Origin of the sequence: Chlorogloeopsis sp. ULAP01, assembly GCF_030381805.1 — a bacterium.
Classification (GTDB): domain Bacteria; phylum Cyanobacteriota; class Cyanobacteriia; order Cyanobacteriales; family Nostocaceae; genus Chlorogloeopsis.
Genome location: NZ_JAUDRH010000006.1, coordinates 403,700 through 459,262 on the forward strand (window position 1 = coordinate 403,700; position 55,563 = coordinate 459,262).

The window sequence follows — 55,563 nt, forward strand, 5'->3', positions numbered from 1 at the left end:
TAGACAAATCACCATTATTAAGCAAATTTTTCCATTCTTCTAAAGTAGGCGCACGTTCACTACCATCAGTATTTGTGGGTGCAAACATTGCCAGGCTGGCTGCATAAACTGTGCCGTTACTCTGCAAGCGGATTAATGTTGATCTGCCATTCAAAGGTGGAGTTAGTCCTTTAACCGGAATCGGTGCATTCAATAACATCTGACTTTGCCCTGGTGGAATAACGATTTGAGCAGGGAAAATGTCTTGGCGACGCCCCCGTAAAACATCACTCATGACGCGATCGCCAGGTCCTGCGAAAACTGTTCCTGAAGAGTTTAGACTCAAGGATGGCTTCTCAACAAATGGTGCATCCGGTTGGCTCAAATAACTTGCCCCTTGCAAGACATTCACCCTTACTGGTTGCTTGCCTGGGTTATGTAGCATTATCCCCAAATAAAGCGATCGCAAATTATCTGGGGTGGGTGCTTCAGCGACATGATGAGCAAAAATATCAAATCGCCCCTGAAACGGAAAATTCAGATGGGCAGTTGGCACTTTTTTCCCTTGAGAAGGAAAAGTTGAAAGCAAAATTCCTTCTTTGAGAACCTTTTCTGGGCTATTGCTATTAAAAGTTGGCACTCGGTTTAGCTTGCCTGGGAGAGAACGCACTTGTTGAGTTTGTACTATCTCCTCTTGGGGCGGCAAAGGAGTTGTTTGAGCAATAGGAAGAATAGGAAAAATAGGAAGAATTAGTAAGAATGGCAACATAATACCTACAGATTTTTTCTTCAATCAGACGCAAACAACTTTACCAAAGTGCCAGCCTGTGAATAATTAATAAAAAATCGCTCAGAATAGTGGGTAAATTTTCCTCAGTCAAAATAGGAACGTGGATAAAAATACAAGGAACTTTTGGTTGGTACTGCTGGAGGTAATCTAGTACTGAATAATAAAGTCCCTCGCAGACAAATTTACCGCAGTCGTGACTGATTTCAACTGCTGCTGTTTCCAGCACCAGCTGCTCTAAATCCACCTTTGTGTGCAACACACTTTCCTCACAACTAGCATTCGATTCCACAGATAATAGCGCTCGCTTTTCGGACATACCACAGCAGATAATCCCATCTGGCTTAAGTTCTGTGATTTTTTCAAGTACTTGAGCACTGGCAAGTTGCACATCTACAGGTAACAGTCGCAAAAAACTTAAAGTATGAGATATCGATTCAAGTTTGGCAAGTTCAATCAACAAATCATCAGAAGAATTTGACTGTTGATCAGGTAACCAAGTATCAAAGGAAGTTAATAGAAAACTTCTCTTCATAAGAAATATTATTTAAAATATGAATACCCTCCATATTAAATTTACAGGGAGTAGGTAAATGGCAGTAATTGCAGTCATAGACTACGACATGGGAAACTTGCACTCAGTCTGTAAAGGCTTGGAAAAAGCTGGGGCAAATCCTAAAGTTACAGATTCTCACAAGGACTTGGAAAAAGCAGATGCTATTGTTTTGCCAGGAGTTGGTGCATTCGATCCAGCAGTACAACATTTGCGATCGCGTGCTTTAGAACAACCAATCAAAGCAGCGATCGAATCTGGCAAACCATTTTTGGGTATTTGTTTAGGATTGCAAATTCTGTTTGAGTCTAGTGAAGAAGGTGTCGAACCAGGATTGGGAATTATTAAAGGAAAAGTAAGAAGGTTTCGTCCAGAACCTGGCATTACTATTCCCCATATGGGTTGGAATCAACTTGAATTTACTCAACCCAATTGTCTTTTGTGGGAATATTTGTCGCCTCAACCTTGGGTATATTTTGTCCATTCCTATTATGTCGATCCAACCGATCCGCAAGTACGTGCTGCAACTGTTACCCACGGTAGTCAAACTGTAACTGCTGCTATTGCCCATGAAAACCTAATGGCAGTTCAATTCCACCCGGAAAAATCCTCTAATATTGGATTGCAAATCTTGTCTAATTTTGTTGCTCAAGTACGCGAACAAGTTGCTGCTTAAAAATTAATTTCTGTAATATTAATTAATTACCTGCCCTATATTTAATCCCGCCACTAAACCTTAATGAAGGTGAATAAAAATTTCTGCTCAAAGCGTGGTGGAGAATGGTTAATTTGGGGAAGGATGGCTGTCGTCTGTATGCAAATTACCGTAATTTTCCGTTAAAAGGTAGTATCATCGGTTAAGTTTATACCTTTATTTTTAAGTGTAGATTTGTTCTCAATAAAGTTTCTTATTCTTAAAATTATCTGGCTGTGTAAACGCCACACAATCAGCCATTATCCTTCTCAATGTAAGTCTTATGTTGAAGCAGCTAGCCCTAAAATCCCTGGAACTGAAGTTCCTCTCTCATAGCTCAAGTCCGTTAAAATGGACTGAAACTCTGCCTAGTCTGCTTGAGCAGATTTTAGCTTTTAGCTCTTGAAATTTATTTCTTGGCGAACAAAAGCGTAAAGGTAAGGTTATAAGTATACCAAATTTGGAATCGGTAATATTGTTTAAAATTCCTAGAATAGTCTATTGATAGGTACTAACTGCGATCACAATAGTTGTGAAAATGAGAGACTCAGCCTCAAATTCTTGAAAAAGTAGCGCTTATTGCCCTTTACTCAGTTGCATTGATAATTTCATAAATGCAAGTCGAGGCTACATCTAATCCAGCTACCATGTACTAAGAGCGTAAACTTTAGCTTTGCATATATATCTCACAAATTCATCAACAGTCCCTTCACTAGTTTTGCCCTAAAATCATGGCTCTTAGAATATATGGGAATCGACAGTTAAAAACTTTACCAGGAAAGGAAACCAGACCGACAAGTGCACGGGTGAGGGAAGCAATTTTTAATATTTGGCAGGGAACAGTGGAAGGTTGTCGCTGGCTCGATTTGTGTGCTGGTACAGGTTCTATGGGTGCAGAAGCATTGTGTAGGGGAGCTAGCCTTGTAGTTGGAATAGAACAATCAAGCCGTGTTTGTAAGATTATTGAACAAAACTGGCAGCAGGTAGCTGCTGATGAACAAGAATGGAAAGTTTTGCGAGGAGATGTCGTGCAATGGTTGCCAAAACTTTGCGGACAGGAATTTGACAGAATTTACTTCGATCCACCTTATGCCAGTGGTTTATACCAGCCAGTATTAGAAGCGATCGCTCACTACCAGCTTTTAGATACTAGTGGCGAAATTGCAGTCGAACATCACTCTCAAAGTTCGACGCCAATAGAGATTATTGGTTTGGAAGCTTACCGCCAAAAAACTTACGGCAATACAGCCGTCACTTTCTACAGAATTGGGAATGGGGGAGGAGAATTTATTAACTAAAAATTAACAATTTTTAATTCTTCTCCAATCCCATCTCACGAGTTTAAATACCTAGTTGGTTACCACGCTTAAATTGCTTGTAAGCAGCGTAGAAAAGTCCACTTAGAGTCACAAAGATTAGACCTAACACAATACCATCTAGTAGAGGCTCAACCACTTTAAATCTCCTTGTTGCAATTATTTAAAGATTTATTTCCTTTTCTCAATCTTACCAAATTTAGCATCAATGCCTCGTCTGGAAATGGTTTTGAGCAACAATTAGCTCAAGGAAAAGTGCAATTTGTGCTTGCAGACACATCAAAGAAATTTTAAGCTATGTGTATGAAATGAAAAATTTTTGTACACCCAATTTAACAGCAAAAACGTTTGGATAACCAAATTACCCAACCTAAAATTCTGATTCAGCGAATCACCGTAATAGTTCTGGCGATTTTGCTCGCATTTATTTTGGGGATTTTTGCTGTTCGGGCAATCAGAACCTCAGATCCCTACGTTAAGACTGTTTTATCTCTAACAGGCAACCCCATGCAAGGAAACGCCATCTTTCAAATCAACTGTGCTGGTTGTCATGGATGGCAAGCAGATGGGCGTGTTGGCCCTAGTTTACAAGGGGTTTCTAAACGTAAATCCTCCTATGGACTGATTCATCAGGTGATTAGTGGTGATACGCCTCCAATGCCAAAGTTCCAGCCAAATCCACAAGAAATGGCAGATCTCCTCAGCTATTTGGAGACGCTTTAGGTGAAGAGGAGAAGAGGAAGGAGACGCGGCGACAAGGGGAGTAATAAACATTTTCCCCAACCCCCAACCCTATTCCCTTTTAATAATGACAAATGACCAATGACTAATGACTATTGAAGTAGATTACCGTTTTCCTGCGGGTGTAGATCCTCAAAAACAAGCTAGAATCATCGCGGTTGGGCAAACAGTGGGAACTTGGGATGCGCGTTTTGCTCACCGAGAAGCAGCTTTGCGATCCCATTTAGGAGAAGTCGTATCAGTACAAACAGAAGCCAAAACAGGTTGTAGCATTGCGACTATTCGTTTTAGTAAAGCGAATGTAGAAAATGATGTTGCTAGCCTGTTAACAATGATATTTGGCAAATACTCAATGGCGGGTGTGGCAAAGGTAGTGGCGGTGCGTCTACCACAAAATTACGGGCTAACTTCCAAACTGGGTATTGCTGGGATTCGAGAATGTCTTGGAGTATTTGAGCGCCCCCTAGTTATGGCTATTTTTAAACCAGCACTAGGACTATCAGCAACTGATCATGCCGCAATCCTAGCAGAAGTTGCTCATGCAGGGCTGGATATTATCAAAGATGATGAGATTTTAGGAGATCTCGATATTGCTCCAACTTTGGAACGCCTCAAGGAATGTTGCCAAGTAATTGAAGAGGTTAAACAAAAAACTGGACGTACTGTGCTATATGCTGTCAATGTCACAGGTAGGGCAGATAAGTTATTAGAGAAAGCGCGTCTTTTGGTGCGTCAAGGTGCAAATGCGCTTTTGCTAAACGCTCTTTCCTATGGATTTTCAGTACTTGAAGCTTTAGTAGCAGATCCAGAAATTAACGTCCCTATTTTTGCCCATCCAGCCCTTGCCGGAGCGATGGGTGCTGCTCCCGATCATGGCATTGCATACTCGGTGGTACTGGGAACTCTAATGGCTCATGCTGGTGCTGATGCTGTGTTGTATCCCGCTCACTACGGCAGTTTACCCTTTGATTCTGTTGAGGAAGGCAAGATCCGAGATATTTTGCGTAGTCGCGGTGTTTTTCCCGTTCCTTCAGCAGGTATTCATCCTGGTATTGTTCCCAAGGCATTAGCAGATTACGGACAAGATGTCATCCTTAACGCTGGTACTGGCATCATGGATCATCCCGATGGTGCAGCTTCAGGTGTGCAGGCTTTTTTTGAAGCCCTAGAGCGTGCAGCTGTGGGTGAATCTTTTGCAATCGATACTTTACCACAAGGGCTGTTGCGTCGTGCTGTGGAAAAATGGGGAACAGGGAACAGATAAAATTACGCCAAAATGCATGATAACTTTGGATTTTTTTGCTTGCGATCGCATCTCAACCACAATGCCGCATTCAAGCAGCAGGAAATAAACCAAAAATCATTGAAGAGTATATTAGTAGAGTATCAAGGTAAACAGAAGCTGCGAGTGTAGCCTTGATGCGATCGCCTGGCGGTTGGATTGAATCAAAACAACGCCCAAATTTCGATGTATCCACCTATGGCAATATGCAAAAATGAGTGACATGATTCTGGAATTACTAGCAACGATTCTAGAGGAGTGATATTTGTGAGCCAGTCCCCTAACCCAGAAACTAGAAGATTTTTGTATATTATGGGTGTTTCTGTCGGTCTTGCTTTATTGTTAACAGCTATAGTGTATTTCTTGCTAGGAATTGGTGTAATTAAATCGATTCCTACCTATATAGTTTGGGCAATAATCTTGTTTTCAATTGGTGCTGGTATCCTAAGCGGCGCTGGTAGACGAAGTTAATTACTGTAAGCACAACTTTGAGACAATGAAAATGTAGATTTAGAACGCAGGTGAATTATTCCCTGAGCATCAACTTGCCAACTTTGTGCCTCAACTATGGATTTCATTGTCAAAACCCTTGGTGATTCATCCGCTAGAATCCGCCAATCTTCCCAAGTTGCATCAGGTTTGAGTGTGGTGTTGGGTGTTTCAGGAAGTCCAGTTTCCTAAACTTTCGTCAACACTAAGCTGTGCTGCAACACGATAACCAGCAACCGAAACTATTAACAAACTTAACGGTACAACAAAACACAAATATTTAAAATTCTTTCCCTCTGCGCACCTTTGTGTTTCAAAAAAATATACAATCCCGACACTAACGGATGATTAACATTGCGGCGCTCAAGCAAGTTGCCACTTTAACGCAAATTTACAGTTTAGGTTAATTTTACGGTTTTTTTGGCGAACTTTTTCCAACTCGTGATGGTAAAGTTGAACTACCGAACACTCCTGGCAGTGATGAAACTTTCACTTCGCTGGATAGTGATCGCTCTTTGTTCTCTAGTATTAAGTTTGCAAATTCACTTGCTTACGCCTGTCTATGCCCAGCCACAATCGCAAATGGGGCGATTGCTGGAAAATAAAAGGGAACAGGAAACAGGGTTGGGGGAACAGTTTTCAAATCAACAAGCGATCGCCTACTACACTCAAGCTATCAAAGTTTTACAATCATTACGCGGTGATTTAGTTGCTCTTAATCCCGACATCCAATTCTCCTTTCGCGAAAGCGTAGAACCCGTGTACCGAGAATTAGTTGACTTACTGCTACAAGAACCCCAACCAAGTACAGAAAATTTGATCCAAACAAGAAATTGAAAATTATGCCGTTGCTGTCACACCAGGTTTGCAGTTATTTTCTTCTCATACTTGGCGCGATTGTAATTTTAATACTTTACTCGCTGGTACCACCCAAGCTCCTAGCTTTCAAAAAGAACGCTTGGGAAATCTCGATAATGTGGCTGTTGAGCTAACAGAAATTAGTAAACAAGTTCCTCAAAGTAAAAAATTAGAAAATCTTTGGATAAAAGATAATAGACCACTAATAAAAGTTAGAATAGTTTTAATCAATACCAGATTTCAATTCTTTTGAGTAATAAAAATTATCTCAGGCTACATCATTAAGTGAAAGTTTAGGAATTCGATTGTAAACTTCTGCATTCTCTTCAAGAGCTTGGCGTAAATCGGATTGTGTTTGTAAATTCAACCAAAACTGAGCGCTGTTACCAAAATAACGCGATAGATGCAAAGCTGTATCTGCCGTAATACTGCGCTTACCCGATAAAATCTCGCTAATTCGTGTCTGAGCTACACCTATATCTTTACTCAACGTATAAGGAGTGATATTGAGCGGTTCCAAGAATTCTATTTGTAGAATGCTTGTTGTTGCTCATGATTTTACGCTCTCAATGGTAATCTACTATTTCAAGTCCGAAGCATTGTTTTCATCTGTCCAAACAAAGCATATTCGCCATTGATCGTTAATCCGAATGTACTGCCCAATTCTATCGCCAACTAGCATTTCTAAGCGATTACCAGGTGGAATGCGCAAGTCATTAATTGATGTTGCTGCATCAAGCATCAGCAGTTTTCGCAAAGCAGTCTTCTGAATATTGACTAGATACTGAAGAGATACAAAACCGTCAAAGATAAGCTTTATCTGTTCAGATTTAAAACTGACAATCACAATACTATCGTTTTGCGTTACTACCGTCAAACGTTAGTATAAACTTTAAGCGCGATCGCATTCACCCAGTTGCTCGTATAAAGGGCGATTTCTACGCACTTATTTCCACTTTACAAAATTTGAGTACTAGCGCACATCCTAACTTGTCGCTGCTGGTTTTTTCCATTCTGCCCATTCATACTGGCAACAAATGACGATTGCTCAGAATTTAGAGTTGGCGGTTCGCCTCGCAATCCTTTGCGGCGCTGGTTTTTCGGAACTCCTCCCGCCATGCCATACTCTACACTGCCTGAGAGTATTCCGCTAAATCTGCAATGGCTTTTGCTACAAGCGCAATATTTGTTATGAATGCGTGAATTACCGAAATGAGAAAGCAATTAAGCATTTTGAGAAAGCAAACTCCGGTTTGTTTGCTAATTCTACTGAAATGAGAAAGCAATCTACTGAAATGAGAAAGCATTTAAGCTGTTTGAGAAAGCAAACTCCGGTTTGTTTGCTAATTCTACTGAAATGAGAAAGCAATTAAGCATTTTGAGAAAGTATTTAGGCTTGATGAGAAAGTAATATGCCTTTTTGCTTGCTAATTCTACTGAGAAGAGAAAGAAATTAGGCATTTTGAGAAAGCAATACGCCTTTTTGCTTACATAAAATACCAAAATGAGAAAAAATCATCGTCGTAGGTTGCAGTAACTAACCGCTTGCATTAATAAATATGACGATATCTTGCAATCCTACTGCTGATTATTAAATTTGCGTTATTAAACCATCTACTAAGCAAGGAAAAGCATTTAAAAAGCCAAATAAGCGATCGCCATAACAAGCAATATTGATTTAAGCAACCCAGTTGAGAGCAAACGAGTATGGTTGTTAGCATAGTCCAATAACTAACTCGATCAGTCTATGAAAATCAAAGCAATTATTCATCCAGCAGAATAAGGGGGGTATTGGGCAGAGGTTCCACCGCTTCCCGGTTGTATTACTGAAGGAGAAACGATGGAGGAAGTTATGGCTTAAAGGGCGCTATTGAAGGTTGGCTCGATGTTGCTAAATGCACCCCACGAGGAATTTGATACTATTAACAAAGTGGGCGATCGCAAAGCAGCAGATTTGCAAAACACACTATGGCAAAGCGTAAGAAAAGCAATCTCCAATGGATTAAAGAAACGCTTGAACTAAAACCGGATCATCACTGGGAAGCTCCACCAGGCTACAAAATTTTTGTCGGCGATCGGGGGGCTGTTCGCTTTAATGTTCCCCAGAATTGGATTTTGAAGCCCCAAGAAAAATCGTTCAAGTTCCTCGACAAAAAACCGCCTAAAGATGATTGCTGTCTAGAAGTCTCTTTCAACCGTCTGCCGCCCAATGACTGGAGCCAGTTTCCGCTCAAAGCCACTTTGAAGAAAGTAGTAGAAGACGACGATCGCAACGTCATTGCTAAGGGAGAAATCTTTACCGTCAAGCGCCAAACTGCCAGGATTGTGTGGACAGAGATTAAATTTATCGACACCCAAGAAGAACCACGGGAAGCTTTTTCGCGGACTTGCATTGGTTTGGGATCGAATGTTCAGTGCTTGATTACATTCGATTATTGGGCAGATCAAGCAGAGCAGCTAACACCTGTTTGGGATGAAGTGATGCGTAGTCTCACATTAGGGTTGTATATCCGCGATCCACTAACTGGTTTGGCTTTCCCAGACTGATTAGTCTTGCTGAATATCGAGGGGATACACCGATAATTAGGGGAGGGGTGTAAGGGGATAAGGGAAACTCCGCCAATAAATCCGGGAATTGATATTGATTATTTATTTAATATGCCAATCAATTCTGCCTCAGCAATCTGCTTTAATCCATTTACAGGATCGGTTAATAACTGCAACCATACTGCCTGAAAATCTTTATTTTGTGGCTCACTTAACCGCAGTGATGCCAACTCGGTCAACATATCATACCAAATACCTTGCTCTGCATAGGCTGCAACTTTCTCCAAAGGAGAATTAGCTGATTTTAATGCCTGTGCTAACTTCTCAGAAACAGCTACTCGTGGAACGATCCCAGTGACTGATGCTGGCGTTGCCTCAGCCGTTGCATTTGTCACAGCGCAGTTAATATCAAAATACCAACGGTAGGTTTTACCAATTTGCAGAGATGCAACCTTTTGAGTTAAGACAACACCGACAATTCCAGGTTTGGCAGAAAGTGGAAACTTGGTGCGATACACTTCATCCTCGCCATCATCTCTTCGTGAATATCCCGAATTTCGCCATCTTGCCAGGTAGCGAGTTGTTTTTGGGCATATTCCACCATTACCTTACCGTAGTTAAAAATCCGCTCTCGGTAAAAAGCTGGTTGCATCAGTCGTCGCTGGCGTTGCCAAAATTCTCCTTCGCTGGTAACTAAGCCATTGCCTAGCATTCGCCGGAAAGTTTGCAGACTGGTACTTTTGTGAAATTGATTACTCTTTGTAACTAAAACTTCTTGAATGTAGTCAGGGTGGTTTAATAGATAAGTTGCAAACCAAGCAACTTTTAAGTAGACAACATCACCATATTCTCGAGCAGACTTATTGGTAAAACCGAGTTGATCGCGACTATACTCAGGTAGAATTCCCAACAGAAAGTGACCTTTTGGCCCTGGTGGATAATTAGTAGATAACTTTGGTTTGGAGACGGAAACCATCGCAATTCTCCTTAACTTCAATCATTCCCAGAACCACCGCGTCGGTGATTTGCTGCCTGCGTTAACAAAGACTCTGCAAAGGCGATCGCTTCTTGTGCTGACTTGCCACCTGCCAATTGTGCCAGTTCTTCTCGACGTTTGGTTAAGTTATCCAAGACTATGACACGAACAACTGTACGCTCTTCGCTATGACCGTTGTGTTCTTTTTTGCCTTTAACTTGATTAACTACTTGCTTATCCACGCGGAAATGACGGTCTGCCATTGCCGCAACTAAGGGTTGGTGGGTAACACACAATACTTGGTGGCTTTGACTTAACTGATGTAATTTTTCCGCGATCGCTTGTGCAACCCTTCCAGAAACGCCGACATCAATTTCATCAAATACTAGTGTTCCCGTTGCATCTGCTTGGGAAAAACAGGCTTTTAAGGCTAGCAAAAAACGGCTCATTTCTCCACCAGAGGCGATTTCTGATAAAGGTTGGAGCGGTTCTCCAGGGTTGGGGCTAAACATAAATGTAATTTTGTCTGCTCCGGCAGTGGTTGGGGATGTGGGGACAATTTCGACTTGGAACTGCACCTTCTCCATCGCCAAGGGTTTGAGTTCCTTGAGTAGTTCCGCTTCTAATTCCTGGGCTGCGGTACGACGTAACTGCGTTAACTTGTGGCAAGCTTGAGTGAGCTTTTCCCACCACTCCCGTTCTTGCAATTCCAGACTTTCAATCGATTGTTCGCTGTCGTTAAGTTCGGCTAATTCTGCTTGGATGCGCTGGTAATATGCGATCGCTTCACTCAAGGTGGGGCCATATTTACGACAAATTTGCTTTAACTCGCGAATGCGTTCTTCTACTTCTTCTAATCGCTGGGGATCTGCTTCTAAGCTTTCTCCATAAGTACTAATCTGCCGTGCTACCTCTGTCACAGTTGCTTGAGCATCTCTTACCAAGTCCAATAGTACTTGCAACTGGGTGTCGTATTCCGCCATATCAGTTAAAGTTGTTTCACTGTCTCCCAGCAAGTCTACTGCCGTTGGAGTTTCGCCATCGTTCTGGTACAACGCTTGGTAAATTTTGTAACTCATCTGTTGCAGTTCGACAACGTGGTTTAGGCGTTGCTGCTCTTGCTGGAGTTGCTCTAACTCATCGGCTTCGCTCAGGTTGGCATCTCCCAGCTCTTTAACTTGATATGTCAGCAAGTCGAGTTGTTGCAGGCGTTCCCGTTCTGATGTGCGGCGTTTTTCTAAGATTTGGTGGGCTTGTTGGTAAGTATTGTAGATATTGGCAACAAAATGTCGCTGCTGCAACATCGATTCACCACCATACAAATCCAGCCAGTCGCGGATTTGGGCAGATTGTCCCACCAAAACAGTTTGTCCTTGGGCGGTAATTTCCACTAAGCGATCGCGCAATCCCGCCATTAACTGCTGATTTACTAATACTCCATTTACCCGTGAGCGACTGCGAGCTTTACCGGAGGAGAGTGTAATTTCTCGACTGACAACTACTGAGTTATCATCGATTAAGTCGATTTCTTGTTCGGTTAACCAAGCAGCTAAAGCAGAATTAGAGGTGAAAGTTGCTTCTACCATTGCCCGACTGCTACCAGTGCGAATGGCACGACTAGATACTTTACCTCCCAATGCTGCATCAATGGCGTCTAAAATAATTGACTTGCCTGCACCGGTTTCACCTGTCAACACATTTAGTCCACAGTCAAACTCTAGTTCCAGCTTGTCAATCAGGGCAAAATTTTCGATTCGCAACAGAGACAACATCAAGCTAAATTCTCCGTGAGGGTAGACGCCGGCTACTTCCAATTTCAGGGATAATGGTATGACTTAGCCAAAGTCAAAAATCCCTTTTTTATCTAGCTTTTGAGCTTTTGCAAGCTACTCGGTTACCCCTGAACAAGCACGCCCAATTGGGTGTACCAAACCTAGTTTAGTGTGACTTTTAGATAGTTAGACGAGGGCGATAGACTTTCTTAATGGCGAACGCGTGGTTATCGATAAATTATCGTAGGTAGTAGATGTAAATCAAAATTGCATCTTCTCACTCGATTTATGCCTTTTTCGAGAACCTAAGTTCTCAACATATTGTTACAATACTTAACAGTTAGACTCCGATGCGGTGGTAAGTTCATGAATGTAAAGACATCTTCCCCTACTTCCCTGCAAGTAGCTCCTGAAGCAGTAACAGAAGATACTGCAATAGTTTCTGTTGTGAATTTATCAGCGCCGGAGGAAGCCGAAACATATCAATCGCTAGCGATCGCCAAAACCGAACCTGAAGCGGCACTGTATTACGATCCTCTGGCAATCAAGTCTTATTATCAAAGCCGTCCTCTGCAAGTTTTGCAACGCATTATCGCGGTTTTGATGCCAACTATTCGCTTTGCTTTAGGTATATGGTGGGATAGCAAACGGGGAGTAGTCGTTAAAAATGATTCCCGTCGAGCAATTCAACTGCGAGAATTACTGACTAGGCTAGGGCCAGCTTATATCAAAATCGGTCAGGCTTTATCTACCAGACCGGATTTAGTTCCACCAGTCTATCTGGAGGAGCTAACTCAACTGCAAGATAAGTTGCCTCCCTTTGCCAACGAAATAGCTTATCAGTTTATAGAAGAAGAATTAGGCGCACCTCCCCAGGAAGTATATGCCGAGTTGTCGCCAGAACCAATTGCTGCTGCTTCCTTAGGGCAAGTTTATAAAGGAAAGCTCAAAACTGGTGAAGAAGTCGCCGTTAAAGTTCAACGCCCCGACTTGCGAGAGCGCATCACCATTGATTTGTATATTCTCCGCCGATTAGCAGGATGGGCGCAGAGAAACTTTAAACGCATCCGCAGTGACTTGGTTGGTATCCTCGATGAATTAGGCGATCGCATCTTTGAAGAGATGGATTATATTCACGAGGGAGAAAACGCCGAGCGCTTTTATCAGCTATATGGTCATATTAAAGACGTTTACGTACCGAAAATATACTGGGAATATACTAATCGTCGCGTCTTGACGATGGAGTGGATTGACGGTACGAAATTAACTCAACCAGAAGAAATTCGCGCTCAAGGTATTGATGCTAGATATTTAATCGAGGTGGGAGTGCAGTGTTCGTTGCGACAGTTACTCGAACATGGATTTTTCCACGCCGATCCCCATCCCGGTAATTTATTAGCTACCACCGATGGCAAATTGGCATATCTAGACTTTGGCATGATGAGTGAAATTAAACCACCACAGCGCTATGGTTTAATTGAAGCGATCGTCCACGTCGTTAACCGTGACTTTGAAGGTTTGGCAAACGACTACGTCAAATTAGATTTTTTATCACCGGATACAGATTTAACACCGATTATTCCAGCATTTGCGAAAGTATTTGCCAATGCTCAAGGAGCTAGCGTTGCCGAGTTAAACATTAAAAGTATCACTGATGAACTATCGGCTTTGATGTATGAGTATCCTTTCCGCGTACCTCCCTATTACGCTTTGATTATTCGTTCTTTGGTAACGCTGGAAGGTATTGCTATTTATATAGATCCCAACTTTAAAGTCTTGAGTGAGGCTTATCCTTATGTTGCTAAAAGGTTGTTAACAGATCCTTCACCTGAATTAAGAGCATCACTGCGAGATTTACTTTTTAAGGAAGGAAGTTTCCGCTGGAATCGTCTGGAAAATTTGTTACGGAATGCGCGTAGTAATCAGGACTATGACTTAAATTTAGTCTTGAATCAAGCAGTAGATTTTCTCTCTTCCGAACGTGGCGCTTTTATTCGCGATCGCCTGCTGGATGAAGTTGTCAAAAGTGCGGAAGCTTTAGGTAAAAATATTTTGCATAACTTCACCTATTTACTGCGAGAACGAGTTGGCGTCACAGCAATCAATGAAACTCCTGCCGCCACAGCCGAGCAACAGCAAACCTTGGAGCATATTAAGAGAATTTTGAATATTCTCCGTGAAACTCGTGGCTTCGATCCGGTGCAGCTTGCTCCGCAACTTGCCCAAATGTTAGTAAATCCAGGCGTACAACGTTTGGGACAACAAATTGCTAGCCAATTAGCACAAAAAGCACTTACTAGGTTGATTCGAGAATTGTTGGCATCGGAGGAGGTTGTAAAAAGTGACAATACTGACTTAGAACAACCTACAAAGGTTTCTTTACCAGCAAGAGTATAACAATTGTGTTACTGCTCAACCTGTCTGAAGCCCAATATCAAATGTTGCTGAGTAACCTTGGCTTGTTTTAGTCAGTGCTAGTAACAATTTGTCTCCATCGCCTTGGAATATTCCATCTTGTGCATTCTTCAACGTGCGCTGTCCCTTACTGGCATATGGTGTTTGTGTATGCACCCGATCCGTGATCAAGTCATCAAAGTACAGCTGTGAGGTAAACTCATAACCCTGCCTTGATGAGCCATCTGTGCGTACCTTAAAGTGGATATGGACTGTTCTACCCTGATACCAACCGGGATAGATAGTTGTAAACTGGACAGTTCCATTTGCATCCGTTACTTGATATCCCCGCAGAAACTTTTTGCCGACAGTATTGAAACTGGGGTCGTTTACGTCCGAATATACACCTAGCGCGTCACAATGCCAAATATCCACGATCGCACCGACGAGTGGATTGCAGCTAGTATTGGCGATCGTAGAAACGCGAAGCCTCAGTTGGAGTGGCACACCCTCTTTCACCGAACCGTCGGAGGGATCGGAGCGAATATCAGAGCGCTTCAACTTCTCATCCACAAAATATGGCCCTTCAGTCTGCTCTGGTATAACTACACACCTCGGTAATTTTGCCGGATTTACTTGAGATGATGTTTGCGCAGTGGTGGGTTTTCTAGGTATGCATCCCACTACAAATATCGCAGTTCCAAAAGCCCTAAATAAAGCTAGCGCTTCTCTTCGGTTGAGAAGCCAGCTTTGGTGAGATTTATTTTTTTCCATTGTACGAGTGATAAGTGGTGAGGATACAATGACAGGGAGAAACTAGCAAAAATATTCTCCGTGTTTGCGCCCCCTCTTCTAATTAACTCTCCTCTTTGATGCCGTTTTTCTCTCGTTTGAGACTTTCTTCTAAGGCTTGAATTTGTTCTCGACGCGCTTCTAATTCCAAACTGCGACGTGCCAAATCTTGAGTTTGCAAAGTGAGGTTTTGTCGCCACTGTTCGGCTCGCTCTGTTTCCTCACGCAAAAACTCAGGAGTAATGCCAGTAGTAAGGTAAGTTTGTACTACCTCTAGCACCCAGTTCGTGGCTTCTTCTAATTTTTCAATCTCACCCGTAGGAGAAAGCTCAACTAAAACGAGTAATTTCTCAGTTAGAGTTTTGCTTTTTCCCAGAAGAATAAAAGCTTCTTCTGGGATGATTGTCCACATATTTTCAGCTTCCTGCCGTGCCAACAACCGCAACTGAAGTTGATCTAAAAATTCATTTTTATGCACCTGGGCTAGATATAGCATGACCTTTGTTTTGTTGGTTGCGGCTCTACAAGAATTAGACACTTAAAGTTATGCTAGCTGACGCAGGCGATCGCGCAGAATTTCCGCTTGCTTTTGGGCTTCTGCTAAAGCATCCCGCACTCCTTGTACAACTTGCACTGGCGCTTTATCCACGAAACTAGAATTGCTTAACCTACCACTAAGAGAATTGACTTCTGCTTCTACTTTATTAAGGCTTTTCTCTAGCTTAGTACGTAGCGCCTCAATATCCACCACTCCAGCTAGGGGAAGTAGAACTTGTATAGTACCCACAACTCCAGCAATAGCTTTTTCTGGTTCTTGTGGTTGTTGTAATTCTACCTGGGGCTGACTATCGTCAACAGTTGTTTGGATAACTTTGGCAAAGAACCTTTGTCTAGCTTGATTAAACAGCAAATAGCGAGCAACAAACCACATTGTATAACCAAGACCGACTATTTTAAAGAAAGTTCCGATCAAGGGAATATCATCAATGGTGTCGGCGACTGCTAACCCAATTCTGAACAAGTAAATAGCTCCAATAATGGCTGCTATTTTTGTCCAACCAATTCGAGATTTTTGAGTGGTAAATGTTTGTTGCTGTTGCTCGCCAGCCGCGATCGTTAAGTTCTCAACCTTAGCCAAATCTTTAATATAAGACTGCCCAGCAGTGAGAATTTGTCGTTCTTGTTCGTTATCGCTTTGCAAATTCACAGTCACTTTCACACCTGGCTTCACATCCGCCTCAGCTCGCAAGTTACGAATTGTACGGATTGTATTAATCAGCAGTTCAAACTGTTCTTCCAAAGCCGGATCTATTAAATTTGTTTTCGCCTCTGGATAGGGTTGTACAGACAAACTTTGCTTAGAATCAGCGGCTTGTTGAGTAAGAGTATGCCAAATTTCTTCGGTGATGTGAGGCATAAAGGGATTGAGTAGTTTTAAAATCCCTTCCAAAACGTATGCCAGTGTTTGTTGAGCTACGCGCCGAGAAGCCGGATCGGCGTCCTTTTGCAGCCTAGACTTAACTAATTCAATATACCAGTCGCAAAAATCACCCCAAATAAAATCATACAAACCCTTGGCTGCTTCCCCCAAACCATAGTTGCCCATGTAATTATTAGTTTGTTGGACAACTTGGTTGTAACGAGAGAGAATCCAGCGATCGCTCAATTCTAGGGATTGGGGATTAGGGATTGAGAATTGGGGAGAATCTTTCCCAGTCCCCATTCCCGAGTCACCAGTCCCCAATCCATCCAAATTCATCATCACAAACCGCGCCGCATTCCAAAGCTTGTTCGCAAAGTTACGAGACGCTTCTACCGATGGCGATTCATCTGATTTGCGATTGTAGTCCAAGCGAATATCTTGCCCAGCGCCGGCTACCTCTTTAATCAGGGTATACCGCAAAGCATCTGTGCCATATTTATCCATCAATAATAACGGATCGATGCCATTACCAGCGGATTTAGACATCTTCTTCCCATTCTCATCCAACACCAAGCCATGAATGTAAACATCCTCGAATGGCATTTGTCCAGTAAAATGTCCCGCCATCATCGTCATTCTGGCAACCCAGAAAAAGATAATGTCAAAACCTGTGACCAAAGTGCTGGTAGGGTAATATGTAGCTAAATCTTGCGTTTGTTCAGGCCAGCCCAAAGTCGAAAAAGGCCACAATCCAGAAGAAAACCAAGTATCCAAAACATCTGGATCTCGTTCTATCTTGACTCCTTCACCAAATTGAGACTTTAACTTTTCCTCAGCCTCAGCTTGATTGCGTGCCACTACAAACGGCGTATTATCAGTAATTTCACCACCCGTTTCGTTTACCGCGTACCAAGCAGGAATTTGATGTCCCCACCAAAGTTGACGAGAGATACACCAATCCTTCAGTTTCACCAACCAATCACGATAAACCTTCGTCCAGCGTTGAGGCACAAACCGAGGAGAATTCTTCTGATCTAGAAATTCCAAGCATCGATCAGCCATCGGGCGAATTTTGACAAACCACTGCGTTGACAGCAGAGGTTCAACGGGAACTTTACCGCGATCGCTATAGGGAACTGTGTGCTTATAATCTTCTACCTTCACCAAAAAGCCATCAGTTTCAAGGCGAGCAACCACATTCTTTCTAGCTACAAAGCGGTCTTGTCCTTGAAATTCCCCGGCATTTTCATTCAACGTACCGTCCTTATTCATAATATTGATAAACGGCAGATTGTGCCTTTGACCCATTTCAAAGTCATTTGGATCGTGGGCAGGCGTCACCTTCACGCAACCCGTTCCAAAAGTGGGATCGACCAACTCATCGCCAATAATGGGAATTTCCCGATTCATAATTGGCAGGGTGACTGTTTTCCCAATCAGATTTTTGTAGCGTTCATCATTGGGATTAACTGCCACTGCTGTATCGCCTAGCATTGTTTCTGGACGAGTTGTCGTCACTTCCACATTACCCGAACCATCCGTAAGTGGATAGCAGAAGTGCCAGAGATTACCATTTACTTCTTTTGCTTCCACCTCTAAATCTGAAACCGCAGATTGTGACTCTGGACACCAATTCACTAAGTACTTTCCGCGATAAATTAACTCCTCTTCGTAGAGATGGTTAAAAGCTTCCGAAACAGCTTTGGATAAACCCTCATCCAGAGTAAAACGTTCCCGCGTCCAGTCTACAGAAACACCTAAACGTCGCAACTGTCCGACAATTGTCCCCTTAGATTCTTCTTTCCACTGCCAAGCACGTTCTAGGAACTTCTCGCGCCCCAATTCGTAGCGAGTTTTGCCTTCTGCCTTGAGTTGCTTTTCTAAAACAGTGTGTACAGCGATGCTGGCATGATCGGTTCCTGGCAGATAGAGAGCGTTGCGCCCTTTCATCCGGTGGTAGCGCACTAAAACGTCAATCAGGCTATTGTCAAAGGCGTGTCCCATATGCAAACTGCCAGTGACGTTAGGCGGTGGAATGACGATGCAATAGGGTTTACCACCTTTGTTTGGATCTGCTTTGTAAATGTGGTTTTCTTCCCAAAATTTTTGCCACTTTGCTTCAGTGGTAAAGGGTTCGTATTGACTGGGGAGGTTAGTAATTGCGGTCATGCTGGGAAAAATAAGTGTGGAAGGTTTCTAAGAAGGACTTTTATAAATTTTGCCACAGGGTTTGGTGAGTATTTTATGGGAACGAACCACAAAGGACACAAAGGACGCGAAGAAAAAAGGATTTAGTAGAGATGAGACAGTTAACAGATGAGGTTGAGCAATTAGCTTATGCTGTAATTGGTGCCGCTATTGAAGTGCACAGAGTATTGGGTTCTGGATATTTGGAGGAGGTTTATCATAGGGCGCTACAAGAAGAATTTTTGCTGCGAGGAATACCTCATAGGTTTGAGCATCCAGTAGCAGTCACATACAAGGGTCGTACAGTAGGTGAAGGCAAATTAGATTTTTTGGTTGGGAAGTCTCTAATTGTGGAATTGAAAGCTGTCCAAAACTTAACCCCAATTCATGAAGCCCAAGTCCTCTCTTATCTCAAAATTACCGGATATCCTCTCGCCCTTCTCATCAACTTTAACGTTACTCTTCTCAAAGACGGCATCAAACGCATAATCCTTTAAATACTTTCTTTGTGACGGACATCCACTGCCTACGTCAGTGTCTTTCTCTTTGTGTACTTTGTGTACTTTGTGGTTCATTAATTCATAAATATCTTGGTGTTCAATTAGTTGTTAAGGTATAAAAGAACTGCTTCGCACACTTTGCCTCTTTGCCAATTTATGCTTAAAAGAAGCATATTTCTTTCTCCTTGGACTTTTATCCCGACTTTATATTTTGCCTCTGGTATACCCTATGTGATTATCAACACTGTTTCTGTAATATTTTACAAACGAATGGGTGTAGATAATGCTCAAATTGCCTTGTGGACAAGTTTTCTTTATTTACCCTGGGTAATTAAAATGTTTTGGGGGCCTGTAGTAGATATTTACTCTACCAAAAGAACATGGATAATTACCAGCCAAATTGCTATGTTTTTGTGTTTAGTTTTAGTAGCATTTTCATTACAATTGCCAAATTTCTTTTTTATCTCCTTAGCTGTATTAACCTTAGGGGCATTTATTTCTGCTACTTATGATATTGCCACAGATGGTTTTTATTTGCTTGCCTTAAAGCCAGAACAGCAAGCTTTTTTTGTTGGATTACGCTCGCTTTTTTATCGACTAGCTGTTATTTTTGGCTCTGGAATTTTAGTATTTTTAGCTGGTAATTTAGAAGTTTATCTCACAAATATCTCTTTAGCTTGGACGTTTACTATTGCTCTAGCAGCTTTAGTTTTATTCATAATTTTTATTTTCCATCGCCTAATTTTACCCTTTCCTGATGAAGATACTATACATCAGCAAACAGCAAGAGAAAAAATCCCATTTTCACAGATATTTACCTCATATTTTACCAAAGAGAAAATTATAGAGATTTTAGCATTTATCTTACTCTATAGATTTGGTGAAGCAATGCTAGTTAAAATGGCGTCTTTATTTTTATTAGATAAACTAGAAGCTGGAGGGCTAGGTTTATCAACATCAGATTTAGGTTTAGTTTATGGTACTTTTGGAGTCATTTCTCTAATTTTAGGAGGTGTCTTAGGAGGTATAATTATCTCCAAATACGGATTAAAAAAATGTCTTTGGCCTATGGCTCTAGCTATGAACTTACCTAATATTTTTTATGTATACATGGCTTATACCCAACCTTCATTAACACTAATATATCCGTTGGTTTCCTTAGAGCAATTTGGGTATGGTTTTGGATTTACAGCCTTTAGTGTGTATTTAATGTATATTTCCCAAGATGAATATAAAACCTCTCATTTTGCTATTTCGACAGGCATCATGGCTTTAGGAATGATGTTACCAGGCTTAATTAGCGGTTATCTTCAACAATTAGTCGGATATCGTATATTTTTTATTTTAGTTTGTTTATTCACAATTCCTGGGATGATTTCTATGTTGTTTATTCCTTTGAAGGAAGGAATCAACAAGTAATATGAGTTATGTTTTAGGAATAGATGGTGGAGGAAGTAAAACAGTCTGTATCTTGATGGATGGCTCTAGAAAAGTTTTAGGACGAGGTGAAGCTGGGGCATCTAATTATCAGAGTATAGGTATTGAAGCAGCTTTTCTCTCAATTAGATGTGCAGTTAATACAGCTGTAATTGAAGGATTAAAATTAACAGATAATATTAAAATAGAAGCTATTTGCTTTGGTTTAGCAGGTGTAGGTCGTTCTCAAGATACTGAAGTAGTAAAAAATATTTTTGAAGAGTTAAAAAGTAGTCAATTTTTACCTATTGATTGGGCAATACATCCATCTAATATCGTGATTTGTAATGATGCTCTGATTGCCTTAATAGGTGGAATTGGTAATAATATTGGAATTGTAGTTTCAGCGGGAACAGGTTCTATTATTTTTGGGCGAAATTCTCAGGGAAAACCTAAGCGAGTCGGTGGTTGGGGTTATATTTTAGGAGATGAAGGTAGCGCCTATAAAATTGCTGTGGCTGGTATGCAAGCTGCTCTCAAAGCTTATGATGGACGGGAAATATTAACGAGAATTATAGAAGATTTGCAGCAACATCTTGGTCTAGCAAGTATCGAAGATTTAATAGAAGTAATCTATCGGCGAGGATGGGGTGTTAAGGAGATAGCGGCTTTGGCTCCCATTATTGATGCTGCTGCCGCACAAGGAGATGAAGTAGCAATTAAAATTATTGATGAAGCTGTAGAAGAACTAGTTAAAGCTACTTCTACAGTTGTGGATGCTATTTTTAGCCCAAGAGAATTTATTGAAGTAGTAACAACTGGAAGTGTATGGCAAAGTAAATGCAATATGCGTGAGAAATATGTAGCATCTATTGAGACGAGATTCCCCTCGGTGAAGGTTATTTTACCAAGGCATGAACCTGCTTACGGGGCTTGTTTATTGGCGTTAAAGAAGTTAGTAGGTGAAAAGGAAATTTAAGAGGCGATCGCCTTTTCGTTCTGAGCAAAGGGAAACTCGCTTTTAATATTCCAGCGCTTGCCGTCATGAAACAATAGCGTTAAACTGTTTGCAGTAAACTCAAAATAAAGCTCCCGCTTTTCAAATTCTGGCCAAGCTGCTTTAAAGTTCTGCTTTGTTAAGTCTTTAAATGCCACTGTCATGTGGGGAGCGAAAGGGCGAGTTTTAGAAGCTTGATCAACAATGCCCAGTTTGCTTTCTAAATGCGCCATTAAATTAGCTTGCAAAGCCAACAGTTCTGGACTTCTAACTACATTAATATATATGACACGAGGTACAAAGGCGGCATAATCGTTGAGGATAACTGGTATTGTCTTGTGTTCACTGGCAAATTCCTGCAAGCATTCTTCTAATACTGGCACGTTTTCATCTGCCCATTCAAAAGGTGGTTGCAGGGTAATATGAGGTGGAGATTTTTGAGCGTGCCGACTAGCGTACTTATCTGCAAAGTACTGCTTAATTTGGTTGGCGTAGTCTTGAATTTCCTGTGGTGGCAGCAGGGCAATGAAAAAGAGGTGTTGTGTTTTCTGCATAACCCTAAATTCCCCATCGCCAACTCGGTGTTTTGACAGGTGCATCCCATAGCCGAATCATTTCATCATCAAGCTTGAGTAGGGTAATCGAGCAACCTTGCATTTCCAAGGAAGTTATATAAGCACCAATCAAGTTTCGGACTATTTGCAATCCATGCTTTTGACAAATTTCTGCTAGTTTGCGGTAAATGATGTAAAGTTCGGAAACAGGAGTGCCACCCATACTATTCATAAAAGCTAGCACGCGATCGCCTTTTGCAAATGTTGGATCTATTAGTTTTATATCCACCCATTCGCCTTTAGTTTCATCCCACTCTCGTAATGTACGGCTATAGGATTTATCTTCAATAATCGATAGTGCTAACATTTCAGCAATCTCATTTGCTGATTTTAAACTCATGCGCTCTCTTCCGGGTTCACCGTGAATGCCGATACCCATTTCGATTTCTTGGTGACTAAGCTCAAATGTTGGTGTACCTTTGGCTGGTACGGTGCAGGAAGTTAATGCCACTCCCATACTCTTTCCGTTTAGGTTAACTCGCCTACACAAATTTGCCAGCTGCTGCAAATCGTATCCTTGCTCGGCTGCGGCTCCACAAATTTTTTCTGCCAGTAGTGTAGTTCCGACACCCCGACGCCCTTGTGTATAAAGACTATCTTTTACCGCTACGTCATCATCAATTAAAATATTCAGCACCCGGATACCCTCACTTTGGGCTAACTCGGTTGCCATCTCAAAATTCATCACATCACCAGAATAATTTTTGACGATGGATAGAATACCAGATCCACTATCCACAGCTTTCGCCGCAGCTAGCATCTGATCGGGGGTGGGTGAAGTGAAAACTTCTCCTGGGCAGGCAGCATCGAGCATTCCCATCCCCACAAAACCAGTGTGCATCGGCTCATGTCCGCTACCACCTCCAGAAATAATTGCCACCTTACCTTTGATGGGTGCATCAGCACGATAGACAAAGTTGGGATCAAAGTTTACCTGGATTAAATCTGGATGAGCCGCTACCATGCCTTCTAAACTTTCGCGCACAAAGTCTTCTGGCTTGTTAATTAGTTTTTTCATCCTCTCGCCCTCCCTTTTGAAGGTTATACTTCCTTCCTGCCCTCAAGTTACTGCATTTGGGAGGCTTTTAATATGCAAGTTTACTCATTTGTAGACTGGGATTGATTTGTACCGTGCAATTTAATAAAACTATCAAAGGCATACCATGCCAAAACATACCAGGGAATCATTTCCAATTGCAGTCCCCTCGCAATTAACTGCCGGATTGAAAGGGTAGCAAGCCCTAAAGGAAAAAGAAAGCGCAGATCGACTACACCGTCGGTTGCTTCTTTGACTCGTCTATTCAAATCAACAACTACATCGGATACTCCTGCTGCTACTTCAGATTTTCCTCCTGTCGTTTCAGCAAAACCTGTAATATCAGCGAAAATTACGCCTAAATCCTGTAACGTGGTGACAACATTTTTCAGGCTATTTTCATTATCATCATGCTGGATAGTAATACTTCCGTTCTGAAGATTCATCCGTACCTGACTAATGTTAGGCTGGGCTTTAAGAGTTTTGAGTATATGTTGCATTTTTGTAGCCCAACGCTGGGGTTGAGCAACTCTCAAACGCAAACGCCCTGGAGTATTACTTACAATTTTTGTCAATATCGGTTTGGATGGTTTTTCTAAGGCTGTTTCCTGCATACTTTTTGGGATGTAGCTAAGGTTGCCATAACCATTTTTCCGCACGTCACCACTCTCCTTAGCAATTACAAATTTAATTAAAAGCACCCATGAGGCTTGATATTCTGAAAAAAGATCCGAGGTGGTAAATCCCCGACTACTACCTCTGTACTCTTCAACTCTCGTTACCCGGTTCAACCTAGTAACAAGAACTAGAGCCAGAACGCTCTCTCAAAAATCCCAATCCAAAATTGATCAACTGAATCATAATTTTGGGGATGGGTTAAGTTACCCATCCCTACGATATAAACTTTCACAACTATGGTTGTTGAAGTTTAGCCGACCTTGTCTCCATTATCAACACCAGCTTCAACAGCTGGTAGTTGCTTTGATTCAGCAAGTTCCGCTCTTGCTTCAGCGACAATGTCTTCCCAAGTTTCACCCAATTCTGCAAAGGCTCCTCTACTCTTTTCGTAAATGCTAATTCCGCCTTTGATTAGGGTTTTGGCAATGGGTTTACCTACTCCAGCTACGACTGGAATCACCACAGGTGCTAGAAGAACTGCACCAATACCGGCTATAATTCCAGGTGCGCCAGCTTCTTCAACAAAGTCAGTTATTTTGGGTGCCATAATTTGTTACCTCACGTAAATCAGTAAATTCCACTAAAACTCTCTATCTTATTTCAGTAGAGATGGATATCTCATCTTACTGCTGGTAGAGTTTTTGTTTTGCGACTTTTCAAAACAGGACGCAAACCGTTTACTCCTGCAACCACTGTAGAGCCATTGTTGACTACCGTTGCTGCTAAGGGATTTAAACCGAAGAAGACGGCGATCGCCAATGCAGCTAGGTTAGGCACGGCAACAATACCCGTGTTTTGCTGAATCAGTTGCTTGGTTTGGCGGGCGATGGCGATCGCTTCCAATAAACCATGCAAGTCATTCTTCATCAGCACTAAGTCAGCTGTCTCACGGGCAATATCGGAACCGTTGGCAAAAGATACAGAAACATCGGCGTAGGCTAAAGCTGGCGAATCATTGATACCATCGCCAACAAATGCAACGGTCTTTCCTTGCTCGTGCAATTCGCGTACAACTGTTGCTTTTTGTTCGGGAAATGCTTCTGCGTGGGTATTAGTTGGGGTAATACCAAGTTGCGCGGCTACAGTGCTAGCAGTGCGCTTGTTGTCTCCGGTGAGCATGTGGACTTCTACACCCTCAACCGTTAACAGTCTATGAATGACTTCCCGACTTTCAGGACGGAGCAAGTCACAATACTCTATTATACCTTGAAGTTCGCCGTTGGTGGCAACATAAATTGCAGAGGCGGGTTTTTGTTTTCCTTCTAATCCCGACATATCTACATTTTTGTGGCGCATAAAACGCTTGCTACCTACAAAAACGAGTTCTCCGTCAATCTCTGCTTGTACGCCCAAGCCAAGTTGATAATCCCACTTGCTACGCGGCAAAATTTCTACGTTGTGGGTTTCGGCATAACGCATCACTGCCTCTGCAACTGGATGAGTCAAACGCTGTTCGGCGGTAGCTGCTAGTTGCAACACCCGCATACTTGAAATGGCTGGATTGAAACTCTCAACCCTGACAACAGCCGCTTCACCTTGAGTCAGCGTGCCTGTTTTATCAAAGACGACAGTATCTACCTGTGCTAGTAGCTCTAAGGCTCTGCCACTGCGAATCAGAACACCGCGCTGGGCTGCATGGGTAAGTGCTGCCAAAACTGCTGTCGGCACAGATACTCGAATCCCAGTTGCAAAATCAAGGCTGAGAATACTAGCTGCACGCGCCGGGTTGCGGGTTATGGCAAGTACTGCCCCTCCTAGTAACAAAGTTGGCAATACTGCTTTCTCAGCAATTTTCACCGCATCGTTCCCCATCCGGGTATCGTGAACTGGGGCTTGTTGCATTAACTGCAAGTTTTTCCCAGCCTTAGTATCGTTGCCGATTCCTTCTGCCAAGATATAAATTCGCCCTTCCCGTACCAAGGTGGAAGCAAATACTTGTTGTCCCTTGGTTTTGAAAATTGGCACGGATTCGCCAGTTAGTTTTTGCTCATCTAGCAGCGCTTTACCTTGCAGGATTGTACCGTCAACGGGTACTTGTTCTCCTGGATAGACAATAACTGTATCTCCACACTGTACTTCTTGGATGGAAATTTGTTGCTTCTCGTCATCCCGTTCTACCCAAACTAATTGCCCTAAAGAACTCAATAGATCTAAGGTTTGCTGGGCTGAAGAACGAGCAGTACGATCGCGTATCTTCTCGCCAATCTCAATTAAACTCAGCATCAGTGCTGGGGTGATAAATTGACCTTGGAAGGTGGTAATGGCGATCGCAATAAAATCCAAAAAGTCTATACTCAGTTTTCGTTCTACGATAATTCCCTTCCAAGCGCGTTGGAAAATTGGCAATGTCGCAAGAGTAATGGTTCCTACCATCAACATTGATGGAATGGGTAATCCCAAAGGCCCACCCAACACAGCTAAGGTGGTAATAGCACCAGAAAGTTGTACTCCCGGCCAAAATTTCTCTGTTTGTTCCGTTGTTCGCAGTGTTGCAGATTTGAGAACAACAAGTTCACCAGCTGCTTGGATTAAATGGCTGAGATGGTGGCGTAACTTGAATTCTGAAACTTTCTTGGGATTGTAAGTAATAGCAACCGAGGCTGCCGCAGGCTTGAGCCGGATACTTGTAACTAGTGCATCTGCTTCGAGCAGAATTTGGAGGCGCTGTGCATAGTCAGGATCGTAGCATAAGCGTGGCACTTGCAAGCGGATTCTGCCTGTAATGGCATGAACAACACTGTGAGGAACTTTGGGAAGATGGGTGCGTGAGTGTGTGTTGAGTTCGACTAAATGAGCTTTCCCATTCTTTTGAGCCGCTGTCACTTGAGACAATTGACTTGCGGAGGATGGTAAACCCACCTTAACTTGTACCATTGCTTCTCTCTCATACAGGTGATTGTTGAACTTAAGGCGACAAGAAGGCTATCCAGTTCGACAAGGATAGTGAAAAGAGCAAAAGCTTCCCCATCCTGCTAGACTGGCTAGATGTCTTCAGGTCTTGATTTGTGAGTTGTGAAAGGCTTATAGATGTGTTTTGACAGTTAGGCGATCGCGCTGATTCTTGCATCTTGAAGCAGACTCACTAAATGCGATATTGCTGCTTCCATCACACTGCGTTTCTGATTTTGAGTATTGAGGTTGAACGCAGATTTGTAAGTGATCACAATTGATGCACAATGGCGATTTACTCGTTCGCCAATTACCGTTGGATCTGCTTTGAGCAAAGCTTCCAAACGTTGCACGTATTTCGGATCTTGGGCAATCCGAGGCACGTGAAATCTAACTCGTCCCAGAATTGAGTGAGCAATGCTATAAGCTAATTTTGCTGGCTGCTTTGCTTGCTCTTTAGTTTTTACTGGAGGAGTCGCAGATTGAGGGCGAGACGAGGACACGGAATGGTTGGCACTAGAAGAAACGGGAGGAGTTTTGATTTTCTCCTTGGTTTTTTTTGTGCTTGTTTCCTTATCTTGCTCTTGTCTGCTTTTGGTTTTACTTGCAGTTTGTTTGGGAGTTGGTTGTGCAATTAGTGCATTGCCCTCAGACTGAACCAGATTGATTAAATGCGATCGCATTTCAAAATCTGACATGGTTCCAGACTGATACGTTACCACTATCGAGCCAGCAGTGTTATTGACTTCCACTTTCGTGACTAAACTCTCTGCCTTTAGCGACGCTAGCAGTCTTTGACTGTATTTTGGTTCTTGGCTAATGCGAGGTACACAAAGTCCCACTTGCCCTGGAATTGCATGAGCAATACTATAAGCTACTTGATTTTGCTCTTGCCTGATTTTGGTTTGATTTGCAACTGAATGTGAAAAAGCTGGTTGTATCTGCGCTTTTTGATCTGCAATTAATGCATCGCTGGCGGCGTGAATCAGATCGATGAAATGCGATCGCATCTCAAAATCTGACATGGTTCCAGGCTTATAGGCGATCACGATTGAGCCAGCAGTGTTATTAACTTGTACTCTTGTGACTAAATCCTCTGCTTGGAGCAAAAATACCAGTTTTTGATTGTATTCTGGTTCTTTAGCAATGCGAGGTACACAAAATCCTACTTGCCCTGGAAGCGCATAAGTAATGCTATAAACTTCCTTCGATGACCGCTTCCCGATATAATTTTTATCGGACATAACAACTGCCTGGGTTTTTTTTTCTCTAGCAGTTGCCAATTGCAATTGCGAAATCGATCCAACCATTACTTTCCCTCCTCAGTCGGGGCCTGCATTTAAAGGGAATTTCGCCATAAAGGCTAGAGCATAAGACAAAGCAGGTGTTTTGAAGTTACCCCATAAAGTCGATGCTTCTGGAGTAATATCTTCACTTGCTGTCTTTAGTTCTTGAGATTGAGACAGTTGACTAACTTCCTCTGTTGAAGTTTGCGTTGCTGTTGCAAATTCTTGAGGTTGATAATACCGAAGTTCTTCTTTTGGTGTATGCTCTGCTGTCTTAATCGGAATTACCTGCGTAACAGTTTGGTCAGCTAAATCTATTAAGCTAGCCCAGTGGGATACTGGAATGTTACTTGGTTGATAGGCGATCGCTACTGATACCGCATCACAATTTACACGCACATTTGTGACTTGGGGATCGCTTTTGAGCAACTGTTCCAGTCGTCGTGCATAGGCGCGATCAGAACCTAACCGAGGTACGTTTAAGCGCACGCGTCCTGGAACTGAATGAACAACACTGTAAGCAATCTTTGCAGATTGTGCTGCTAAATTATTAGCCCTGCCTACAGTATCTGTTGCAGAAATTTCTTGTTTTAAAGCTGTTGTTTGCTCCACTTTCTCTAAAGAAGCCTCAGAAGTTACCTGGCGATTTTTCGTCGAAATACTATGAAGTTGTTTGTTATTTTTGAATGCCGATAGTTGCGGCTGTATATAGTCAATCACGCGACGGGTTGCATCTGCTGTAATCATGTATACAGGAATTGACACCAATCCGCTGATTCCCAATGCACCTGTTACTCCTAGTCCTGTAAATAAAGGAATAAAAGATATTCCTTGTTCTGTCCAAAAATCAACAGATTTCCATGCTGCAAAGGGATCTGTATTATTTATAGAGTCAGATGATTTCTGCTGCCCGACGCCAAATCTCTCAAGTAATACCAGTAATTCAGCTAAGGAAAGTTGATTTTCATCATATGTAACTACTAAGCTGCTAGTTTGCAGATTAGTAGTAACTTCCTTAACTCCCTTTTGCTGTCGTAAATGCTCAGAGATACTTTGTAGTATCGAGTTATGACTACCGTCAGTAGCGCGAATACGCACACGACCCGGAGTTGCATGGACAACTCTCAAACTACCAAACATTGATTGTATTGGTGAATGCACAGATTCCTTGCCAGTGTCATTGTTTGCTTCATCGCTGTGCTGTTGAGCCAAGATTAAGTCAGACAAGATTTGTGGCGGATGACTTAATCTCCCGCGACTACTAGTGGTCTTTGTCATTTACCCGATAACGACCTCAAGCCAAAAGGTTAACAATAGATAAAATGTAACTTACTTTTCCGGATATTGTATAGTTCTTTAGAAATATTTATTGTCAAATATTCTTAACAATCCTTTTTTGATACTCTTGTTCAGTAATAATATCTAGACTGCTCTCCAGCCGATCTAAAAATACTAATCCTTCAAAATGGTCATATTCATGTTGAAATATCCGAGCAACAAAATCAGTTAATTGTTGTTTTTGCAGCTTGCCATTTCTATCCGTATACTCTATTTCTATTGCTTGGTATCTAGGTACTAACCCTCTGATACCCGGAATACTTAAGCAACCTTCCCAACCTTTAACAACTTCAGTGGAATGAGCAATGATTTTGGGATTAATCATGGCAGTAGGTTCCATCTGTGGGGCGTTAGGATACCTGGGATTTGGTCGGGAAGCTACAATCATCAAGCGGTACGATTGGGCGACTTGCGGTGCAGCAATGCCAACACCATTCGCCTCGATAACTGTGGCAATTAAATCATCAATGAGTTTTTGAATATCCTTGTCTTGAATATTTTCTATCGCGGCTGCTTTTTGCCGCAGGTTCGGATTACCTAATTGAATTACAGGAAGTTGTTCAGCCATAATATTAAATCTATCTGTAAAAGGGACTGGGTACTGGATACTGGGGATTGGGTATTGGTGATTGGGAATTGGATTTTTCTATGCCCTTTGCCTTCTGCCTTGAAAGTCACCTCACCCCTGCCCCTCTCCTTGCTAAGGAGAGGGGTGTCCGACAGGACGGGGTGAGGTTTTTCATGCCTGGCGATGAAACTTGTTTCATTGGGACTGCCTTCTGCCTACCTACGGAAGCCGCTCCGCGTCTACTGCCCTCTGCCTTTTACACTAACCTTCTCGTTGAATTGGCAAAGGCGCTGGCTTAACTGCTACTTGGGCAGTTTGTCCATCACGTTGTACTTGTAATTGTAAGGGAATTCCTATTTTACTGTTTTCCACTAGCTTCTGTACTTCTTCTATACTGGCAACAGATTGGTTGTTGATGCTTTGAATAACATCACCCTCTCGCAGCCCTGCCACTGCTGCTGGTGAACTTGGTACAACATCAATTAATAAAACGCCGCGATCGGTTGTGACATTCAGCCCCAATCTATCTATTCTTTCCTTTACCTCCGGCGTCAGCGTCACCATTTGAATACCCAAATAAGGATGATCTACCTTACCGTTAGCAATTAATTCCTTGCCTATTCGCTGTGCTGTGTTGATGGGAATAGCAAATCCTAATCCTTGAGCACCTTGAAGGATGGCAGTATTCATGCCAATAACTTCACCACGAGCATTTAGTAAAGGGCCACCAGAGTTACCGGGGTTAATTGCAGCATCGGTTTGAATATAATCAACACGTTTATCGCTAGCACCAATAGCACTACTAGAACGACCTGTAGCACTAATTATACCAGAGGTCACAGTATTATCTAAACCTAAAGGATTGCCGATCGCAATTACTGGTTCTCCTGGTTGTAAAGTCTCGGAATTACCCAAAGCAATTGTCGGTAAGTTATTTGCATCAATTTTAATCACAGCTACATCGGTAATGGGGTCTTCACCCAGTACGCGTCCGTCAAAAGTACGGCCATCTTTAAGCCGAACAGTTACAATATCAGCACCATTAACAACGTGGGAGTTAGTTAAAATTTGACCATTACCACTGATCATAAATCCAGAGCCGCTACCTCTTTCTACTCTCGGTCTAGAGCGAGATGGTGAATCACCAAAAAAACGCCGGAAAAATGGATCGCTAAATTCATCTGGCGAGCGGGAAATTATCGTCCTAGCAGCATCGATTCTCACAACAGCCGGCCCCACCTTTTGCACAACTTTGACTACAAAGTTAGGATCTCCTGAGGATTGGAAAATGGGGGGAGGGGCAGGAGCAGCGACGATTGGCGTATTAGTTGGGTTTTGAGCTTGAGGGTTGGGGCTTTGAGTCTCTAATGTGTTGGTGGGTATGGAACAGCCACCTAAAGATACTGCTACGCCACTCAGTAGCATTAACAATAAATTTGTCTTCATCGGTATTCGCTTCTCCGTGTGAATCCTTGAGTGGTAGGATATTGCCTACCAGGAAAGTCCAAAAATGATAACAACCTAAAGCTCATCCCTGGTCTAGAGTACATTTTGCTAAATTGGTGCTTGCTTAATATTATTGTGACGGTTACCAGCAAAGGTGGTAGATCATGACAATTCCCATAGAGAGTCTGTGGAGTCAAGTTCTGGAGCGATTGCAGCTAGAGTTGTCCCGTCCTACCTTTGAGACTTGGATCAAAACTGCTAGTGCCGAGCGATTAGAAAATAATTGCTTGGTAATTCGTACTCCTAATCCTTTTGCTCGTAATTGGTTACAGAAGTACTACATTAAAACCATTGCCAATGTGGTTCAAGATATTCTTGGCCATCCTGTAGGAATTTATATTACTGTTACTCAAGGTGAAGATGTTTCTCAATTCAATGAACGAGAAACTAGTTGGGTAGTACCAACTCAAAATAGTAATGCTGAGACCACAGCTAAAAATAGACCAAAGGCTACAGAATTAAATCTCAAGTATGTATTTTCTCGATTCGTGGTAGGAGCTAACAATCGTATGGCTCATGCCGCATCTTTGGCAGTTGCAGAATCTCCAGGCAGAGAATTCAATCCCTTATTTTTATGTGGTGGTGTGGGTTTGGGAAAAACTCACTTGATGCAGGCGATCGGACACTATCGGCTAGAAATTTGTCCTGATTCAAAAATATTTTATGTCTCTACCGAGCAGTTTACTAACGATTTAATTACTGCCATTCGTAAAGACAGTATGCAAAGTTTTCGCGAACATTACCGTGCTGCTGATGTAATTTTAGTAGATGACATTCAGTTTATTGAAGGTAAAGAATACACCCAAGAAGAATTTTTCCATACTTTTAACACTCTACACGAAGCAGGTAAGCAAGTCGTGCTAGCTTCTGACCGTCCGCCAAATCAAATACCTAGTCTGCAAGAACGTCTATGTTCTCGGTTTTCGATGGGACTAATTGCTGATATTCAACCGCCAGATTTAGAAACTAGAATGGCAATCCTGCAAAAAAAGGCTGAGTATGAAAATATCCGCTTGCCGAGGGATGTAATTGAATATATTGCTTATCATTACACTTCTAATATTCGAGAACTAGAAGGTGCATTAATTCGAGCACTGGCATATATTTCTATTTGGGGCTTGTCTATGACGGTAGAAAATATTACACCAGTTTTAGAGCCTCCTACCGAAAAAGTAAACACAACTCCAGAAGCTATTTTGACGATTGTTGCCGAAGAGTTGAATGTGACAATTGAAGACTTAAAGGGTAACTCGCGACGAAGGGAAATTAGCTGGGCGCGTCAGATTGGAATGTATTTAATGCGGCAACATACGGAACTTAGTTTGCCGAGAATCGGAGAAGAGTTTGGTGGTAAAGATCACACAACTGTAATGTACAGTTGTGAAAAAATTGCTCAATTGAAACAAACAGATCAAGATTTGGCACAAACTCTCCGCAAATTGAGCGATCGCATTAATATAACTAGTCGTTCTCACAAAACATAAATTGAGAAACTTCTGATTATTTTTCCACAACCAAAAGTTGCAATTTTTTAAGTAAAGTATAAAAAAATATTAAGAGAACATTACCTTGTGGAAAAAATCATAATTTTTTGTGGAAAACTCCTACACAATCTGTGGAAAACTTAATTAATTAATTAATAATAACTACGGCTGTGGAAAAATACTCTGGTTTTTCCACAGGTTTTCCACAGGCAGACGCTTACAAAATAATCAATCAAATAAACACATATCATATTTTCCACAATTTCCACAGTTCAAATCTTGCACCACTCCCAACAGTCACCAGGCAGCAGCCCACAAATCCTCGTTACCAGGTTCAACCTGGCAGGTGAAAACTAGAGCCTCTGACTCTCAAATGCTCATTCCCCTCTGTTTGCGTCAGCCTAGACGAGCAAACACGATCTGACACAACGGTGCTACCATAGCCAACACACAAGCTGAATCCGACCATGAAATTAGTTTGCACCCAAAGCGATCTGAGTACTCATCTTTCACTAACTAGCCGTGCTGTACCGACACGTCCAACTCATCCGGTACTTGCTAATGTACTCTTGCAAGCAGATGCTGAAACTAACTGTGTTAGTCTAACAGCGTTTGATCTCAGCTTGGGTATCCGCACCAGTTTTAGTGCTGAGGTTTTAGAAGGAGGAGCGATCGCTTTACCTGCGAAACTCCTTAATGATATAGTTTCGCGTCTGAGCGAAGGAGAAATTACTCTGGATGCTCAATCATCACCAGATTCCGATAATTTAACAGGTTACAGTGGTTTAATTGTCACACTCACACCCAAAAGCGGGCGCTATCAAATCAGAGCTATGGGAGCGGAAGAGTTTCCGGAACTACCTGTAATTGAAGACGCTCAAGCTACGCAGTTTAGAGCCGCTGCTTTGATAGAGGGTTTACGAGGATCACTGTTTGCTACCAGTGCTGATGAAACCAAACAGGTACTCACAGGTGTGCATTTAACTGTTAAACAAGATATCCTCGAATTTGCCGCCACTGATGGACATCGCCTCGCAGTTGTAGAAACTACAAACGATAGTTCAGAAACAAACAATGAAGGTACCTTAGAGGTAACAGTACCAGCAAAAGCTTTGCGCGAACTAGAAAGATTATTAGCTCATAGTGCTGTATCTGAAGAACTGGTAGCTTTATATTTCGATCAAGGTCAAGTTGTGTTTGAATGGCAAAATCAACGCTTGACTAGCCGTACTTTAGAAGGACAATATCCCGCTTACCATTTACTCATTCCTAAGCAATTTCAGCGAGAATTAATTCTGGATCGGCGACAATTTTTAAGCGCTTTAGAGCGAATTGCTGTCTTAGCCGATCAGAAAAATAATTTAGTTAAACTTTCAATTGATAGTGCAGCTCAAGAAATCACCTTATCTGTAGAAGCTCAAGATGTAGGTAGTGCGATGGAGTCAATGCCAGCGCAAGTTTCCGGAGAAGATTTAGACATTGCTTTTAACATCAAGTATTTGATGGATGGCTTAAAAAATATCCAATCTTCGGAAATTCAAATGCAGTTGAATACAAATCTGACTCCAGTCATTTTTCAACCATTGGGTGAGTTGAAGATGACTTATTTAGCAATGCCAGTACAACTCAGGAATTAGACTTAATTGCAGATTGTGACATGGGAATTTCGATCCAAAATTCTGTACCCAATCCTAGCTGTGAGTGACACTTAAAGATACCACCGTGCTTATCGACAACGATTTGATAACTAATTGACAATCCTAAGCCAGTACCATGCCCTACTGGCTTAGTGGTGAAAAATGGATCGAAGATACGTGCTAAGGAATCTTTTGGTATTCCTGGGCCGTTATCGGCAATGCGAACTATTACACTAGGAATACTGTTAGGAATACTGTCGGAGAAAATTTGACTAACAGCTGTTTTAATTTTAATTTGAGCGGAATAATTTTCTGATACAGATTGCTTATGCTGTTCTAAGGCATCAAGGGCATTGCTTAAAACATTCATGAAAACTTGATTAATTTGTCCGGCATAGCACTCAACTAAGGGGAGATCACCATACTCTTTAACGATGTCAATGCCAGAACAGTCAGACTTGGCTTTGAGACGATGCTGTAAAATCAGCAATGTACTGTCAATTCCTTCATGAATGTCAACAGGCTTCATTTCGGCTTGATCTAGCCTGGAGAAATTCCTCAAAGATAGGACAATCTGCCGGATGCGCTCGGTTCCTATTTGCATCGAAGATAGAATTCTCGGTAAATCTTCGACAATAAAATCCAAGTCTATCTCTTCTGCTCGCTCCAAAATATCACGACTAGGGTTAGAGCAGCACTGCTGATAGAGAGCCAGCATCTCCAGCAAATCTCCAGTATATTCCTTGATATGACTGATATTGCCATGTATAAAATTAACAGGATTGTTGATTTCATGAGCAACACCTGCTACCAGCTGACCTAGTGAAGACATTTTCTCACTTTGAATCAACTGAGTCTGCATTTGTTTCATATTTTGCAATGTTTGAGCAAGTTGCTCTGTCTGCTGTCTAGTTTGATTTAGTAAGTCAGCTTGCTCTAGTGCAACAGACAGTTGAGCCGCGACTTGAGTAACAAATTGGATTTCTGAAAGTTGCCATTGACGGGTATAGGCGCACTGGTGAATACACAATAAGCCCCAGAGTTCATCAGCTTTAGCTAGTGGCACAACTAGGTTAGATTGGATCTGAAGTTGATCCAGCATTTGCACGTAGCAAGGATTTAAATTGGCGTTATGAATGTCAGTGATCGCATGAACGCTTCCCTGCCGATATAAAGCAGCATACTTTTTCTTAAAGCAGTTATCTTGAATTTTTAAACTTAAAGCAGAAGTAAATTCTGGTAGAAAATCTTCTGAAACAATTTCACCTTCATCAAACTCGGAATCAGGATCAAAGCAATAAATTACTACTCGATCAGCATTGAGTGAGCGACGGACTTCACTAACGGTAGCTGCAAACATTGTATTTAGATCGAGAGAACCCCTCATCTTAGCTACTACTTCAAAAAGTATTTGCTGTTGCTGTGCCACCTGTCGCAAATTTATCGTCTGCTGTTGCGTTTGTGCAAGCAATTCAGCTTGTTGTAGTGCTACCCCTAGTTGAGCTGCAATTTGAGTAATGAAGTTTACTTCGTTATCTTTCCATTCGCGGGGGCCGGAGTGTTGATAAACTGTCAACAAACCCCAGAGTTTTTCTCCAACAAAAATGGGAGCCAGTACAAAAGCTCGAATCTCATATTGCTCCAAATTGTCGATATGACACTGAGCAAAACCCATTTTGTAAATGTCATCAACTGCGAATGTTTCGTTGTGGCGGTAGCGTCCTCCTTCTGTATCTTGTAAATAGGTATCATTCCAAACTGTATTTACGCCTAGTTTAGATATACCCGACCAATTAGGACTAGTAATTTCAAAATCACCGACAAATTCACCACCCCAATCAGAATTGAAACGATAAACAGAAACACGTTCAGTTCGTAGTAGGTGACAAACTTCTTTAGTGGTTGTTTGAAAAATGGTATTGGCGTCAAGAGACTGACGAAAATTGGCAACTACTCCAAATACAGCCGCCTGTTGTTCAGTTACCTGCTGTAGTTGCTGCATCCGTCGTTTGACTTGCTTTTCTAAATCGGTATTTAAGGCTTGCACCTGTTGATAGAGTTCGTACTGCTGAATTGCCGACGCAAATTGTTTACCAATTTCTCTTGCCAGTTCTATTTCTTCAACTGCCCATTGCCGAGCTTGCGCTTGTTTTGATTCGCGCCAAACTGCAAATGATTTACGGGGGAAACTTTGCCTCTCATCAGGATCGAAATGTCCAGCCCATAAGGTTTCTGTGTCTATTTCGTCTCTAAAAATACTTAAATATCCTATTAATTGCTGACGATAATGAAGTGGAATGATCAAAATACTGCGAATTTTAGTTGCTCCAAAGGCGGCTTGTAAACTTCGCAAACTGGAGATTTGATAAATATCTGAAATTGCCCGAACGTCGTATTCACTACCCTTGTAATGTTCTTGCCAGACGTTATATTGCTCTATCAACGGATATATAGTTTGTTCTGGAATTGCAGGTTGCTGTCCACAAATATAAAGCCTGAGACAATCACTTCCTGGTGTTAAACACTCAACGAAGCTTTTTGTAGTGGCATTCTGAAAATTAGAAGTGTCATACTTCATGCACAACCTGCCACCAGATCCACCAAAGGCGGCAACTGTTGCTTCTAAAGCTGATTGTAATGCAATTGTTGGTAGCGAATGCAGCAGGGAAGCTACACGGTTAACAATTGCTTCTCGTTCGGCTTTTTCACGGGCTTGAGAGAGCAGACTACTGTGGGCGATCGCAACTGAAAGTTGATCAACCACCATCTGTACTACTTCGATTTCACCTTCTGTAACTTGGCGTGGTTGGGAATGATGAGATACCAGCAACCCCCAAAGCTTTTCTTGATGTAGTATTGGTGTGACAAGAGAAGATTTTACCCCCATTGCTGTTAAATATTCTACATGACATGGGTCTACAGAACGATAACAAATATCCTCCGAGACAAATTCTCCAGTTTTCATGTCACGTACTGGACTTTGGGTGATTTGCTGATTGCTAACATCAACAACCGAGCGTACCCGTAACTTTACAAATAATTCACGGGCATGAAGTGGAATATCATCAGCAGGAAAATTTAATCCTAACAGCGATGGCAATTGATTATCATTTATAGACTCAGCGATAACCTGACCGCTATCATCACTATGAAACTTATAAATCATCACTCGGTCTGTACCGAGAAATAAACGCAATTCTGCGACTGTTGTTGTCAGAATTTCTTGTAAGTCTAGTGACAGACGAATACGGTTAATTATACGACGTATCAAGTTTTCTTGTTCAATATTTACCCGTAAATTTAATTCTTGAGATACAGCCATTTTTGTCCAAATCAATAATTTATGAGCTAGATAACTAGCAGTACTAAAAATATTGTTCAAATCATTGAATATATTTGTCTACAGTAAGATTACCAAAACCTACCTTTATGATTTATTTATAAATTTCAAGTAAATACTTTTAATATATGTTTATTTAGCTTAACATTACAGTAATAAAATGATATTTGTAAGACAAAAATCTGAATATAAATCTAAAATAAATACACAGATCCCCGGCTTTTTAGAGAATTCGGGGATCTTAAACTTAAAAATATTAGAGATGGACAGTATCCACCTGACAATATTAAGTTTTTACAGTTTCGGCAAAACGAATTTTAAGATAGTCATCTTCCATTTTTGCTCCTGCTGGTTGTAGTGTAGCTAAGGCTTGCGGCAAGACTAAGTTCCGGCGATGATTACCAATTGTGATATTTAACTCATCACCTGTTTTACTCAATTGAACTTGGTTTTTGGGAATGCCTGGTAAGTACAATTCCAGACTATACTGATTTTTGTCTTGTACAACTCTAATGGTAGTTTCTTTGTAATAAACCTGAGTGGGATCTTCGTCTTGGTAGAGGGTTGTTTTGAGACGCTCTAATGCCTCTAAGCCACACATCTCTTCTGAGAAAAGAGGTATTTCCTTCACTGGTAAAGGATGAAAATTCTCATGAATTTCCTGACGATATTGCTGTTGATTTTCCTTCCACCGTTGGAAAAATGGATCTTGGACTTCGCTAGGAATAATGCGATTAGCTACGACTAAATCAGTTGCAACATTATATAAACTTAGATAAGCATGAGCACGAAGAGATTCTTTAATTACCATTTTTTCTGGATTGGTAATGAGACGTACCGAAGTTTGTGTGTTGTCTGTTAATACTTTTTCTAACGCTTCAATTTGTTCATAAAACTCATAAGGTGCGTCCATTACCTCTTTGTCAGGCAAAGAAAAACCAGCAATTGGTTTAAAAAGAGGCTCTACTAAAGGTCTAAGTGCAACTGAAATATTTTGAAACGGCTTGTAAAAACGGCGCATATACCAACCGCTAACTTCTGGTAGACTCAGCAGTCGCAATGCCGTACCTGTGGGTGCAGAGTCGATAATTAAAACATCAAAATCGCCTTCATCATAATGGCGTTTCATCCTCACCAAGCCAAAAATCTCATCCATGCCTGGTAGAATTGCCAATTCTTCTGCTTGTACTCCATCTAATCCTCGTGCCTGCAATACCTGAGTAATGTAACGCTTTACAGCACCCCAATTTCCCTCTAATTCTTGCAGTGCATCTAGTTCTGCACCCCATAGATTGGGACGAATTTGTCGAGGAGTATGTTCCAGTTCCAAGTCAAAGCTATCTGCTAAGGAGTGAGCAGGATCTGTACTCAACACCAATGTACGATAGCCTAGTTCTGCACAACGAAGTCCCGTAGCGGCGGCAACGGATGTTTTACCTACACCGCCTTTTCCTGTCATCAAAATTACACGCATGAATGATTCTGTCTGGCTGAGAAGAGTTTACATTTATTTACATTATCGACTGTTTAAGGGAAATAAATGCTGTTTGAGGACATCTAATCGCGAACAGTTCCAATAATCAATGTGAGAAACAATCATTCCTTGAGAATTTAAGCGTAATTCACTCCAGCCAGGGATAGAAATACGCGGTTTCCAGGGCAGGGGTGTATTCCAGCTGAGTGTCCACTTGGTTTTGATGGTGTCTTCCTCTAATTGGATATCATGCAAGTCCATTTTGAGATTTAAAAAGAAAGTCTCGATGAATTTAATCATCTGCTTGTATCGCTCAACGCCCGAAAATTTGTTAAGTGGATCTTGAAAATAAACATCTTCGGCATAGATGCTGTAGGTTTGATTAACTGGAAATCTTTGATAGTCCTCTTGGAGGATTTTAATAATGTCCATAGGAAGTATGGGACTGTATTTTATCAGTGTTGATTTGGTTTTTTATTACCTTCAATCAGCCAGGAACTCAAGTTCCTGGCTAATAGCTTAAGTCGGTTAAAACCGACTATGATTCTATGTTTCAGTTCGTTTTAACGGACTTGGGCTATTAGCCCGAAAATAAATTTCCGGGCAATCTATTCCCTATTCCCTGTTCCCTGTTCCCTCTATTAACCTCTTAATATTAAAGATAGATAAAAAATACATACTTGAGCCTTTATACAAACACCTAATTTTCCCTAATTTTCTATGACTATTGAACGACGAGTACCGCCACCAAATTACCCCAAAGTAGAATTCGGGCGACGAATTGCAGCTTTTAGTATTGATTTCCTTTTAATCTGGGTGATTAGCTCTCTGCTTGGAAGTAATAGGCTCGGTATCCAGGTAATACAAATACTGGTTTTTGCGATCGCTTGGCTATTGTTGCGAGTAGTGGTGGTATATAACAATCAAGGACAAAGTTTAGGGCGTTATGCTCTTGACATGAAGGTGCTAGAAGTCGAGCGAGGAAGAGTTCCAGATTTGCAGACTCTTTTCAAACGAGAAGTGATCGTTGGTTTGGGTGCGCTGTTGCTTTCTGTTGCTTTAAATAACATCATCCGCAATCCCACTGCTATACTGCTAATACTTCCCTTAGCGATTGACTGTGGTGCTGCCTTATCTGATACTCAGATGCGGCAAACTTGGCATGACCGTTATGTTAAGACTATGATTGCTTCCTCGCGTCGTGGCTACTCGCTAGATATAAAAGTCAAGCGATTAGTTGATAGTGTGCGTCGGAATGTGAGATAATAGCGATTTGTGTTAATTGTCGGACTTCAATTTTTTGTAAGATTATGGCTAAGGCTAAAGGTGTCCGGATCATAGTGACATTGGAATGTACAGAGTGTCGTACAAATCCAGATAAGCGTTCTCCTGGTGTTTCGCGTTATACCTCAACCAAAAATCGTCGCAACACCACCAACCGTCTAGAACTGAAGAAGTTCTGTCCTCACTGCAACAAGCACACTGTTCATAAGGAAATTAAATAGGCAATCATGAGTTACTATCGTCGTCGTTTGTCTCCGATTAAGCCGGGAGAACCTATTGATTACAAAGATGTAGATTTATTGCGTAAGTTCATCACCGAACGCGGTAAAATATTGCCGCGTCGGATTACTGGACTGACGGCTAAACAACAGCGAGATTTGACACTCGCGATTAAACGCGCTCGAATTTTGGCTTTGTTGCCGTTCATCAACGCAGAAGGCTAATAATAGTTATGAATGATGAGTGTTGAGTGATGAGTGAATTTGTACTCAAAACTCAAAACTCAAAAATTGCAAAGATTTAAAACTTTATTTAAGAAAATGCAAGGCTTGTGGAGAAGGGGACGTTAGTTGAATTTAGAATTGGTGGCGATCGTCGTCTGGCTGTAGTTGATCGTCCAGATGGTAAAACCCGTTGGTTCGTGATCGATGAACGGGGGCAATCTCACAGTTTGATGCCGCGACAAATCACCTATACAGTTACTAAAGAAACCTACAAGCCTTTGCAGATTCCCAGTTTTCTGGAAGAAGTAAAGCCTTACTTAGATCCATCTAGCTTAGAAGTAGCCTGGGAATTACTGGTGGAAAGTGGGGAAACAGTCACGCCAGAAGAAATGGCTAATCTGCTGTTTTCGGAATCAGAACCGCCTCAATGTTATGCTGCTCATTGCTTGTTATCAGATGACAAAATTTATTTCAAGCAAAAGGGAGACTCCTACGAAGCCCGAACAGTAGCTCAAGTAGCAGAACGCAAACACCAGTTAGAAGTAGAGGCACTTAAAGCTAAAGGACAGCAGGAATTCTTGGCTCGTGTAGAGCAGGCGCTCAAAGGTGTACCAGTAGAGTGGCAAAGACATGATCGCCATCGTTTGGAAGCTTTAGAGAAATACGCAGCGCTGCTTGCTGATGTTGTGCGTGTAGGTATAAGTTATGAGTCTCTGGCTCGTGCATATCCACCGCCAGCGCCAGTTCTGGAAACAATGAATATGTTGGGACGTTCTGCAACTCCCCAAGGAGCCTTTCAACTATTAGTGGACTTGAGTTGGTGGAGTCCTCACGAAAACCTGTTTCTGCGTCGTTCGTCAATTCCTGTTCAATTCCCCAGCAAGGTATTAGAAGTGGCGCAACAGCAATTGGAATTTCCACCACCAGATCCAGACACAAATCGTTTGGATCTCACCCATCTCAAGGTATATACAATTGATGATGAAAGTACTACTGAAATAGATGATGGTTTAAGCTGGGAATTATTTCCAGATGGGCGAGAAAGGTTATGGGTACACATAGCTGATCCTACTCGTTGGTTAATCCCAGAAGACGAATTGGATCTGGAAGCCAGAAAGCGAGGTAGTACAGTATATTTACCGACGGGCATGGTTCCCATGTTCCCTGAGGTGTTGGCAACTGGGCCGATGAGTTTGGTACAGGGTAAGGTTTGTTATGCTCTCAGCTTTGGTATAATTTTAGACGAATTAGGTGGAGTAGAGGATTACAGCATCCACGCCAGTTTAATTAAGCCTACTTATCGCCTCACCTACGAAGATGTAGATGAAATGCTGGAGTTGGATGTACAGGCAGAACCAGAAATTGCAGCGATCGCTAGATTGGCAAATAAGCGTAAAGTCTGGCGGTACAATCAAGGAGCCATCAGCATTAATATGCCGGAGGCAATGATTAAAGTCAAAGATGACGATATTAATATATATGTTTTAGATGACTCTTCCTCAAGGCAACTAGTAGCTGAAATGATGATTGTTGCCGGTGAGGTTGCTGCCCGTTACGGCCAAGCCCATAATATTCCTTTACCGTTTCGCGGTCAACCGCAACCAGAATTACCCAGAGAAGAGGAATTACTCCAACTGCCAGCAGGCTTTGTTCGTGCCTGTGCGATGCGTCGCTGTATGCCCAAGAGTGAAATGAGCATTACACCGATGCGTCATGCTGGTTTAGGATTAGATACTTATACACAAGCGACTTCTCCGATCCGCCGTTACAGTGACTTGCTGACTCACTTTCAACTGAAAGCTCACCTGCGAGGCGATAATCCACCCTTTTCGGCAGAACAACTCAAAGAAGTGATGCTGACAGTCAGCACTATTACCCAAGAGGCAACGATGGTGGAAAGACAAACTAATAGATATTGGGCTTTAGAATATTTGCGCCGCTATCCAGAAATAAGTTGGCAAGCAACAGTGCTGATGTGGTTAAGGGAAGATAGCAATTTAGCACTAATTCTCTTAGAAGATTTGGGCTTGCAGTTGCCAATGTCTTTCCGGCGTCTTGTGAAGTTAGGCGAACATATTTTGGTGAAAGTTGCCCATGCCGATCCGCACAAAGATGTAATTCAGTTCCAAGAAACAATTTATCAAGAAGCACAAACTGCGGTTCATTAAAAAGGGGACTGGGGATTAGGGATTAGGGACTAGGAAAAAGCAGGGGAGCACCAGGGGCAGGGGAGCAGAGGAGAAAAACTTCCCCGATCCCCAATACCCAATACCCAATCACAAGTACCCAGTACCTGAGCGGTGTTACTCCCTAAGCCATCAAGGATATAGTTATAGACTGCTCGCCGCTCCTGATGAAATTCGCAGCCCCAAAATTGCTAAGTCGCGTTCAACGCTATCAAGTTCTGCAACTTTAGGCAAGTAACCCCAGCGCTGAAAACCAAATTTCTCAAATAGCTTTAAACTGGGGTGGTTATGGGCAAAAATGAAACATACTAAGTTTTTGAAGCCCAAAGTAGAGCTTTGTTTGATTGCTTGGGTTAGCAGTTGCTTTCCCAATCCACAGTGATGATATTCTGGGGCTATGTAAATACTAATTTCAGCTGTGGCATGATAGGCTGGGCGTCCGTAAAAAGATTGGAAACTTAGCCATCCAGCTACTACATCTTCTACTTCAATTACCCAGAGTGGATTTTTGAGTGGCGATCGCCCATTAAACCAAGCAATGCGACTTTCCACAGAGACTGGTTCCAAATCGGCGGTTGCCATGCGACTAGGAATTGCAGCATTGTAAATGGCCACAATTATTGGTAAATCAGTTTCGGTAGCATGGCGAATATTTGTTGCTGCCTTCTGTGTCATGTTCAGGCTCGTGCTAACAAGGGAGCTGCGGCTAGTAAGGTTTTGGTATAGGGATGCTGGGGATTAGCAAAAATTTCTTTTGTGGAGCCAATTTCGACAATCTTGCCACCATTCATGACGGCAATGCGATCGCATAAAAATCTCGCTAACCACAGATCATGAGTAATAAACAAATACGTCAATTCAAACTCTGCTTTTAATTCCAACATCAAATCCAACACTTGCGACTGCACGCTAGCATCTAACATACTTACAGGCTCATCACAAATCAAAAGTTTCGGATGAGTAATTAAAGCACGAGCTATTGCCACTCGTTGCTGCTGCCCCCCAGATAAATCTGAGGCGTGACGCTGATAGTAAACTTCTGGGGGTTTTAAGCCTACTTTTTCCAGCATCCAAAAAACCTGTTTTTTTGCTTCTGCGGGAGTCGCTAGCTTATGAATCAACAATGGATCTGCAATGCTTTGCCCTACTGTCATCGCTGGATTTAGGCACGCATGGGGATCTTGAAACACCATTTGCATTTGTCGCCTTTGGATGCGCATTTGCTGCCGGGATAGATGAGTGATCTCCTTTCCTAAAAACTCAACTTTTCCAGCAGTAGGAGGAATTAACTGCAAAATTGTCCGCGATAAAGTACTTTTGCCGCAACCAGACTCCCCGACTAATCCTAAAATTTCTCCGGGATATAGTTCGAGATTAATGCCATCTACCGCTTTAATTGTCTGAGATTGCCCTTGGAACAAACGTTGAATTAAGTTAGGTTCAATTGTATAGTGCTGTTTTAAATCGACGATGCGCAGGATAGGGGATTGGGAGGAAGACGCGGAGAAACTTTTATTCATATTCCCCATGTCTCCGTGTCTCCGTGTCTCCGTGTCCTCTTGATTTCCCGTGTCTCTCCCTCCCCTTGTCCCCTTGTCCGTTCCCTCTCCTGCTTGAATATGCAGAGCTGCTTGCAGGAGCGATCGCGTGTATTCGTGCTGGGGTTGTTCAAAGACAGATTCCGTTTTACCCATTTCCACCATTTTGCCGTCATACATAACGCCAATGCGATCGCAATACTCTGCTACCATTGCTAAATCGTGGGAAATTAGTAGTAGTGCCATATTTTCTTCGGCACACAGTCGCGTCAGCTCTTGCAAAATCTGTGCTGCTACGGTGACATCCAAGCTAGTGGTTGGTTCGTCGGCAACAATCATCTTGGGTTGCAGCAATAAAGCTAGGGCAATTGCTACTCGTTGTCGCATCCCACCGCTAAATTCATGGGGGTACTGGTTCCAGCGACTGGCAGGAATATTTACCTTTGCCAAAGTAGTGATCGCCTTTGCCTTGGCTTCCCGTGTTGATAATTTCGGAGAGTGCGCCTTTAGTGTCTCGATACAGTGGTTACCTATAGTCATCAAAGGATCGAGGCGTGTCATGGGATCTTGAAACACCAACGCCACCGCTTCTCCTCGAAACTTCCGCATTTGGGTTGGTGTTAAAGCAAACACCGATTGTCCTTGAAATGTGACTTGTCCTTCAACGCGAGTAGATGGTGGTAGCAACCGCATTGCTGCTCTTCCCAAAGTTGACTTACCACACCCTGACTCTCCGACTAATCCCATTCTTTCACCTGGTTGCAGGTTAAAAGAAACATCATCAACTGCCCAATGCGCTTCTTCGTCACTACGATGAGGATAGGCAACCCGTAAATGTTCGATAGTAAATAAGGCGTCACTCATATTTATTTAGTTATTGGCGTTGAAGTTATAAGTTTTAGATAATGTATCAGATTATATTCGTTATGCTTGTTATCTATGTATCTTTATTTTTACTGGCTTCTATTATACTTGGTATAATAATTTATCTTTGAAAAACACTTGCCTTTTCTGAAATTAGTATTTTCTCCAAACAGTCATCTATTAAATCTGAAAATTATATCCAATCTTTTCACTAATTTTAGATAAAAATCAAATTTATAAATTTATATATTATTTCCCTAATTCAAAATCATTTAATTTGATAGATAAATATAAATATAAAATTATTAGAATTTTTATGAATTTAATTTAGTTAGTAATATGACTTAATTTTTACATATTATTTTAACTTTGACGCTTGCTAGCAATATCACTAATTAGCAATATTATTTAATATTTTTTCACTACCTATTGTATGAGATGTATTACTTCAATAGTAATAAAATAAAGTTGTAAGAATAACAGAGGTAAAAATACGATGGGAGTTAAAGTTTTACCAGATGTTGGAGATGTAGCCGAAAATCTTGGTGTTACAGGTATTTTAGGAGTTGTACTTCTGCCTATATTCTTACCAGTGTTAGCTGGTGTTGGTAAGCCTATTGCCAAGGGAATTATTAAAGGTGGGATCCTCTTCTACGAAAAGAGTAGGGGAGCGATCGCAGAAGTTGGCGAAACTTGGGAAGATATCGTTGCAGAAGCAAGGGCTGAACTTGGTGAGTCGCGCATGAAGTCAGCTGAACCGATTGAAGAGACTCAGGCTTGAGACTCAAGGAAGAGCAATGCTAATCTCGAATTTTGCAGTGAACTTTCGCATAGCTATTGAAGATTGTTTTCAAGGATGGAGTTTTTACCCATCCTTTTTTTAATTGCCATTAACATCTTCCAAAAGAGTTGCCCCAAATTAGGACGTGGGAGTCTTGTTTCAAAACACTAGATATATTCTATTAATCAATGATTTTAATCTAAAATCTAAAATCTAAAATCTAAAATTCATATTACCAGTTGCAGACGCTACGCTCTTAGTAATATTGTTTATTTATGCTGTATTAAGCTTGAAATTCAAAATAAATCAACCAATGCTCATTTCTGCTGATTCGCGCATTCCTTTCCCACGCTCCCTAGTATATACTACCTATCGCGACAAGCTAGCTGAACTTATCCCCTATATGCCGAACGTGCGTTCAATTCAGGTGAAATCTCGTAGTGAGGAGAATGGACTAGTTCATAGTATAAATGAGTGGCATGGAGGTGGAGAAATTCCAGTAGCGGCAAGGGCAGTAATTAGTGAAGATATGCTCTCGTGGACAGAATATAACACGTGGTATGAAGATAAGTTTATTGTGGAATGGCAAATTAAAACCCACGCCTTTAGCGAAGCAGTTCATTGCGCGGGAAAGAACCGCTTCCTTGCAGATGGTAGCACTACGATTGTAGAGAGTCGTGGTGAGCTCATTATCGATCCCAAGCAAATCAAAGGAGTTCCTCAATTCCTCGTCCGCAGTGTAGTGCATTTAGTCCAAGATTTTCTTGCTAAAAAGATTGAACCCAATCTGTTGCAATTGAGCGAGGGAGTACGTCAATATTTAGAGAAAGATACCAATTGATGAAAAGTACTTAGAGGGAGAAAGAGAGAATGCCAATTTATTACTCTTAGCACTTAGTTTTTCTTATACTATATATTTATTTATCTAATTCCTTGATTCTAATCTTATTACTTTTTTGTCAACGCAGAAGAATTCCCTACTAAGCTATAATCGGGATTGGGAGTGTTATAGATTGACGTAGTGCTCGAAAAAAACTTACCAGAAAGTACTGGTTTTTGCTAATCTAATAAGTAATATTTTTGCTCTCAAATCGCAATATCATGGTATAAATTGTATACCTTCCTTCTAAAGTTGAATATCATAAAATCTTGACAACAAAAACTCTTACTACCCAGGTAAATCTATGATTATTGTAGTTGCGAAATTGCCGTACAGTAATCTGTAAGTGTTGTCAAGCGATCGCTTATTATTTTGCGTCGTTCGGAAGCAGTAGCAGATTGACGCGCTCCTTGGTAAAACATCACATCGATTTCTAATAGACGCAATTGTTTACTCATTTCTGTTCGATAGGATTGCTCTCGTGATTTTTCTTCTGTCAAAGGTAAAATTTGTTGCTGAAAAAATTGCTTTAAACAGATAAGGTGCTCCTGCATTCCGAGTGCGTCTAGCTGTTTAGTGACAACCTCTGAGCGGAATTGCTCTAACAATGTTGCGAAGGTTTGATATTTGTCCTGATGGAAAGACATTCAGCGCTGATTGAGATACTATTAATGTCAAGTAATCTTTCTTATACAATAAAAATTTTAGCCTTTAGCTTATCTTGTTGCCCTAAAAATTATAGTTTAGGGCTTGATTTATCATCAATCGATTTTCGGGATGATTATGCTTGAAGTATGAACAGGACGATTTCCACAAACTTTACGAGCAATCATTCTGCGATCGCTTTTGGGCTTTATGTATCAACGGCAAATTCTTTTGGCAGTGATGTCGTCAATTGCATCTAATTCCCTATAAAGGTGGGTTTCGCCAATCAAACCTCGAATAAACAGCAACTTCTCTGCTAAACCCGTCTCTCGTAACCACCAATCACCTCCAGTTCCGATCCTATGATGAGCACCACAGTTGTCAACGAACCAACCGATATTACCCTTCCAGAATGGCTCAAGAGTTGCTTATATACGCCATCTACGAGCGGTGGTGAAACAGAAGAAGACCGAAAGTACTATGATACAGATTTAATTTGCCGAGCATTTCGATTTGCCTATCAGTTGCACCAAGGGCAATACCGCAAGTCAGGAGAACCTTACATTTGTCATCCTATTGCTGTTGCTGGAATGCTACATGATTTAGGAGGCAGTGCTGCTATGATAGCAGCTGGATTTTTACATGATGTAGTTGAGGATACAGATGTCACAATTGAAGATATAGAACAGCGTTTCGGCGCAGAAGTCAGGTGTTTAGTTGAAGGAGTCACCAAGCTTTCTAAAATTAACTTCAAAAGTAAAACAGAAAGTCAAGCAGAAAATTTTCGGCGGATGTTTTTAGCAATGGCGCAGGATATCCGTGTTATCGTGGTGAAGTTGGCAGATCGTTTGCATAATATGCGGACACTAGAATTTATGCCAGATGAAAAACGCCGACGCACTGCTTTAGAAACAAGGGAAATTTTTGCTCCCCTAGCCAATCGCTTGGGGATTTGGCGTTTTAAATGGGAATTGGAAGATTTGGCGTTTAAGTATTTGGAACCAGAGCCTTTTCGCCAAATTCAGCAGTTGGTTTCTGAAAAACGCACGGCGCGGGAAGAAAGACTGGATAAGGTTTCCGAAACTTTGCGAGAAAGGCTGGCAGAAGCAGGAATTCGTTGTCTTGATATTAGCGGGCGCCCTAAGCATCTTTATAGCATTTACCAGAAGATGCAGCGCCAAAACAAGGAGTTTCACGAAATTTATGATCTGGCAGCACTGCGGATAATCGTTCAAACTAACGAGGAATGCTATCGTGCTCTGGCAGTAGTTCACGATGTATTTCGCCCAATTCCTGGTAGATTTAAAGATTATATTGGTCTGCCCAAACCCAACCGCTATCAATCGCTGCATACTGGGGTGATTGGCCCTTGGGGAAGACCTTTGGAAGTGCAAATCCGAACACTGGAAATGCATCGAATCGCCGAGTACGGGATCGCTGCTCATTGGAAGTATAAAGAAACTGGGGGTTCTAACATTACGCATTTAAATGCGGCAGATGAAAAATTTACTTGGTTGCGGCAGTTACTCGAATGGCAAAACGATCTCAAAGATGCTCAGGAATATTTAGAGAGCATCAAAGATAATTTATTTGAAGATGACGTTTATGTCTTCACTCCAAAGGGGGATTTAGTTGCTTTGAATCCCGGTTCTACTACAGTGGATTTTGCTTATCGCATTCACACAGAAGTTGGAAACCACTGTGCCGGAGCGCGGGTAAACGGGAGGATGGTTCCACTTTCGACACGACTGCACAATGGTGACATCGTTGATATTATTACTCAAAAAAATAGCCATCCTAGTTTGGATTGGTTAAACTTTGTCAGAACAAGTGCGGCTAAAAATCGCATTAAGCAGTGGTACAAGCGATCGCGCCGAGAAGAAAATGTGGCTCGCGGTAAAGAAATTTTAGAAAAAGAACTCGGCAAAACAGGGTTTGAAAGTTTTTTGAAGTCAGAGCCAATGCAGGCGGTAGCAGAAAAGTGTAACTACCACTCTGTGGAAGATTTGCTGGCTGGTTTGGGCTATGGAGAAGTAACGCTTAATCTAGTGCTTAACCGTTGGCGAGAAATAGTCAAGGCACAACAGCCTGTAGTTAATGAGCCTGAGATTCCCCCAAATCTGCCAACTACAGCCAAAGCCGCACTACGAGATGGAAGTGCAACCACTTCACGCTCTAGTGACTCGCCGATCGTGGGAGTTGAAGGATTGATGTACTATTTGGCTGGTTGTTGTACTCCCATTCCTGGTGAACAAATCATTGGTGTAGTCACGCGGGGTAAGGGAATTTCTATCCACCGCCAAGGATGTCACAACGTAGAAAAAGTGGAGTGCGATCGCCTTGTACCTGTAAGTTGGAATCAAGCAGCAGAAAATAATGGTCGTCCCCAAACTTATCAGGTAAACGTGCAAATTGAGGCTTTGGATCGGGTGGGAGTATTAAAAGATATTTTATCGCGACTAAGCGATCAAGGTATCAACGTCCGCCATGCTAATGTTAAAACTGCTTTTGGTCAACCGGCATTGATTGATTTGGGGATCGAAATACGCGATCGCACTCAGTTAGAACATATATTCGTCCAAATTAAGAAAATGAGCGATATTCTTAATATCCGCCGTGTCGGGCAAATTGACGAATAATTTAGTTGCATAATTAACTCAAAGTTACAGGGTGCTTTCAGGGGCATTTGTGTGGTTTTTACTAAGTCAAATCTAGCTATGGAGAAAAGATTTGAAAATCAAAAAATAAAGTTTCTATAGATTAACGTTGCAATCAACAATTTAGATATATAAGTCATGTAAAAAATCAGATTAATCTCCTGATTGATACTTTCATGATTGAAACTTGAATATTTATTATCTTGGCGGGTAAAGGCTAAGTACAAATAGCCAATAACCACCATTAATTAAAGCAGTGAGAACTGCACCAATAAGAACTCCGTGCATCACAGGTGCTCGTCCTTGTCTGTTTAGCTTGAAAGCAACAGGAATAATATATATAAGTTGAGTTATACCAATACCAAAAAAATATATTATAAAAATTTGCTCGATAATATTTATTTGTGTATAGTTAATCATTGATAGTAACAACACAAAACCAAACAAACTTGAAGTTGCTACAAGATGCATTCCTATTACTAAAATAATACCTGCAATTAGGTTACTAAATTTGCTTCTTCTTGACATTGTGTTTTCTGGTGAATAGGTAGTTTTTTGAAATGCAGAGGAACACAGAGTAAGTGCGCCCCTGGCGCAGATATTTTTTTGAATCACTCCGTTACTGAAAACAATTAACTTTTAGAGAGTTTAATTGTGTTCTGTGATAATTACTCTGACTTCTTTGAACAAACACTATTTCTCAAAGCGCAAAATAGGTAATTGCGGGTAGGCATAGAAATTCATCAAACTTATTTTCATCTCAGTGGGACTGGATTAGTAACCATTAAATAAAGAAGTAATTTTTCCTATCAGTATTAACATTAACTATTATTCTTTAAGGAAAAATGAGTTTTAAAGTTCAGATTTTTTACCCTCTGAGGCGAGCCGCGAAAGGATATTTCCTGTAATTTCTAGTAGCTGATTTAGTAAAAATCCGATGGTGCCGACGTAAATTATACCTTCGATAAGGCTATTATTGTTACCAGATCTATAACTATTCCAAATAAAAAAACCTAATCCCTTACCAACTGTTAACATTTCTATTGCAATGACTGTAAACCAAGCTACCCAAACACCAATTTTTAAGGCATCAAATATACAATTTATTGCGATCCGCAAGCTATTACCTTCAATTCGAGATTTTCGGATACCAGCAGCCGTTTTAATAGTTAATGGCCAAATCGCACTTGAAAATACAACGACACTTGTTGCTACTTCTAATTCTCGAAACAATATTAAAGCAAGCGGTACCAAAGCTATAGGAGGCATACTATAAGGGATTTGTAAAAAACGCTTACTTACTTGATAAACTACTGGATTAGTTCCAATTAAACTTCCAATTAAAATCCCCAAAATTGCGGCAGGAATGTAGCCAACAAATAACAATTGCAAGCTAGATAAAAAGTCTAAAAATATACTATGTCCCATGCTTTATGCTTTTAATCGTAATATCTGAGGAATGGTGTGCCAATAATACACGATAGCGCATAGACAGGCAATTTGAATTGCACTCATCCCCAAAAAAATACGAAAATCTGGTTTTATCAAATCTATCAAAAATCTAAAGATTAGATACAGAATTAAATAAAATTTAAATAAATCCCCTTCTTTGTATTTGTAGTTACTACGAAGACGTATAAATATTAATAAGAAGATTAAAAATATAATTTCATACAACTGTGTAGGATGGCGAAGAATACCATCGCCGAAATCTACACCCCAAGGTAATGTGGTTGCAATTCCGTAAGTGCGATCACTCAAACCGGTAAGAAAACATCCAATACGTCCAATTGCCGTTCCGATAATGAGTGGATAAACAAATACATCACCTGTAGAGCGATTGATCCCAATAATCTTTTTAGTAATTTCTACACCAATCACCGCGCCTAATAGCGCTCCTACAATGGTTTTTCCTTGGAGAGATAGTAATAAAAAAAACTGAGAATTTTGCCACAATAAATCAAGATGTTGTAGTAAAACTAGTACTTTCGCGCCAACAAGAGCACCGAGCAATCCACCAACAATTATCAAAGTGCGCTGTGCAGGTGTAATAAAATCATTACGCACGTTACGCAATATTAAATGTAACCCCACAATATAAGCCAAAGATTCAAATAAAATATGCGGGTGAATCCGCAAAGACCCCAAATAAAAATAAACTGGGAATGTCATTTGATAGTAGTTAGTAGTTAGTGGTTAGTGGTTAGTAGTCTATATTATTGATTTTGATAAGTAGCCCTTACTGAACTGCGTACATCAAAACGCATGAAAAAGGTTTCTCCACCAACACCCAACACCCTGCGACGAAGACGCACTCACTGTTACAGTTATTAGGTATGATGGCATCAATAGCGATCGCGGTGATCGGTAAATTTGTCCCGATGATCGTGTTAAACACAGCACTCTTTGACTGCTTGTTCAAACTACATCCCTCAAGAGGCTCGTGATGACTACTCTTCATTCAGACGCACTTGTATTTTTTGGGGCGACAGGCGATCTTGCCTACAAGAAAATTTTTCCCAGCCTTCAGGCAATGGTACGGCGTGGTAACCTTAATGTTCCGGTGATTGGGGTTGCCGGGCGATCTTGGACGACAGATCAACTCAGGGAACGAGCGCGTGATAGCCTAGAACATCATGGTGGTGTAAATCAAGCAGCATTTGAGAAACTTTCTTCACTGCTCCAGTACGTTTCTGGTGACTACAACAAACCAGAAACTTACGAAAAATTACGTCAAGCCCTTGGTGATGCCACTTGTCCCCTCTACTACCTAGCGATTCCGCCCAGCCTGTTTGCACAAGTAGTTGAAGGATTGGGTAAGTCAGGTTGTGCTAAAAATGCCCGCGTGGTAATTGAAAAACCATTTGGACGAGATTTGGAATCAGCACGCGAGTTAAACCAAATTCTCGGATCGGTTTTTCCCGAATCATCCATCTATCGAATCGATCACTATCTCGGCAAAGAACCACTGCTGAACTTGCTTTATTTTCGATTTGCGAACTCCTTTCTAGAACCTATCTGGAATCGCAACTACGTCGAAAGTGTGCAGATTGTCATGGCAGAGAACTTTGGCATTCAAGGACGAGGAAAGTTCTATGATGAGACAGGCGCAATTCGAGATGTGGTGCAAAACCATATGCTGCAAGTGCTAGCTTCAGTTTGCATGGATGCCCCCGCCAGTACGGCTCCTGATGCGATCCGAGATGAAAAAGTGCGGATTCTCAAAGCATTGCGATCGCTTGAACCCAATGACATAATTCGCGGACAATTTCAGGGTTATCGCTATGAGGAGAGTGTAACTACTGATTCCCAAGTAGAAACCTTTGCTGCCGTTCGTTTATTTATCGATACCTGGCGATGGTCAGGAGTTCCCATTTATATTAGAGCCGGGAAGAAATTGCCTGTCAAGACTACTGAGGTGATGGTTAAGCTCAAGTGTCCACCTCTAGATGTGTTCAAGGAGGGAGGAAAAGAAAACACCAATTATGTTCGTTTTCTATTAGATCCAGAGGTAATCGTGGGATTGGGCGCTCGCACTAAAATCCCAGGAGAAGCCATGATTGGATCTGCGGTGGAACTGTTGGCGTTTTATGGAGGTGGCGACGAGATGGAACCTTATGAACGTCTATTGGGCGATGCGATGCGGGGCGATCCGACGTTGTTTGTCAGAGAGGATACCGTAGAAGAGGAATGGCGAATAGTTCAGCCAATTCTCGATAACGTTACACCCGTTTATGAGTACGAGCCGAATACCTGGGGGCCACCAGAAGCAGATAAACTATTGTTAACAGGCGATCGCTGGTACAATCCATTGCCGAGGGAGTAGTATATTGGCTGATTTAGGAGCGCGATCGCTGTCATAAATGCGCGATCTACTGAAATGAGAAAGCGATCAACCTTTTTGCTTGCTGAATCTACCGAAATGAGAAAGCATTTAAGCATTTTGAGAAAGCGATATGCCTTTTTGCTAGTTAGAACTCAACTTCAATTTAAAACTTTACTTAGAACGCAACGAGAATTTAGGATGATGTGTTGCGCTACGCGACAACACATCCTACAAATGTCTGATTGTAGCTCTTTTTGATCGCATAGCTGTTTCATGCGATCGCTTGGGATTAGTTACCAGTTCAAGCAACTTCAAATCTAGTAAAACTGGTAATTAGCGGATACCTTAACATCAAACTAAACACCACAACAATCAATGGATGCTTTAGTGGAATAACTAGACACAAAATTGAGTCAGTGACAGCCTGATATTGCTGAACAGGTGCGCCAATACGTAACAGGAAATCATCAATCTGGCAGATCAGGATGCGCTACATATTCTGCGTTCAAAAATTGTTGAGCAAGAAGTATTGTACTTGTCGGATGAACCCGAAACCTGGTGAAGTATGGCTTGTTGATCTGGGGTTAGCGGCGGAAATGCGAGCTTCGGAATTTTTAGCCTGCGTAGGCTGGCTTTGCTTGTATAGCCTCACCCTTTAGGGTGCAGGTGCTGTTGCCTCCTGCCTCTGGGCAGTCGCTACAACGCTCTTAACCCGACGCCAGGTGACGCCAGGTGCTTCAACGCGCTTAACCCGCGCAACGCACTGGCTCCTTTATGCCGGGGAACCCGTCCACCCTCCGGGTACCCTGCGGGAACGCCAAGGGCGTACAGCAGTCCCCCAACCCTTACGGGAAGCCTTTCAGGTTCAGGGGTTCGCAATCGTGACGGGAACCGCCAAGACTGCGA

At 41.7% G+C, this 55,563-nt stretch carries 54 protein-coding genes (1 of these 54 running past the window's edge); 22 read left to right on the plus strand and 32 right to left on the minus strand.

Going from position 1 to position 55,563, the window contains the following annotated elements:
- Both QUB80_RS14565 and QUB80_RS14570 read right to left on the minus strand, forming a co-directional pair.
- Positions 1–748, minus strand: the 5' portion of a protein-coding gene (locus tag QUB80_RS14565; RefSeq protein WP_289790214.1) for a DUF3370 domain-containing protein. 656 nt of this gene lie to the left of the window's left edge; only the first 748 of its 1,404 coding nucleotides appear in the window; the start codon lies at positions 746–748; the stop codon falls past the left edge of the window.
- A 40-nt stretch (positions 749–788) separates the two neighbouring features.
- A complete protein-coding gene (locus QUB80_RS14570) occupies positions 789–1,301 on the minus strand; it encodes a pyroglutamyl-peptidase I family protein (protein ID WP_289790215.1) in 513 nt (170 codons plus the stop codon).
- A 58-nt stretch (positions 1,302–1,359) separates the two neighbouring features.
- Here QUB80_RS14570 and hisH point away from each other — a divergent pair, with 58 nt between their 5' ends.
- Together hisH and rsmD are read left to right on the plus strand one after the other, a co-directional pair.
- Positions 1,360–1,995, plus strand: a complete 636-nt coding sequence (hisH, locus tag QUB80_RS14575; protein WP_289790216.1) for an imidazole glycerol phosphate synthase subunit HisH — start codon at positions 1,360–1,362, stop codon at positions 1,993–1,995.
- 749 nt (positions 1,996–2,744) lie between these two features.
- Positions 2,745–3,311 (plus strand): 16S rRNA (guanine(966)-N(2))-methyltransferase RsmD, encoded by a 567-nt coding sequence (gene rsmD, locus QUB80_RS14580; RefSeq protein WP_289790217.1) that lies wholly within the window; start codon positions 2,745–2,747, stop codon positions 3,309–3,311.
- A 43-nt stretch (positions 3,312–3,354) separates the two neighbouring features.
- On the opposite strand, the gene petG is transcribed toward rsmD, so the two are convergent.
- A complete protein-coding gene (gene petG, locus QUB80_RS14585) occupies positions 3,355–3,468 on the minus strand; it encodes a cytochrome b6-f complex subunit V (RefSeq protein ID WP_289790218.1) in 114 nt (37 codons plus the stop codon).
- 209 nt (positions 3,469–3,677) lie between these two features.
- On the opposite strand from petG, the gene QUB80_RS14590 reads away from it, so the two are divergent.
- Both QUB80_RS14590 and QUB80_RS14595 read left to right on the plus strand, forming a co-directional pair.
- Positions 3,678–4,052, plus strand: a complete 375-nt coding sequence (locus QUB80_RS14590; protein ID WP_289790219.1) for a c-type cytochrome — start codon at positions 3,678–3,680, stop codon at positions 4,050–4,052.
- 106 nt (positions 4,053–4,158) lie between these two features.
- Complete coding sequence (locus tag QUB80_RS14595; protein WP_289790220.1) at positions 4,159–5,334, plus strand: RuBisCO large subunit C-terminal-like domain-containing protein; 1,176 nt, start codon at positions 4,159–4,161, stop codon at positions 5,332–5,334.
- Positions 5,335–5,404: 70 nt separating this feature from the next.
- On the opposite strand, the gene QUB80_RS14600 is transcribed toward QUB80_RS14595, so the two are convergent.
- Complete coding sequence (locus QUB80_RS14600; RefSeq protein WP_289790221.1) at positions 5,405–5,548, minus strand: hypothetical protein; 144 nt, start codon at positions 5,546–5,548, stop codon at positions 5,405–5,407.
- Between the two features lie 71 nt (positions 5,549–5,619).
- Here QUB80_RS14600 and QUB80_RS14605 point away from each other — a divergent pair, with 71 nt between their 5' ends.
- From QUB80_RS14605 to QUB80_RS14615, 3 genes are all read left to right on the plus strand, one after another.
- Entirely contained in the window at positions 5,620–5,823 is a 204-nt protein-coding gene (locus QUB80_RS14605) for a hypothetical protein (RefSeq protein WP_289790222.1), read from the plus strand.
- Between the two features lie 462 nt (positions 5,824–6,285).
- Positions 6,286–6,678, plus strand: coding sequence for a hypothetical protein (locus QUB80_RS14610; protein ID WP_289790286.1), 393 nt, complete (start codon positions 6,286–6,288; stop codon positions 6,676–6,678).
- Positions 6,679–6,706: 28 nt separating this feature from the next.
- Positions 6,707–6,952, plus strand: coding sequence for a hypothetical protein (locus tag QUB80_RS14615; protein WP_289790223.1), 246 nt, complete (start codon positions 6,707–6,709; stop codon positions 6,950–6,952).
- Positions 6,953–6,967: 15 nt separating this feature from the next.
- Here the strand turns inward: QUB80_RS14615 and QUB80_RS14620 are convergent, their stop codons facing one another.
- The 3 genes from QUB80_RS14620 to QUB80_RS14630 all read right to left on the minus strand — a co-directional run bounded on the left by QUB80_RS14620 (position 6,968) and on the right by QUB80_RS14630 (position 7,818).
- Complete coding sequence (locus QUB80_RS14620; protein ID WP_289790282.1) at positions 6,968–7,237, minus strand: HigA family addiction module antitoxin; 270 nt, start codon at positions 7,235–7,237, stop codon at positions 6,968–6,970.
- A gap of 42 nt (positions 7,238–7,279) precedes the next feature.
- Entirely contained in the window at positions 7,280–7,546 is a 267-nt protein-coding gene (locus QUB80_RS14625) for a type II toxin-antitoxin system RelE/ParE family toxin (protein WP_289790224.1), read from the minus strand.
- 110 nt (positions 7,547–7,656) lie between these two features.
- Positions 7,657–7,818 (minus strand): hypothetical protein, encoded by a 162-nt coding sequence (locus tag QUB80_RS14630; RefSeq protein WP_289790287.1) that lies wholly within the window; start codon positions 7,816–7,818, stop codon positions 7,657–7,659.
- An 849-nt stretch (positions 7,819–8,667) separates the two neighbouring features.
- On the opposite strand from QUB80_RS14630, the gene QUB80_RS14640 reads away from it, so the two are divergent.
- Positions 8,668–9,246 (plus strand): Alr1449 family protein, encoded by a 579-nt coding sequence (locus tag QUB80_RS14640; RefSeq protein WP_289790225.1) that lies wholly within the window; start codon positions 8,668–8,670, stop codon positions 9,244–9,246.
- A 98-nt stretch (positions 9,247–9,344) separates the two neighbouring features.
- Here the strand turns inward: QUB80_RS14640 and QUB80_RS14645 are convergent, their stop codons facing one another.
- From QUB80_RS14645 to recN, 3 genes are read right to left on the minus strand one after another with little or no spacing between them, the layout of a single operon-like run.
- Complete coding sequence (locus QUB80_RS14645; RefSeq protein ID WP_289790226.1) at positions 9,345–9,764, minus strand: DUF928 domain-containing protein; 420 nt, start codon at positions 9,762–9,764, stop codon at positions 9,345–9,347.
- Positions 9,707–10,222 carry a cytochrome P450 gene (locus QUB80_RS14650; protein ID WP_289790227.1) on the minus strand — a complete coding sequence of 172 codons (516 nt, stop codon included), beginning with the start codon at positions 10,220–10,222 and terminating at the stop codon, positions 9,707–9,709. Before QUB80_RS14650 ends, QUB80_RS14645 begins: the two co-directional genes overlap by 58 nt.
- Before the next feature lie 17 nt (positions 10,223–10,239).
- Positions 10,240–11,994, minus strand: a complete 1,755-nt coding sequence (recN, locus tag QUB80_RS14655) for a DNA repair protein RecN (RefSeq protein ID WP_289790283.1) — start codon at positions 11,992–11,994, stop codon at positions 10,240–10,242.
- Positions 11,995–12,360: 366 nt separating this feature from the next.
- Between recN and QUB80_RS14660 the strand changes: the two genes are divergently transcribed.
- Positions 12,361–14,391: an ABC1 kinase family protein gene (locus tag QUB80_RS14660; RefSeq protein WP_289790228.1), complete on the plus strand. Its 2,031-nt coding sequence runs from the start codon at positions 12,361–12,363 to the stop codon at positions 14,389–14,391.
- Positions 14,392–14,406: 15 nt separating this feature from the next.
- Here QUB80_RS14660 and QUB80_RS14665 read toward each other — a convergent pair whose 3' ends face one another.
- The 3 genes from QUB80_RS14665 to QUB80_RS14675 form a co-directional block, all read right to left on the minus strand.
- Positions 14,407–15,162 carry an intradiol ring-cleavage dioxygenase gene (locus QUB80_RS14665; RefSeq protein WP_289790229.1) on the minus strand — a complete coding sequence of 252 codons (756 nt, stop codon included), beginning with the start codon at positions 15,160–15,162 and terminating at the stop codon, positions 14,407–14,409.
- Between the two features lie 82 nt (positions 15,163–15,244).
- Positions 15,245–15,676 carry an HmpF-related protein gene (locus tag QUB80_RS14670; protein WP_289790230.1) on the minus strand — a complete coding sequence of 144 codons (432 nt, stop codon included), beginning with the start codon at positions 15,674–15,676 and terminating at the stop codon, positions 15,245–15,247.
- Positions 15,677–15,724: 48 nt separating this feature from the next.
- Entirely contained in the window at positions 15,725–18,772 is a 3,048-nt protein-coding gene (locus QUB80_RS14675; RefSeq protein ID WP_289790231.1) for a valine--tRNA ligase, read from the minus strand.
- A gap of 131 nt (positions 18,773–18,903) precedes the next feature.
- Here QUB80_RS14675 and QUB80_RS14680 point away from each other — a divergent pair, with 131 nt between their 5' ends.
- The 3 genes from QUB80_RS14680 (at position 18,904) to QUB80_RS14690 (ending at position 21,685) form a co-directional block, all read left to right on the plus strand.
- The gene (locus QUB80_RS14680; RefSeq protein WP_289790232.1) at positions 18,904–19,287 is read left to right on the plus strand and encodes a GxxExxY protein; all 384 of its coding nucleotides are present in this window, start codon (positions 18,904–18,906) and stop codon (positions 19,285–19,287) included.
- Positions 19,288–19,446: 159 nt separating this feature from the next.
- On the plus strand, positions 19,447–20,709 hold the full coding sequence (locus QUB80_RS14685; RefSeq protein WP_289790233.1) for an MFS transporter: 1,263 nt from the start codon (positions 19,447–19,449) through the stop codon (positions 20,707–20,709).
- 1 nt (position 20,710) lies between these two features.
- Positions 20,711–21,685: an N-acetylglucosamine kinase gene (locus tag QUB80_RS14690; RefSeq protein WP_289790234.1), complete on the plus strand. Its 975-nt coding sequence runs from the start codon at positions 20,711–20,713 to the stop codon at positions 21,683–21,685.
- Here the strand turns inward: QUB80_RS14690 and QUB80_RS14695 are convergent.
- From QUB80_RS14695 to QUB80_RS14735, 9 genes are all read right to left on the minus strand, one after another.
- A complete protein-coding gene (locus QUB80_RS14695; protein WP_289790235.1) occupies positions 21,682–22,257 on the minus strand; it encodes a 2'-5' RNA ligase family protein in 576 nt (191 codons plus the stop codon). The genes QUB80_RS14690 and QUB80_RS14695 overlap by 4 nt on opposite strands.
- Positions 22,258–22,261: 4 nt before the next feature.
- Entirely contained in the window at positions 22,262–23,335 is a 1,074-nt protein-coding gene (gene dhaK / locus QUB80_RS14700; protein ID WP_289790236.1) for a dihydroxyacetone kinase subunit DhaK, read from the minus strand.
- A gap of 80 nt (positions 23,336–23,415) precedes the next feature.
- Positions 23,416–24,012, minus strand: a complete 597-nt coding sequence (locus QUB80_RS14705) for an HMA2 domain-containing protein (RefSeq protein ID WP_289790237.1) — start codon at positions 24,010–24,012, stop codon at positions 23,416–23,418.
- A gap of 269 nt (positions 24,013–24,281) precedes the next feature.
- Entirely contained in the window at positions 24,282–24,578 is a 297-nt protein-coding gene (locus QUB80_RS14710) for a DUF5132 domain-containing protein (RefSeq protein WP_289790238.1), read from the minus strand.
- A 71-nt stretch (positions 24,579–24,649) separates the two neighbouring features.
- Positions 24,650–26,905, minus strand: a complete 2,256-nt coding sequence (locus tag QUB80_RS14715; RefSeq protein ID WP_289790239.1) for a heavy metal translocating P-type ATPase — start codon at positions 26,903–26,905, stop codon at positions 24,650–24,652.
- A 167-nt stretch (positions 26,906–27,072) separates the two neighbouring features.
- Entirely contained in the window at positions 27,073–28,230 is a 1,158-nt protein-coding gene (locus tag QUB80_RS14720) for an HMA2 domain-containing protein (RefSeq protein ID WP_289790240.1), read from the minus strand.
- A 12-nt stretch (positions 28,231–28,242) separates the two neighbouring features.
- Positions 28,243–29,484 (minus strand): HMA2 domain-containing protein, encoded by a 1,242-nt coding sequence (locus QUB80_RS14725; RefSeq protein ID WP_289790241.1) that lies wholly within the window; start codon positions 29,482–29,484, stop codon positions 28,243–28,245.
- Between the two features lie 94 nt (positions 29,485–29,578).
- A complete protein-coding gene (def, locus tag QUB80_RS14730) occupies positions 29,579–30,112 on the minus strand; it encodes a peptide deformylase (protein WP_289790242.1) in 534 nt (177 codons plus the stop codon).
- 261 nt (positions 30,113–30,373) lie between these two features.
- Positions 30,374–31,558, minus strand: a complete 1,185-nt coding sequence (locus QUB80_RS14735; RefSeq protein ID WP_289790243.1) for an HhoA/HhoB/HtrA family serine endopeptidase — start codon at positions 31,556–31,558, stop codon at positions 30,374–30,376.
- A gap of 164 nt (positions 31,559–31,722) precedes the next feature.
- Between QUB80_RS14735 and dnaA the strand changes: the two genes are divergently transcribed.
- Positions 31,723–33,102, plus strand: a complete 1,380-nt coding sequence (gene dnaA, locus QUB80_RS14740) for a chromosomal replication initiator protein DnaA (RefSeq protein WP_289790244.1) — start codon at positions 31,723–31,725, stop codon at positions 33,100–33,102.
- 467 nt (positions 33,103–33,569) lie between these two features.
- Complete coding sequence (gene dnaN / locus QUB80_RS14745; RefSeq protein WP_289790245.1) at positions 33,570–34,739, plus strand: DNA polymerase III subunit beta; 1,170 nt, start codon at positions 33,570–33,572, stop codon at positions 34,737–34,739.
- Here the strand turns inward: dnaN and QUB80_RS14750 are convergent.
- From QUB80_RS14750 to QUB80_RS14760, 3 genes are all read right to left on the minus strand, one after another.
- Complete coding sequence (locus QUB80_RS14750) at positions 34,729–38,061, minus strand: GAF domain-containing sensor histidine kinase (protein ID WP_289790284.1); 3,333 nt, start codon at positions 38,059–38,061, stop codon at positions 34,729–34,731. The genes dnaN and QUB80_RS14750 overlap by 11 nt on opposite strands.
- A gap of 304 nt (positions 38,062–38,365) precedes the next feature.
- Positions 38,366–39,553 (minus strand): TRC40/GET3/ArsA family transport-energizing ATPase, encoded by a 1,188-nt coding sequence (locus QUB80_RS14755; RefSeq protein WP_289790246.1) that lies wholly within the window; start codon positions 39,551–39,553, stop codon positions 38,366–38,368.
- Positions 39,554–39,595: 42 nt separating this feature from the next.
- On the minus strand, positions 39,596–39,985 hold the full coding sequence (locus QUB80_RS14760) for a C6orf136 family protein (RefSeq protein ID WP_289790247.1): 390 nt from the start codon (positions 39,983–39,985) through the stop codon (positions 39,596–39,598).
- A 288-nt stretch (positions 39,986–40,273) separates the two neighbouring features.
- Here QUB80_RS14760 and QUB80_RS14765 point away from each other — a divergent pair, with 288 nt between their 5' ends.
- From QUB80_RS14765 to QUB80_RS14780, 4 genes are all read left to right on the plus strand, one after another.
- On the plus strand, positions 40,274–40,819 hold the full coding sequence (locus tag QUB80_RS14765) for an RDD family protein (RefSeq protein WP_289790248.1): 546 nt from the start codon (positions 40,274–40,276) through the stop codon (positions 40,817–40,819).
- Between the two features lie 44 nt (positions 40,820–40,863).
- Entirely contained in the window at positions 40,864–41,058 is a 195-nt protein-coding gene (gene rpmG, locus QUB80_RS14770; RefSeq protein ID WP_009453780.1) for a 50S ribosomal protein L33, read from the plus strand.
- 6 nt (positions 41,059–41,064) lie between these two features.
- Positions 41,065–41,280 carry a 30S ribosomal protein S18 gene (gene rpsR, locus QUB80_RS14775; protein ID WP_289790250.1) on the plus strand — a complete coding sequence of 72 codons (216 nt, stop codon included), beginning with the start codon at positions 41,065–41,067 and terminating at the stop codon, positions 41,278–41,280.
- Between the two features lie 107 nt (positions 41,281–41,387).
- Positions 41,388–43,448 carry a ribonuclease catalytic domain-containing protein gene (locus QUB80_RS14780; protein WP_289790251.1) on the plus strand — a complete coding sequence of 687 codons (2,061 nt, stop codon included), beginning with the start codon at positions 41,388–41,390 and terminating at the stop codon, positions 43,446–43,448.
- A 162-nt stretch (positions 43,449–43,610) separates the two neighbouring features.
- On the opposite strand, the gene QUB80_RS14785 is transcribed toward QUB80_RS14780, so the two are convergent.
- Both QUB80_RS14785 and QUB80_RS14790 read right to left on the minus strand, forming a co-directional pair.
- The gene (locus QUB80_RS14785; protein WP_289790252.1) at positions 43,611–44,141 is read right to left on the minus strand and encodes a GNAT family N-acetyltransferase; all 531 of its coding nucleotides are present in this window, start codon (positions 44,139–44,141) and stop codon (positions 43,611–43,613) included.
- 2 nt (positions 44,142–44,143) lie between these two features.
- A complete protein-coding gene (locus QUB80_RS14790) occupies positions 44,144–45,868 on the minus strand; it encodes an ABC transporter ATP-binding protein (RefSeq protein ID WP_289790253.1) in 1,725 nt (574 codons plus the stop codon).
- Positions 45,869–46,364: 496 nt separating this feature from the next.
- On the opposite strand from QUB80_RS14790, the gene QUB80_RS14795 reads away from it, so the two are divergent.
- Complete coding sequence (locus QUB80_RS14795) at positions 46,365–46,649, plus strand: DUF5132 domain-containing protein (protein WP_289790254.1); 285 nt, start codon at positions 46,365–46,367, stop codon at positions 46,647–46,649.
- Positions 46,650–46,962: 313 nt separating this feature from the next.
- Positions 46,963–47,490 (plus strand): hypothetical protein, encoded by a 528-nt coding sequence (locus QUB80_RS14800; RefSeq protein ID WP_289790255.1) that lies wholly within the window; start codon positions 46,963–46,965, stop codon positions 47,488–47,490.
- 347 nt (positions 47,491–47,837) lie between these two features.
- Here the strand turns inward: QUB80_RS14800 and patD are convergent, their stop codons facing one another.
- Positions 47,838–48,176 (minus strand): heterocyst frequency control protein PatD, encoded by a 339-nt coding sequence (gene patD, locus QUB80_RS14805; protein WP_289790256.1) that lies wholly within the window; start codon positions 48,174–48,176, stop codon positions 47,838–47,840.
- Positions 48,177–48,539: 363 nt separating this feature from the next.
- Here patD and QUB80_RS14810 point away from each other — a divergent pair, with 363 nt between their 5' ends.
- The gene (locus QUB80_RS14810) at positions 48,540–50,813 is read left to right on the plus strand and encodes a RelA/SpoT family protein (protein ID WP_289790285.1); all 2,274 of its coding nucleotides are present in this window, start codon (positions 48,540–48,542) and stop codon (positions 50,811–50,813) included.
- Positions 50,814–51,029: 216 nt separating this feature from the next.
- On the opposite strand, the gene QUB80_RS14815 is transcribed toward QUB80_RS14810, so the two are convergent.
- From QUB80_RS14815 to QUB80_RS14830, 4 genes are all read right to left on the minus strand, one after another.
- Entirely contained in the window at positions 51,030–51,359 is a 330-nt protein-coding gene (locus QUB80_RS14815) for a hypothetical protein (RefSeq protein WP_289790257.1), read from the minus strand.
- A gap of 324 nt (positions 51,360–51,683) precedes the next feature.
- Positions 51,684–52,259 carry an ABC transporter permease gene (locus QUB80_RS14820; protein ID WP_289790258.1) on the minus strand — a complete coding sequence of 192 codons (576 nt, stop codon included), beginning with the start codon at positions 52,257–52,259 and terminating at the stop codon, positions 51,684–51,686.
- 3 nt (positions 52,260–52,262) lie between these two features.
- The gene (locus QUB80_RS14825) at positions 52,263–53,003 is read right to left on the minus strand and encodes a prolipoprotein diacylglyceryl transferase (RefSeq protein WP_289790259.1); all 741 of its coding nucleotides are present in this window, start codon (positions 53,001–53,003) and stop codon (positions 52,263–52,265) included.
- Between the two features lie 67 nt (positions 53,004–53,070).
- A complete protein-coding gene (locus QUB80_RS14830; protein ID WP_289790260.1) occupies positions 53,071–53,253 on the minus strand; it encodes a hypothetical protein in 183 nt (60 codons plus the stop codon).
- 24 nt (positions 53,254–53,277) lie between these two features.
- Here QUB80_RS14830 and zwf point away from each other — a divergent pair, with 24 nt between their 5' ends.
- A complete protein-coding gene (gene zwf, locus QUB80_RS14835) occupies positions 53,278–54,657 on the plus strand; it encodes a glucose-6-phosphate dehydrogenase (RefSeq protein WP_289790261.1) in 1,380 nt (459 codons plus the stop codon).
- The last annotated feature ends 906 nt before the right edge of the window (positions 54,658–55,563 follow it).

Excerpts from the sequence above, each read along its gene's own strand:
- QUB80_RS14570 (WP_289790215.1), bottom strand. The coding sequence starts at position 1,301 with ATGAAGAGAAGTTTTCTATTAACTTCCTTTGATACTTGGTTACCTGAT.
- hisH (WP_289790216.1), top strand. The coding sequence starts at position 1,360 with ATGGCAGTAATTGCAGTCATAGACTACGACATGGGAAACTTGCACTCA.
- rsmD (WP_289790217.1), top strand. The coding sequence starts at position 2,745 with ATGGCTCTTAGAATATATGGGAATCGACAGTTAAAAACTTTACCAGGA.
- QUB80_RS14595 (WP_289790220.1), top strand. The coding sequence starts at position 4,159 with ATGACTATTGAAGTAGATTACCGTTTTCCTGCGGGTGTAGATCCTCAA.
- QUB80_RS14610 (WP_289790286.1), top strand. The coding sequence starts at position 6,286 with ATGGTAAAGTTGAACTACCGAACACTCCTGGCAGTGATGAAACTTTCA.
- QUB80_RS14630 (WP_289790287.1), bottom strand. The coding sequence starts at position 7,818 with ATGGCGGGAGGAGTTCCGAAAAACCAGCGCCGCAAAGGATTGCGAGGC.
- QUB80_RS14640 (WP_289790225.1), top strand. The coding sequence starts at position 8,668 with ATGGCAAAGCGTAAGAAAAGCAATCTCCAATGGATTAAAGAAACGCTT.
- QUB80_RS14650 (WP_289790227.1), bottom strand. The coding sequence starts at position 10,222 with ATGGTTTCCGTCTCCAAACCAAAGTTATCTACTAATTATCCACCAGGG.
- recN (WP_289790283.1), bottom strand. The coding sequence starts at position 11,994 with ATGTTGTCTCTGTTGCGAATCGAAAATTTTGCCCTGATTGACAAGCTG.
- QUB80_RS14660 (WP_289790228.1), top strand. The coding sequence starts at position 12,361 with ATGAATGTAAAGACATCTTCCCCTACTTCCCTGCAAGTAGCTCCTGAA.
- QUB80_RS14665 (WP_289790229.1), bottom strand. The coding sequence starts at position 15,162 with ATGGAAAAAAATAAATCTCACCAAAGCTGGCTTCTCAACCGAAGAGAA.
- QUB80_RS14670 (WP_289790230.1), bottom strand. The coding sequence starts at position 15,676 with ATGCTATATCTAGCCCAGGTGCATAAAAATGAATTTTTAGATCAACTT.
- QUB80_RS14675 (WP_289790231.1), bottom strand. The coding sequence starts at position 18,772 with ATGACCGCAATTACTAACCTCCCCAGTCAATACGAACCCTTTACCACT.
- QUB80_RS14680 (WP_289790232.1), top strand. The coding sequence starts at position 18,904 with ATGAGACAGTTAACAGATGAGGTTGAGCAATTAGCTTATGCTGTAATT.
- QUB80_RS14685 (WP_289790233.1), top strand. The coding sequence starts at position 19,447 with ATGCTTAAAAGAAGCATATTTCTTTCTCCTTGGACTTTTATCCCGACT.
- QUB80_RS14690 (WP_289790234.1), top strand. The coding sequence starts at position 20,711 with ATGAGTTATGTTTTAGGAATAGATGGTGGAGGAAGTAAAACAGTCTGT.
- QUB80_RS14695 (WP_289790235.1), bottom strand. The coding sequence starts at position 22,257 with ATGCAGAAAACACAACACCTCTTTTTCATTGCCCTGCTGCCACCACAG.
- dhaK (WP_289790236.1), bottom strand. The coding sequence starts at position 23,335 with ATGAAAAAACTAATTAACAAGCCAGAAGACTTTGTGCGCGAAAGTTTA.
- QUB80_RS14710 (WP_289790238.1), bottom strand. The coding sequence starts at position 24,578 with ATGGCACCCAAAATAACTGACTTTGTTGAAGAAGCTGGCGCACCTGGA.
- QUB80_RS14715 (WP_289790239.1), bottom strand. The coding sequence starts at position 26,905 with ATGGTACAAGTTAAGGTGGGTTTACCATCCTCCGCAAGTCAATTGTCT.
- QUB80_RS14720 (WP_289790240.1), bottom strand. The coding sequence starts at position 28,230 with ATGGTTGGATCGATTTCGCAATTGCAATTGGCAACTGCTAGAGAAAAA.
- QUB80_RS14725 (WP_289790241.1), bottom strand. The coding sequence starts at position 29,484 with ATGACAAAGACCACTAGTAGTCGCGGGAGATTAAGTCATCCGCCACAA.
- def (WP_289790242.1), bottom strand. The coding sequence starts at position 30,112 with ATGGCTGAACAACTTCCTGTAATTCAATTAGGTAATCCGAACCTGCGG.
- QUB80_RS14735 (WP_289790243.1), bottom strand. The coding sequence starts at position 31,558 with ATGAAGACAAATTTATTGTTAATGCTACTGAGTGGCGTAGCAGTATCT.
- dnaA (WP_289790244.1), top strand. The coding sequence starts at position 31,723 with ATGACAATTCCCATAGAGAGTCTGTGGAGTCAAGTTCTGGAGCGATTG.
- dnaN (WP_289790245.1), top strand. The coding sequence starts at position 33,570 with ATGAAATTAGTTTGCACCCAAAGCGATCTGAGTACTCATCTTTCACTA.
- QUB80_RS14750 (WP_289790284.1), bottom strand. The coding sequence starts at position 38,061 with ATGGCTGTATCTCAAGAATTAAATTTACGGGTAAATATTGAACAAGAA.
- QUB80_RS14755 (WP_289790246.1), bottom strand. The coding sequence starts at position 39,553 with ATGCGTGTAATTTTGATGACAGGAAAAGGCGGTGTAGGTAAAACATCC.
- QUB80_RS14760 (WP_289790247.1), bottom strand. The coding sequence starts at position 39,985 with ATGGACATTATTAAAATCCTCCAAGAGGACTATCAAAGATTTCCAGTT.
- QUB80_RS14765 (WP_289790248.1), top strand. The coding sequence starts at position 40,274 with ATGACTATTGAACGACGAGTACCGCCACCAAATTACCCCAAAGTAGAA.
- rpmG (WP_009453780.1), top strand. The coding sequence starts at position 40,864 with ATGGCTAAGGCTAAAGGTGTCCGGATCATAGTGACATTGGAATGTACA.
- rpsR (WP_289790250.1), top strand. The coding sequence starts at position 41,065 with ATGAGTTACTATCGTCGTCGTTTGTCTCCGATTAAGCCGGGAGAACCT.
- QUB80_RS14785 (WP_289790252.1), bottom strand. The coding sequence starts at position 44,141 with ATGACACAGAAGGCAGCAACAAATATTCGCCATGCTACCGAAACTGAT.
- QUB80_RS14790 (WP_289790253.1), bottom strand. The coding sequence starts at position 45,868 with ATGAGTGACGCCTTATTTACTATCGAACATTTACGGGTTGCCTATCCT.
- QUB80_RS14795 (WP_289790254.1), top strand. The coding sequence starts at position 46,365 with ATGGGAGTTAAAGTTTTACCAGATGTTGGAGATGTAGCCGAAAATCTT.
- QUB80_RS14800 (WP_289790255.1), top strand. The coding sequence starts at position 46,963 with ATGCTCATTTCTGCTGATTCGCGCATTCCTTTCCCACGCTCCCTAGTA.
- patD (WP_289790256.1), bottom strand. The coding sequence starts at position 48,176 with ATGTCTTTCCATCAGGACAAATATCAAACCTTCGCAACATTGTTAGAG.
- QUB80_RS14810 (WP_289790285.1), top strand. The coding sequence starts at position 48,540 with ATGAGCACCACAGTTGTCAACGAACCAACCGATATTACCCTTCCAGAA.
- QUB80_RS14815 (WP_289790257.1), bottom strand. The coding sequence starts at position 51,359 with ATGTCAAGAAGAAGCAAATTTAGTAACCTAATTGCAGGTATTATTTTA.
- QUB80_RS14820 (WP_289790258.1), bottom strand. The coding sequence starts at position 52,259 with ATGGGACATAGTATATTTTTAGACTTTTTATCTAGCTTGCAATTGTTA.
- QUB80_RS14825 (WP_289790259.1), bottom strand. The coding sequence starts at position 53,003 with ATGACATTCCCAGTTTATTTTTATTTGGGGTCTTTGCGGATTCACCCG.
- zwf (WP_289790261.1), top strand. The coding sequence starts at position 53,278 with ATGACTACTCTTCATTCAGACGCACTTGTATTTTTTGGGGCGACAGGC.